The sequence below is a fragment of the Acinetobacter sp. WU_MDCI_Abxd143 genome (assembly GCF_025514195.1).
GTDB classification, from domain to species: Bacteria; Pseudomonadota; Gammaproteobacteria; order Pseudomonadales; family Moraxellaceae; genus Acinetobacter; species Acinetobacter pittii_H.
The window spans coordinates 57,672-115,342 of record NZ_JAHPTH010000002.1; the positions used below are offsets into that span (position 1 = coordinate 57,672).

At 39.6% G+C, this 57,671-nt stretch carries 54 protein-coding genes and 2 pseudogenes (2 of these 56 cut by a window edge); 13 read left to right on the forward strand and 43 right to left on the reverse strand.

Annotated elements, in window-relative coordinates:
* From KTI79_RS05015 to KTI79_RS05035, 5 genes are all read right to left on the reverse strand, one after another.
* Window positions 1-177 carry the beginning of a TIGR03364 family FAD-dependent oxidoreductase gene (locus KTI79_RS05015; protein WP_032053600.1) on the reverse strand. It extends 978 nt beyond the left edge of the window, so only the first 177 of its 1,155 coding nucleotides appear in the window; the start codon lies at window positions 175-177; its stop codon lies beyond the left edge, outside the window.
* Between the two features lie 102 nt (window positions 178-279).
* Window positions 280-1,989 carry a putative 2-aminoethylphosphonate ABC transporter permease subunit gene (locus tag KTI79_RS05020; protein WP_032053599.1) on the reverse strand — a complete coding sequence of 570 codons (1,710 nt, stop codon included), beginning with the start codon at window positions 1,987-1,989 and terminating at the stop codon, window positions 280-282.
* Entirely contained in the window at window positions 1,983-3,185 is a 1,203-nt protein-coding gene (locus KTI79_RS05025; RefSeq protein WP_032053597.1) for an ABC transporter ATP-binding protein, read from the reverse strand. Before KTI79_RS05025 ends, KTI79_RS05020 begins: the two co-directional genes overlap by 7 nt.
* Window positions 3,186-3,207: 22 nt before the next feature.
* Window positions 3,208-4,245 carry a putative 2-aminoethylphosphonate ABC transporter substrate-binding protein gene (locus tag KTI79_RS05030; protein ID WP_086375739.1) on the reverse strand — a complete coding sequence of 346 codons (1,038 nt, stop codon included), beginning with the start codon at window positions 4,243-4,245 and terminating at the stop codon, window positions 3,208-3,210.
* 90 nt (window positions 4,246-4,335) lie between these two features.
* On the reverse strand, window positions 4,336-5,058 hold the full coding sequence (locus tag KTI79_RS05035; RefSeq protein WP_002048349.1) for a UTRA domain-containing protein: 723 nt from the start codon (window positions 5,056-5,058) through the stop codon (window positions 4,336-4,338).
* Between the two features lie 1,244 nt (window positions 5,059-6,302).
* On the opposite strand from KTI79_RS05035, the gene alr reads away from it, so the two are divergent.
* Complete coding sequence (gene alr / locus KTI79_RS05040) at window positions 6,303-7,595, forward strand: alanine racemase (RefSeq protein ID WP_032053595.1); 1,293 nt, start codon at window positions 6,303-6,305, stop codon at window positions 7,593-7,595.
* 146 nt (window positions 7,596-7,741) lie between these two features.
* On the opposite strand, the gene pobA is transcribed toward alr, so the two are convergent.
* Entirely contained in the window at window positions 7,742-8,956 is a 1,215-nt protein-coding gene (gene pobA, locus KTI79_RS05045) for a 4-hydroxybenzoate 3-monooxygenase (protein WP_032053594.1), read from the reverse strand.
* 141 nt (window positions 8,957-9,097) lie between these two features.
* On the opposite strand from pobA, the gene pobR reads away from it, so the two are divergent.
* Window positions 9,098-9,913, forward strand: a complete 816-nt coding sequence (pobR, locus tag KTI79_RS05050; protein ID WP_032053593.1) for an IclR family transcriptional regulator PobR — start codon at window positions 9,098-9,100, stop codon at window positions 9,911-9,913.
* Window positions 9,914-9,969: 56 nt separating this feature from the next.
* Here the strand turns inward: pobR and KTI79_RS05055 are convergent, their stop codons facing one another.
* The gene (locus KTI79_RS05055) at window positions 9,970-10,566 is read right to left on the reverse strand and encodes an NAD(P)H-dependent oxidoreductase (RefSeq protein ID WP_032053592.1); all 597 of its coding nucleotides are present in this window, start codon (window positions 10,564-10,566) and stop codon (window positions 9,970-9,972) included.
* 98 nt (window positions 10,567-10,664) lie between these two features.
* Between KTI79_RS05055 and KTI79_RS05060 the strand changes: the two genes are divergently transcribed.
* Window positions 10,665-11,570, forward strand: coding sequence for a LysR family transcriptional regulator (locus KTI79_RS05060; RefSeq protein ID WP_086375740.1), 906 nt, complete (start codon window positions 10,665-10,667; stop codon window positions 11,568-11,570).
* A gap of 63 nt (window positions 11,571-11,633) precedes the next feature.
* On the opposite strand, the gene KTI79_RS05065 is transcribed toward KTI79_RS05060, so the two are convergent.
* From KTI79_RS05065 to KTI79_RS05110, 10 genes and pseudogenes are all read right to left on the reverse strand, one after another.
* On the reverse strand, window positions 11,634-12,017 hold the full coding sequence (locus KTI79_RS05065) for a carboxymuconolactone decarboxylase family protein (protein WP_000064100.1): 384 nt from the start codon (window positions 12,015-12,017) through the stop codon (window positions 11,634-11,636).
* Window positions 12,014-13,471 carry an NAD-dependent succinate-semialdehyde dehydrogenase gene (locus KTI79_RS05070; protein ID WP_032053590.1) on the reverse strand — a complete coding sequence of 486 codons (1,458 nt, stop codon included), beginning with the start codon at window positions 13,469-13,471 and terminating at the stop codon, window positions 12,014-12,016. The genes KTI79_RS05065 and KTI79_RS05070 overlap by 4 nt, the downstream gene beginning before the upstream one ends.
* Window positions 13,472-13,609: 138 nt before the next feature.
* Window positions 13,610-14,779 carry a hypothetical protein gene (locus KTI79_RS05075; protein ID WP_032053589.1) on the reverse strand — a complete coding sequence of 390 codons (1,170 nt, stop codon included), beginning with the start codon at window positions 14,777-14,779 and terminating at the stop codon, window positions 13,610-13,612.
* A gap of 25 nt (window positions 14,780-14,804) precedes the next feature.
* Window positions 14,805-16,211 (reverse strand): purine-cytosine permease family protein, encoded by a 1,407-nt coding sequence (locus KTI79_RS05080; protein WP_000081162.1) that lies wholly within the window; start codon window positions 16,209-16,211, stop codon window positions 14,805-14,807.
* A 38-nt stretch (window positions 16,212-16,249) separates the two neighbouring features.
* Window positions 16,250-16,393: pseudogene (locus tag KTI79_RS05085) on the reverse strand (hypothetical protein).
* 122 nt (window positions 16,394-16,515) lie between these two features.
* Window positions 16,516-17,985 carry a (Z)-2-((N-methylformamido)methylene)-5-hydroxybutyrolactone dehydrogenase gene (gene tgnC / locus KTI79_RS05090; RefSeq protein ID WP_032053588.1) on the reverse strand — a complete coding sequence of 490 codons (1,470 nt, stop codon included), beginning with the start codon at window positions 17,983-17,985 and terminating at the stop codon, window positions 16,516-16,518.
* Between the two features lie 11 nt (window positions 17,986-17,996).
* Window positions 17,997-19,034, reverse strand: a complete 1,038-nt coding sequence (gene tgnB, locus KTI79_RS05095) for a flavin-dependent trigonelline monooxygenase oxygenase component (RefSeq protein ID WP_023896941.1) — start codon at window positions 19,032-19,034, stop codon at window positions 17,997-17,999.
* 2 nt (window positions 19,035-19,036) lie between these two features.
* Entirely contained in the window at window positions 19,037-19,969 is a 933-nt protein-coding gene (gene tgnA / locus KTI79_RS05100) for a flavin-dependent trigonelline monooxygenase reductase component (RefSeq protein WP_032053587.1), read from the reverse strand.
* Between the two features lie 30 nt (window positions 19,970-19,999).
* Window positions 20,000-20,791: an alpha/beta fold hydrolase gene (locus tag KTI79_RS05105; protein ID WP_032053585.1), complete on the reverse strand. Its 792-nt coding sequence runs from the start codon at window positions 20,789-20,791 to the stop codon at window positions 20,000-20,002.
* The gene (locus tag KTI79_RS05110) at window positions 20,760-21,362 is read right to left on the reverse strand and encodes an amino acid synthesis family protein (protein ID WP_032053583.1); all 603 of its coding nucleotides are present in this window, start codon (window positions 21,360-21,362) and stop codon (window positions 20,760-20,762) included. The genes KTI79_RS05105 and KTI79_RS05110 overlap by 32 nt, the downstream gene beginning before the upstream one ends.
* 152 nt (window positions 21,363-21,514) lie before the next feature.
* On the opposite strand from KTI79_RS05110, the gene KTI79_RS05115 reads away from it, so the two are divergent.
* Together KTI79_RS05115 and KTI79_RS05120 are read left to right on the forward strand one after the other, a co-directional pair.
* On the forward strand, window positions 21,515-22,177 hold the full coding sequence (locus KTI79_RS05115) for a GntR family transcriptional regulator (RefSeq protein WP_032034542.1): 663 nt from the start codon (window positions 21,515-21,517) through the stop codon (window positions 22,175-22,177).
* Window positions 22,178-22,239: 62 nt separating this feature from the next.
* The gene (locus tag KTI79_RS05120) at window positions 22,240-22,524 is read left to right on the forward strand and encodes a DUF1330 domain-containing protein (RefSeq protein ID WP_032053582.1); all 285 of its coding nucleotides are present in this window, start codon (window positions 22,240-22,242) and stop codon (window positions 22,522-22,524) included.
* A gap of 66 nt (window positions 22,525-22,590) precedes the next feature.
* Here KTI79_RS05120 and KTI79_RS05125 read toward each other — a convergent pair whose 3' ends face one another.
* The 10 genes and pseudogenes from KTI79_RS05125 to KTI79_RS05170 form a co-directional block, all read right to left on the reverse strand.
* Window positions 22,591-23,235 (reverse strand): glutathione S-transferase family protein, encoded by a 645-nt coding sequence (locus KTI79_RS05125; protein ID WP_086375741.1) that lies wholly within the window; start codon window positions 23,233-23,235, stop codon window positions 22,591-22,593.
* A gap of 227 nt (window positions 23,236-23,462) precedes the next feature.
* Window positions 23,463-23,588: pseudogene (locus KTI79_RS05130) on the reverse strand (TetR family transcriptional regulator); the annotation flags it as partial.
* A 125-nt stretch (window positions 23,589-23,713) separates the two neighbouring features.
* Window positions 23,714-25,030, reverse strand: coding sequence for an MFS transporter (locus tag KTI79_RS05135; RefSeq protein WP_032053580.1), 1,317 nt, complete (start codon window positions 25,028-25,030; stop codon window positions 23,714-23,716).
* Window positions 25,031-25,143: 113 nt separating this feature from the next.
* A complete protein-coding gene (locus KTI79_RS05140) occupies window positions 25,144-26,082 on the reverse strand; it encodes a hydroxymethylglutaryl-CoA lyase (RefSeq protein ID WP_032053579.1) in 939 nt (312 codons plus the stop codon).
* Window positions 26,079-27,272, reverse strand: coding sequence for a CaiB/BaiF CoA transferase family protein (locus KTI79_RS05145; RefSeq protein WP_032053578.1), 1,194 nt, complete (start codon window positions 27,270-27,272; stop codon window positions 26,079-26,081). The genes KTI79_RS05140 and KTI79_RS05145 overlap by 4 nt, the downstream gene beginning before the upstream one ends.
* A 102-nt stretch (window positions 27,273-27,374) precedes the next feature.
* Complete coding sequence (locus tag KTI79_RS05150; protein WP_086375742.1) at window positions 27,375-28,310, reverse strand: LysR family transcriptional regulator; 936 nt, start codon at window positions 28,308-28,310, stop codon at window positions 27,375-27,377.
* 278 nt (window positions 28,311-28,588) lie between these two features.
* Complete coding sequence (locus KTI79_RS05155; protein ID WP_032053576.1) at window positions 28,589-29,179, reverse strand: cytochrome b; 591 nt, start codon at window positions 29,177-29,179, stop codon at window positions 28,589-28,591.
* A gap of 12 nt (window positions 29,180-29,191) precedes the next feature.
* Window positions 29,192-30,256 carry a catalase family peroxidase gene (locus tag KTI79_RS05160; RefSeq protein ID WP_032053575.1) on the reverse strand — a complete coding sequence of 355 codons (1,065 nt, stop codon included), beginning with the start codon at window positions 30,254-30,256 and terminating at the stop codon, window positions 29,192-29,194.
* Between the two features lie 119 nt (window positions 30,257-30,375).
* Complete coding sequence (locus tag KTI79_RS05165) at window positions 30,376-31,002, reverse strand: hypothetical protein (RefSeq protein WP_032053574.1); 627 nt, start codon at window positions 31,000-31,002, stop codon at window positions 30,376-30,378.
* Between the two features lie 200 nt (window positions 31,003-31,202).
* Window positions 31,203-32,063, reverse strand: coding sequence for an EamA family transporter (locus KTI79_RS05170; protein ID WP_032053573.1), 861 nt, complete (start codon window positions 32,061-32,063; stop codon window positions 31,203-31,205).
* A 118-nt stretch (window positions 32,064-32,181) separates the two neighbouring features.
* On the opposite strand from KTI79_RS05170, the gene KTI79_RS05175 reads away from it, so the two are divergent.
* Window positions 32,182-32,649 carry an Lrp/AsnC family transcriptional regulator gene (locus tag KTI79_RS05175; RefSeq protein WP_032053572.1) on the forward strand — a complete coding sequence of 156 codons (468 nt, stop codon included), beginning with the start codon at window positions 32,182-32,184 and terminating at the stop codon, window positions 32,647-32,649.
* Between the two features lie 42 nt (window positions 32,650-32,691).
* Here KTI79_RS05175 and KTI79_RS05180 read toward each other — a convergent pair whose 3' ends face one another.
* Window positions 32,692-33,246 (reverse strand): TetR/AcrR family transcriptional regulator, encoded by a 555-nt coding sequence (locus KTI79_RS05180; protein ID WP_032053571.1) that lies wholly within the window; start codon window positions 33,244-33,246, stop codon window positions 32,692-32,694.
* An 868-nt stretch (window positions 33,247-34,114) separates the two neighbouring features.
* On the opposite strand from KTI79_RS05180, the gene KTI79_RS05185 reads away from it, so the two are divergent.
* The 3 genes from KTI79_RS05185 to KTI79_RS05195 all read left to right on the forward strand — a co-directional run bounded on the left by KTI79_RS05185 (window position 34,115) and on the right by KTI79_RS05195 (window position 36,700).
* The gene (locus tag KTI79_RS05185; RefSeq protein ID WP_032053570.1) at window positions 34,115-34,669 is read left to right on the forward strand and encodes a hypothetical protein; all 555 of its coding nucleotides are present in this window, start codon (window positions 34,115-34,117) and stop codon (window positions 34,667-34,669) included.
* Window positions 34,662-35,651, forward strand: a complete 990-nt coding sequence (locus KTI79_RS05190; protein ID WP_086375743.1) for a HEPN domain-containing protein — start codon at window positions 34,662-34,664, stop codon at window positions 35,649-35,651. Before KTI79_RS05185 ends, KTI79_RS05190 begins: the two co-directional genes overlap by 8 nt.
* Before the next feature lie 92 nt (window positions 35,652-35,743).
* A complete protein-coding gene (locus KTI79_RS05195; protein ID WP_032053568.1) occupies window positions 35,744-36,700 on the forward strand; it encodes a hypothetical protein in 957 nt (318 codons plus the stop codon).
* A 274-nt stretch (window positions 36,701-36,974) separates the two neighbouring features.
* Here the strand turns inward: KTI79_RS05195 and KTI79_RS05200 are convergent, their stop codons facing one another.
* The 13 genes from KTI79_RS05200 to paaA all read right to left on the reverse strand — a co-directional run bounded on the left by KTI79_RS05200 (window position 36,975) and on the right by paaA (window position 48,343).
* On the reverse strand, window positions 36,975-37,358 hold the full coding sequence (locus KTI79_RS05200; protein WP_032053567.1) for a PaaI family thioesterase: 384 nt from the start codon (window positions 37,356-37,358) through the stop codon (window positions 36,975-36,977).
* A 77-nt stretch (window positions 37,359-37,435) separates the two neighbouring features.
* Window positions 37,436-38,041: a carbonic anhydrase gene (locus tag KTI79_RS05205; protein WP_032053566.1), complete on the reverse strand. Its 606-nt coding sequence runs from the start codon at window positions 38,039-38,041 to the stop codon at window positions 37,436-37,438.
* The gene (paaX, locus tag KTI79_RS05210; protein WP_000062822.1) at window positions 38,028-38,993 is read right to left on the reverse strand and encodes a phenylacetic acid degradation operon negative regulatory protein PaaX; all 966 of its coding nucleotides are present in this window, start codon (window positions 38,991-38,993) and stop codon (window positions 38,028-38,030) included. The genes KTI79_RS05205 and paaX overlap by 14 nt, the downstream gene beginning before the upstream one ends.
* Window positions 38,994-39,046: 53 nt before the next feature.
* Complete coding sequence (gene paaK / locus KTI79_RS05215; protein ID WP_000377855.1) at window positions 39,047-40,336, reverse strand: phenylacetate--CoA ligase PaaK; 1,290 nt, start codon at window positions 40,334-40,336, stop codon at window positions 39,047-39,049.
* Window positions 40,337-40,376: 40 nt separating this feature from the next.
* Window positions 40,377-41,585 carry a 3-oxoadipyl-CoA thiolase gene (gene pcaF / locus KTI79_RS05220; RefSeq protein ID WP_000390396.1) on the reverse strand — a complete coding sequence of 403 codons (1,209 nt, stop codon included), beginning with the start codon at window positions 41,583-41,585 and terminating at the stop codon, window positions 40,377-40,379.
* A 12-nt stretch (window positions 41,586-41,597) separates the two neighbouring features.
* A complete protein-coding gene (locus KTI79_RS05225) occupies window positions 41,598-43,136 on the reverse strand; it encodes a 3-hydroxyacyl-CoA dehydrogenase (RefSeq protein WP_032053564.1) in 1,539 nt (512 codons plus the stop codon).
* A 2-nt stretch (window positions 43,137-43,138) separates the two neighbouring features.
* Window positions 43,139-43,930 carry a 2-(1,2-epoxy-1,2-dihydrophenyl)acetyl-CoA isomerase PaaG gene (gene paaG, locus KTI79_RS05230; protein ID WP_032053563.1) on the reverse strand — a complete coding sequence of 264 codons (792 nt, stop codon included), beginning with the start codon at window positions 43,928-43,930 and terminating at the stop codon, window positions 43,139-43,141.
* Window positions 43,930-44,703, reverse strand: coding sequence for an enoyl-CoA hydratase-related protein (locus KTI79_RS05235; RefSeq protein ID WP_032053562.1), 774 nt, complete (start codon window positions 44,701-44,703; stop codon window positions 43,930-43,932). Before KTI79_RS05235 ends, paaG begins: the two co-directional genes overlap by 1 nt.
* 8 nt (window positions 44,704-44,711) lie before the next feature.
* Window positions 44,712-45,773 (reverse strand): 1,2-phenylacetyl-CoA epoxidase subunit PaaE, encoded by a 1,062-nt coding sequence (gene paaE / locus KTI79_RS05240; RefSeq protein ID WP_000077460.1) that lies wholly within the window; start codon window positions 45,771-45,773, stop codon window positions 44,712-44,714.
* Between the two features lie 23 nt (window positions 45,774-45,796).
* Complete coding sequence (paaD, locus tag KTI79_RS05245) at window positions 45,797-46,297, reverse strand: 1,2-phenylacetyl-CoA epoxidase subunit PaaD (protein ID WP_032053561.1); 501 nt, start codon at window positions 46,295-46,297, stop codon at window positions 45,797-45,799.
* A 16-nt stretch (window positions 46,298-46,313) separates the two neighbouring features.
* Window positions 46,314-47,069, reverse strand: coding sequence for a 1,2-phenylacetyl-CoA epoxidase subunit PaaC (gene paaC / locus KTI79_RS05250; protein ID WP_086375744.1), 756 nt, complete (start codon window positions 47,067-47,069; stop codon window positions 46,314-46,316).
* Window positions 47,070-47,081: 12 nt separating this feature from the next.
* Complete coding sequence (gene paaB, locus KTI79_RS05255; protein ID WP_000389648.1) at window positions 47,082-47,372, reverse strand: 1,2-phenylacetyl-CoA epoxidase subunit PaaB; 291 nt, start codon at window positions 47,370-47,372, stop codon at window positions 47,082-47,084.
* A gap of 32 nt (window positions 47,373-47,404) precedes the next feature.
* Complete coding sequence (gene paaA, locus KTI79_RS05260) at window positions 47,405-48,343, reverse strand: 1,2-phenylacetyl-CoA epoxidase subunit PaaA (RefSeq protein ID WP_032053559.1); 939 nt, start codon at window positions 48,341-48,343, stop codon at window positions 47,405-47,407.
* A gap of 265 nt (window positions 48,344-48,608) precedes the next feature.
* Here paaA and paaZ point away from each other — a divergent pair, with 265 nt between their 5' ends.
* Window positions 48,609-50,711: a phenylacetic acid degradation bifunctional protein PaaZ gene (gene paaZ, locus KTI79_RS05265; protein WP_032053558.1), complete on the forward strand. Its 2,103-nt coding sequence runs from the start codon at window positions 48,609-48,611 to the stop codon at window positions 50,709-50,711.
* 43 nt (window positions 50,712-50,754) lie between these two features.
* On the opposite strand, the gene KTI79_RS05270 is transcribed toward paaZ, so the two are convergent.
* Entirely contained in the window at window positions 50,755-52,134 is a 1,380-nt protein-coding gene (locus KTI79_RS05270) for an L-serine ammonia-lyase (protein WP_032053557.1), read from the reverse strand.
* A gap of 449 nt (window positions 52,135-52,583) precedes the next feature.
* Here KTI79_RS05270 and KTI79_RS05275 point away from each other — a divergent pair, with 449 nt between their 5' ends.
* From KTI79_RS05275 to abaF, 3 genes are all read left to right on the forward strand, one after another.
* Window positions 52,584-54,155: an APC family permease gene (locus tag KTI79_RS05275; protein ID WP_032053556.1), complete on the forward strand. Its 1,572-nt coding sequence runs from the start codon at window positions 52,584-52,586 to the stop codon at window positions 54,153-54,155.
* Window positions 54,156-54,307: 152 nt separating this feature from the next.
* On the forward strand, window positions 54,308-55,888 hold the full coding sequence (locus KTI79_RS05280; RefSeq protein WP_000932296.1) for an aldehyde dehydrogenase (NADP(+)): 1,581 nt from the start codon (window positions 54,308-54,310) through the stop codon (window positions 55,886-55,888).
* A gap of 161 nt (window positions 55,889-56,049) precedes the next feature.
* Entirely contained in the window at window positions 56,050-57,339 is a 1,290-nt protein-coding gene (gene abaF / locus KTI79_RS05285; protein ID WP_086375745.1) for a fosfomycin efflux MFS transporter AbaF, read from the forward strand.
* A gap of 67 nt (window positions 57,340-57,406) precedes the next feature.
* Here abaF and KTI79_RS05290 read toward each other — a convergent pair whose 3' ends face one another.
* Window positions 57,407-57,671 carry the 3' end of an AraC family transcriptional regulator gene (locus tag KTI79_RS05290; RefSeq protein ID WP_009391034.1) on the reverse strand. 488 nt of this gene lie beyond the right edge of the window, so only the last 265 of its 753 coding nucleotides appear in the window; its start codon lies off the right edge, out of view — the gene reads right to left on this strand; the stop codon is at window positions 57,407-57,409.

Sequence of the window (57,671 nt, forward strand, 5' to 3'; positions counted from 1 at the left end):
TGGATGGGTTAATGTCGATGTTCCGACCATGCCAAAATTACAGCGAGTTGCTCCCACAGGTTTGGCATTTTTCTCGAAGATACAAACTTTTAAGCCTTGTTCTTGCGCTTGTATGGCAGCGGACAAACCTAAAATACCGGCGCCGACAACAATTAAATCAAACTGTGCGTTATTCATAAGACTTCCAATTTGCGAAATTTAGGATGAATAGGCCCTTGCCTTGTTGAACAAAGCATTTTCATTTCAGTCGGTTAAATAAAAATTGTGTTTAGCTAAAACTTAGTGAGCGCTTTCACGCCATTGCTGACTTCTTGCCATAATTTTTCGGGTAAATAACCAGTGAATGAGTTTTACAACACATGAGGTCGTCAAAATGAGAATACTCATGGCAACAGCAGCAACCGTGTCTCCCGCATCATCCATATTTAAAACAGCTACCGCAGCTAAACTGGTGTCTGGTGAATACAAGAAAATGGCAGCCGACACAGTGGTCATGGCATTGACAAAAATATAGACCGATACATCGCATAGCGCTGGAAAACACATTGGCAAATACACTTTCCAAAAGGTTTTCCACTTCGATGTTCCTAAAGTTTGTGCTGCCTGATCGAGCTGTAGCGGAATTTGTTTAATGGCATTGGTTAAAGTGAGGTGTGGCACGGTGTAATAATGCACAATGGTTGAAATCACCAAAATAGTCATGGTTCCATACAGCACATTTAATGGGTTACTTTGCTGGTTAAAAAACAAAATGTAGGCAATACCTAGCACCAATCCCGGCACGGCAAGAGGTAATAAAACCAAAGCTTGCACATAGTTTTTAATGAATGGGTGTGCCTTAAAACGTTCGGTTAATAGTGCCACCATAAAAATCAGTGCTGTTCCAAAAACCGTACTAAAGAGTGCCATGCGAACCGAGTTAAAGTACGCCGCCCAACCACCACCATCGACATATTCAAAACTATAATGTGCTAAGGTCAAAGACAAATCATAAGGCCAAGACTGAATGAATGAAGCCAGCACAGCCGTAAAGATAATCAGTAAAATCGTAGCTGAAACCAAGCTACAAAATATGCTCAGAACGACTTCAAGTTTTTTATTCGATGCTGAAACATAAGGTTTAGCCTGAAAGGCTTGAAACCGTGCATGCCGCTTGCTTTGTATACGGTCGAAAATGAACACAAAAACTGCTGGTAGCAATAACAAGATGGAAATGACCGCACCCATGCTCATGTTTTGTTGACCAATAATCTGTTTATAGACATCAAGCGCCATCATATTAAATGAACCGCCAATGACTTTCGGAATCCCAAAATCGGTCAGCACATAAATAAAAGCCACTAGACTTGCGCTGATGAGTCCATAACGAATTGCAGGTAGTGTGACGTGATAATGCGTCTTCCAGATATTTTTACCCAGCGACAAAGATGCCTCAATTAAACGCTGATCGACACTGCGAAAAGACACCATCATCAACATTAAAATTGCTGGAAATAGCCAAAAGCAGTAACTGATTAAAATACCGATTGGACCATAAATTTGTATATCGCCCAGCAAAGGTTTAAACACACCTTGCTTACCAAATAAATAAACCAATGCCAAAGAAGGCAAAAGTGATGGCGCTAAAATCGGTAAAAAAGCCACCAGTTTAAAGAAGCCTTTGCCTTTTATATTTACATTGGTGAGTGCAAAAGCATAAATACTGGCAAGCAATACTGTAATGACAGTAGCAGCACAAGCAACCCACACCGAGTTAAATACAGAGCTGAGTAAAGCTGGACTTGCAAAATATTTATAAAAATTTTCAAGACCAATAAAGTTTTGATTTTCATCAAAAAATGCAGTTTCGAATAGCATCATTAAAGGTGCAATAATCGCTAAAGTCAAAGCGATTGCGACCATAGCCAAAGCAATATTTGTTCTTAATGAATATTCAGTTTTTCGATGCGGCTGTGTTTTTAAAACCGCTGAAGCAGCTTCATTTAACATAGTGCGTACCCTTGTTCGTCAAAGACATGAATGAGCTGATTAGGCACTTTTATAAACATGAGTTCTTGCAAAGATTTGAACTTGGTATTTTCAATTTCAATTTGCAAAAGGTGCTTTGCCTGCTCAATTCCATCGATATAAATAGTGCAAAACAAACGGCGTTTTGCGCCTAAAAATTCAGTGCTTAATACTTTAACTGGCAAATAAAAAGACTCTCTATCACTGCCAAAATCATCAACTAACTCGACAGCTTCGGGTCTAAAACCAATGCTGTAATTTTGCCCAGCTTTAAGTTTTTGCTGCTCCCAAGTTAGAGGAATAAAACCCAAAACCTCGAGCTGATTCGGTACAGCGCAAGTGGCTTTTAAAAAATTCATGGTGCCAATAAACTTGGCAACGAATTGGGTTTGTGGCTTGTAGTAAATATTGTGCGGCGTATCAATTTGCTCAATGACGCCATGATTCATCACCACAACACGGTCAGAAATGCTTAAGGCTTCTTCTTGATCGTGCGTGACCATAATCGTTGGCAAGTTAAGCTGCGATTGAATCGAACGGATCTTCTGTCTTAGGTTTAGACGTACCTGAGCATCGAGTGCAGACAATGGTTCATCCAGCAGTAAAATATCAGGCTTCGGCGCAATTGCCCGAGCAAGCGCAACACGTTGCTGCTGCCCACCCGACAATTGATTTGGATATTTTTTAGCAATATCAGGTAATTCAATCAGCTCTAATAATTGCTGAACTCGTTGGCTACGCTGTGCCTTATCCCATTTCTTTTTATCTAAGCCAAAGGTAATATTTTCTTCTACATTTAAGTTTGGAAATAACGCATAGTTCTGAAACACAATGCCACAGTGACGTTTTTCAGCACTGAGCAACGTAATGTCTGCGCCCTTTTTTATAACCTTTCCATAATCAGGTTTTTCTAGACCCGCAATTATGCGTAGCAATGTGGTTTTACCGCATCCAGAAGGTCCCAAAAAGCTCACGAACTCGCCCGCTTTCAGGTCTAAATTAATATGCGTTAGGGCCTGAAAGTGTTGGAATTTTTTTTGAATATCCATCACTTCTAAAACTGAGGGGCCATGTTCAGGATATTTATAGGTCGTTAAGGTCGACAATAAATGCCCTGCTAACTCGCTCTTTTGGTTTTGACCTAGCAGCGATGATTGCAATGACGAAGGTATTTGCATAATGAGGCCCTTATCTAAAAGATCACTTTTCAAAACGCTTTGACCATTCAGCCAAAATACGTTCACGCTGCTCGGCCGCCCAATAAAAATCATTTTTCACAAGCATTTGGGGGAGTTTTTTCGGGAAGTCCATGGTGGTATTTTCAATGCCTTTATAGGCCACCATTGAAAAGTTATGGGCATAGGCTTCGTTTGCCGCTTTGCTTACCGACCAATTTATAAATTTTTGTGCACTACTTAATTTCTTGGTTCCTTTCACAATTGCTGAGGCTTCCATTTCCCAGCCTAACCCTTCACTTGGATAAACCACTTCTAAAGGCGCACCCTCTGCTTTTAACTTAAATGCCGGATAACCAAAAGAAACACCAATTGGGATTTCGCCCTGTGCTGCCATCTTGCAAGGTTTTGAACCAGAATGAGGATATTGTGAAATATTTTTATCCAAAGCCTGCATATAGTCCCATGCCTGCTTTTCGCCCCATATTTGCATCCAAGCCGTGACATCTAAATAGCCTGTGCCACTCGAAGCTGGATTTGGCATCACAATCAAGTTTTTATAAATGGGGTTGGTTAAATCTTTCCAAGTTTTTGGAATCGGTAACTTACGTTTTTCTAATTCGACTTTATTGACACAAATTGCAGATTCCCATGCATCCATACCCGTCCACGTTGGTACAGATTTTTGGCTTACAAATTCTGGTTTTAAATTTTGGACGCCTTCAGGTTTAAAAGACTCAAGCATGTCTTTTTTTTCCATGACCAGCAAACTAGTTAAAGCCACACCAAAAACCACATCCGCTTGTGGGTTTTTCTGCTCTGCCAAAAGTTTAGCAGTGATCACACCTGTTGAATCACGTACCCATTTTACTTTTAGCTCTGGATAGGCTTTGTGTAATTCTTCTTGGTACTGTTTAAGCTGGTCGGCTTCCACTGCCGTATAGACTGTAATTTCTTCTGATTGTTTTGATGTTGCTGATGAACATCCCATTTGAATAGCAACTACTACACCTAAAACTGATGCAGTACCGAGTTTAATTGTCTGTTGAAGATACTGTTTCATCTGCAATCCATCGAATGCAATTATTTGATGATCGTATTTCAGCAGCTTTATATGACAGTTTAATTAATCTGGTTTAAACCAGATTAATTTTTATGCTCGCGCTTCGAAGTGCAAATCTAAAACATCGTGTAGCCAATATTCTTGGTCAACATCGGTAATCACGCCCTCTTCATTTCTATTGCTACGGCAAATATATAAACCGAGCGCACCCACATTGACATGAAGTGCTTTTGCCTGTTGTTCCGATAAAGCGGTTGGATAGAGGTTAATGTCAGCTCTGGTGATATGGCAGTCATATTGATTTGCCATCAGTAAAGTAATGGATTGCTTGAGATCATGAGTTAAAAACTCAGGAAAAAGTTCGGCATTCACTCGTAAATGCTCAACCAAAACAGGTCGTCCATTAATACAACGACGTCGCCAAACCGAATAAATCGGATGCCCTTTTTCAACTTTTAAATGCTTAGCATCCCAAGAAGTGGCCTGAGTCAGTTCACTCGAAATCACTTCTGTCGAAGGTTCATAGCCTTGTTCAATCACAAACTGATTAAAGTTTTTTGTCGATTGCGGGTGATAAATAATACGAGGAGAACGAACATACCAACCACGGCGGTCTAAACGATAAATCAAACCATCGGTTTCCAAAGCCAGCAAAGCTTCACGCGCAGCCACGCGAGTAGTTTGGAATTGTTCAGAAAGCACTCTTTCCGAAGGGAGTTTTGCGTGGGCTTCTAATACGCCAGATTCAATATCATGGGCAATTGCATCGCGGATAGGAATATATTTAGGTATGCGAGCTTGGTCCTGTTCCATACAAACTTAGAATTTATAAATAAAGAAATTAATAGCAATATACTGAAAAAATGTGACAAAAGCTTTTATTAATGCTGATCTTTTAAGCAAAACGCGTCCTATTCCCCGCTTTTCCCAATTCATTTTTTCATAAAAAAATCGTGTGTTCACGCCTACAATGGCTTCGCAAAACTTTCCTTAGCTCATTTTTTCATCAAGAAAAAACGGCATGGCATAGCCATTACATCATATTTAGTTAGACACTTTTTAAGATAAAAATTCATATTTCTGTACGGACTTTTACACAGGAATTGATGGTTTGCACTAAAAATCAATATCAGCCCTCCTATATTACACCCTTATAGAATTAGAATAATATACTCAAGAAAAAGACAAACTATTCTGAGTAATTAAAAAATATACTTATCATCTTATATTTATAAAGTCTTAATACAAAATTATTCATTTAATAAAAACTAAAATATTAAGAAAATTACTTAACTTCAAAACAAACATAAATTTTAATTTAACTAAAATCTTAAACAATAAATCGAATTAAAAAAAGAGTATAAGACATACTAGTATACTTATCACACAAAACCACGATCACACACCCAAGGTTAAATATCACCCAACTATTCACTCAATCTAATTAATATTTTATTTATAAAATTTAAATAAAATTATGAAAAACTATTAAACATGACATTAGATGCTTAAAAATTGATACGACATAATTCACAATTTCCAAAAGGCTCCAATAAATAATAAATAAGATTATGAAAAATATAGTAATTTTATTTTTTTGTATTCTATTAAATAAAATTATGGATATTTATTCACCCAATTTTTTATATTTTACCAACTGATAAAAATACAATCAAATGTATTTAAAAAAATAAAAAAATCTTATGTAATAATAAAGTTAATTATTTACCAAATGTTATATTTTAAAAAATTTTATTAAAAACAGCACCAATAAATAGATTAAAAAAATAACATTCAAAAAATTATAATAATTTTTCTTCTTGTTTTTTTATGAATGTATGTTTAGATTTAATTAAGATTAATTGAGATTAGATTTGTATTTTTTTCAATTCAGTTTAAGCAAATTAAATTTCACTTAATAGCGACTATAATATTTTAAGGAGAAAGTATTATTAAGACCAAATCATATGACATTTTAAATCAATTATATTTCAGTACTTAACTATAAAAATCCACCCAGCATTAAATTATATTCAGCCAGGAAAGATTAAAAACTCATGAAACTTAAAACAAAATTTTCTCATCTCGCTTATAGCTGTGCATTAATATTATTCGGTTCGGTGCAATTTGCTCATGCAGCTCCCTTACTTACTCCCCATGTTACAAATGAAGTAAGCCCTGCTCCTACAGCCAATGCATGGATAGAAATTGATACTCAAGCTTTTGAAGATAATATTAAAAGGACAAATCAGTTACTTAATGGCAAAACACAACTTTGTATAGTCATGAAAGCTAACGCATACGGCCATAGTATTGATCTACTTATGCCAAGTGTTATGAAGTTAAATGTATCTTGTATTGGCATTACCAGTAATGCTGAAGCGGCTATGGTGCGTAAGCATGGCTATAAAGGCAAAATTACACGTTTACGTACCGCCACAGATAGTGAAATTATTAACGCACAGGCTTTAAATATTGAAGAGCTTTTAGGTAATTATGACCAAGCTGCCCGCATGTCTAAATGGGCAGAAGCGAACAATACAACTGTTCATTACAGCTTGGCTTTAAATTCAGGCGGTATGGATCGTAATGGTCTTGAAATGTCTACGGCTCTAGGCAAAGAACAAGCTGTGGCGATCACCAAACTCCCTCATCTTAAAATTGACGGCATTATGACCCACTATGCCGTAGAAGATGAAAAATTTGTTCGTGAGCGTCTGGCGCAATTTAATGAACAAACCGCATGGTTGATTAAAAAAGCCAAACTTAATCGTAAAGAATTAACATTACATACCGCTAATTCATTTGCTACCGTAAATGTTCCTGAATCACATTTAGATATGGTTCGTGCAGGTGCAATTATATATGGGGATTTTCCTAATCACCCTGAATTTAAGGGTATGATGGCATTTAAAACACAAATTGCCGCAGTGAATAATTACCTTAAAGATTCAACTGTAGGTTATGACCAAACCTATACCTTGAAACGTGACTCTAGACTTGCAAACCTCCCTGTAGGTTATTCGGATGGCTACCGTCGTAGTTTTAGTAATAAAGCTTTTGTATTAATAAATGGACAAAAAGCACCAGTGGTTGGTCGAGTATCAATGAATACTGTTATGGTTGATGTAACAGATATTCCAGAGGCCAAAGCAGGTGATGAAGTTGTATTATTTGGTCATCAAGGCAATGCAGAAGTTAAAACGAATGATTTAACGAGTCTTACAGGCCATATTTTGACAGAAGCCTATATCCCTTGGAGTAACTCTAATCCACAAGTGGTTAAACCCCTTCAATCTCAGCAACAAGTGATATTAACCAATAATAAAGTTACGGCAAACGCCAACTAAACTTTAGGTGAATTGATAGATAGCCCTATATTCTTAAAAGTATTGGGGCTACTTTTAGCCGAATCACATCTTTTAACCGATCTCATTCCATCTTTTTTTATATAAAAAAAGGACATTTGCATGCCCTTTTTATTTTTACTTAGTCTTTAGCTTGCGTGCTTGAAACTATCAATTTGCTTAATCTCATAAGGCAAACCGACATAGTTTTCAGCCAAGGTAGTTTTACCTGCAATCGAGCCAAGCACATAACTTAGCTCAGCTTGTTTAATCTTGTGATCAAACTCACTTTCGGTTTCAAAACGATGCAATAAATGAGTCATCCACCAAGAAAAGCGCTCCGCTTTCCATACACGTTGTAGGCATTTTTCTGAGTATTCATTTATACCTTGCTCGGAACCTTCGAAATAATATTCAATGAGCGCGCTTGATAAATAAGCGATATCAGAGGCAGCGAGATTTAGGCCTTTTGCTCCTGTCGGTGGAACAATATGCGCAGCATCACCTGCTAAAAATAGTTTTCCGAAGCGCATTGGCTCGGTTACAAAGCTGCGTAACGGCGCGATACTTTTTTCAATAGAAGGCCCCGTCACTAGCTTTTCACGGCTTTCAGGATCTAAGCGATTTTTTAACTCATCCCAGAACTTTTCATCAGACCAATCTTCGACGTGATCTGTTAAAGGAACTTGTAAATAATAACGGCTACGTGTTTCTGAACGCATACTACATAAAGCGAACCCACGCTCTGACTGTACGTAAATGAGTTCATCGGCTACAGGTGGGACATCGGCCAACACCCCTAACCAGCCAAATGGATAAACTTTTTCAAAGGTCTTAATTTTATCTTCAGGCACACTGGCACGGCAGACACCATGATAGCCATCACAACCTGCTATAAAGTCACACTGAATTTGAAAGGCTTTACCTTGGTACTCAAACTCAACTTTTGGTGCAGTGTAGAAATCTTTCACTTGTACATTTTGAGCTTCATAAAATGAAGTGAGCTGCTCTGCTTCACGCGCAGTCATTAAATCTTTGGTGACTTCGGTCTGACCATATACGGTCACTTGTTTTCCACCCGTGAGTGCAGCCAAATCAACTCGATGCAATTCACCGTTGGTTAAGATTTCAATGCCCGAATGCGGTAATCCTTTGTCTTTTAGGTTTTGGTCAACACCTGCTTGTTTCAGTAAGTCGACCGAAACTTGCTCTAAAATTCCTGCACGAATCCGTGAAGCCACATATTCAGCACTACGTTGCTCAACAATAATATGATCAATTCCAGCTTTATAAAGAAGTTGCCCAAGCAATAACCCTGCTGGTCCAGAACCAATAATTGCAACCTGTGTCTTTAAAATATCCATAACTTCATCCTTGTTTCATCCTGACTTTTAAATTACTGGCTTTAAGTTTTATGCACTATGTATCCAAGACGAAAATAACCGTTTATCATTTAGTTTGTCCGAATAGCGGACAGAAACAACCAAAATAACAGGAATGAAAGGATGCCTTCTCTCGATGCTTTTTTAGAGCACCCAAACTCGCATGAGAAAATTCGTCAGGAAGACTACATTGCAGGGTTAGCAAAAGGCTTGGCTTTGCTGGAAGCTTTTGGAACAGATCGCCAGCGGCTCAATGTCACTCAAGTGGCTGAGCGAACCGGTATTAGTCGTACAGCGGCAAGGCGGTATTTAAAAACTTTAAAATATTTAGGCTATTTAGAAACCGATGAACATTACTTTTGGCTCACTCATCGCGTACTGCGCTTTTCGAGTTCTTATTTAAGCTCTGCCCACCTGCCTAAAGTTGCTCAATCATTTTTAAATCTTTTGTGTGCCCAGACATCTCTGACTTTTTCGATTGTGGTGTTAGACGATAACGAAGTGGTGCCGATTGCCCGTAGTTATTTACCACAGCAAGATAATTTGCGCGTTAGCCCTTATGGCATGCATTTAGGAAACCGTCTCCCTGCCCATGCCACTTCCACGGGTAAAGTATTGCTGGCAGCACTACCTGAAGAAGCCCAACATACGTGGGTAAAAAATTACGGTTTAAAACGCTTAACGCCTTTTACCATAGTAGATGAGTCAAAGTTTTTTGAAGTGCTTAAGGGTATTTCGTTATCGGATTATTGTCTTTCTAAAGAAGAACATGAACTTGGCGTAATTGCGATTGCCGTGCCCGTTTTTAATGCACAAGGTCAAGCAGTGGCAGCACTTAACTGCATGTCTCAAACCAACCGAGTACAAGAAGATTATTTGGTTCAGCAAATTTTGCCATTGCTGCGTAACACGGCAAATGAACTTAGAAATGTAATTTAAATAGACTTAGAAACTCTTGTCATCAATTAGAGGTACAAGAGTTTCAACTCATAATTTTAAACAGCGAATTCTTTAACTTGCTGGCTTGCCAAATCTAAAGCGTCGCTGCGATAGGCCTGCATGTCTAAGCCTTCTGCATAGATAAATTCAACGTCATGAATGCCCATTAGCCCTAACACCGCTTTGAGATAAGGCGTGACTGCCTCAGTTTCTTGGCCGACATGAATACCACCACGACTACTTACTACCACCGCTTTTACCCCTTTCACCAAACCTTGAGGATAAGTTTCGGTGTAGCGGAATGTTTGTCTTGCCCGTGCCACCAAGTCAAACCAGTTTTTAAGTTGAGTCGGCACATTTAAGTTGTACATGGGTGCGCCTATCACCAATAAATCGGCACTTTTTAATTCAGCAATTAATTCATCAGACAAAGCAACGATTCGTTGAATGTCTTGATTTACATTTTCAGCCCCACGAAGCGCCTGAAAGATTTCTAAATCTAATACAGGCAAGTTCATTTCAGCTAAATTGCGTATGGTAATGTCATCTTGCAAACCTTGGTCTTTACGGTGTTCAAGCATTACATCGATTAGACGATTGGTTTGTGAACCCTCACCCATAATGCTGGATTTTAATACCAATATTTTAGCCATGACTGTCTCCACGTTTTTGATAAAGCCATATTAACCCCACAATAAATTCAACAGTGGTGATATTATTTCTTATCATTGGTTCCTTTTAGGCAACAATCATGCAACATGAGCTAAGTGCAATTTCTATATTTGTGACTGTGGTTGAGGCTGGAAGTTTTGTAAAAGCTGCCGAGCAATTACATTTAACTCGCTCAGCCATAAGTAAAAATATTGCTCGGCTTGAAGAACAGCTTGGTGTAGCTCTATTTAAAAGAACAACACGTTCACTCAGCATGACTGATGAAGGCGCTTTGTTTTATGAACATAGCCGCCGCGCGTTAAGTGAAATACAAAATGCAGCGGCTTTATTAGACCAAGGGAAAATTAACGCAACTGGTCGATTAAGAATGTCTGTGCCTGTACTTTTTGGACAACTCTTTGCTGCCCCGCTCATGGTTAAATTTGCTCAACAGCATGCGGACTTACAACTAGAAATTTCATTTAATGATCGAACTGTAGACTTGGTCGAAGAAGGTTTTGATTTGTGCATCCGCATCGGGGCATTGCCTGACACCACTCAGCTCGTTGCCAAGCCGATTGGTGAGCATCGAATGCTACTTTGTGCCTCACCTGACTATTTAAATGAAGCAGGTCCCCTAGAACATATTGAGGACTTAGACCATCATGCGACTATTGCCGATCCGCATTTTGGTCAAATGCAAAAATGGCGACTTCAAAAGGAAAATGACGAGCCTTTATTTATTAAACCGAAAGCAAAACTTCTTTTAAATGACTTACAAGCCATTAAAAACGCAGCGCTTGCTGGAGCTGGTATCGCTTGGCTACCCGACTGGCTCATTCAAAATGAATTACAGGACGGTAAGCTGGTACAAGTGTTAGACGCCATGTCGAGCACTGCTTTTCCGATTCATTTGGTATGGCCTACACTGCCTTTTATGCCACTCAAAACCCGTCTTGCAATTGATTATTTGGCGCAGCATTTACCCCCTGAACTGAACAAATAAGCTTAAAAATAAAAAAGCCTCGTCCACTTGAACAAGGCTTTTTTAATTATTCAAAGGCAACGTTTATTGCTCAGATTCAAACTCTTTAATTGCCTCTTTAGCAATTCGAAAGCTATCTACAGCAGCAGGCACGCCACAGTAAATTGCAACCTGCAAAAGCACTTCACGAATTTTCTCTTTAGGTACACCATTTCGAAGTGCACCTTTAACATGTAGTTTTAATTCATGCGGACGATTTAAAGCTGAGATCATTGCCAAATTAATTAAACTGCGCTCAGGCTTACTTAATTCTTCACGTCCCCAAACAGCTCCCCAGCAATATTCAGTGACTAATTCTTGAAGAGGAAGATTAAACTCATCAGCATTGTTGATTGAATTATTTACATATTCTTCACCAAGAACTTGTTTACGGATTGCTAAACCCTTTTCAAATTTTTCATTACTCATATATTCAATCCTCCAAACAAGGTGTATTTAATTTCCAGATAATCTTCAATACCGTATTTAGAACCTTCACGCCCTAAACCAGACTGTTTAATTCCACCAAAAGGCGCAACTTCATTTGAAATAAGGCCTTTATTAATTCCGACCATGCCATACTCAAGCTGTTCACTCATTCGCCAAGCACGGCCTAAATCTTTGGTATAACAATATGCGGCTAAACCAAATTCAGTTGCATTTGCCATTTCAACTGCTTGTTGCTCGGTTTCAAATTTAAATACGGCTGCCAGTGGGCCAAACGTTTCTTGAGTTGCCACATCCATATCAGCGGTAACATCTGCAATTAGTGTCGGTTCAAAAAATAATTCACCCGCAGTATGCCTTTTACCACCAATCACAAGACGACCATTTTTATCTAATGCATCTTGAATATGTGCTTCAACTTTTTTCACCGCATTGGCATTAATTAATGGCCCAATGTCATGCCCAGCTTCTAATCCATTACCAATATTAAAGTTTTGGATTTTTTGGCTTAAGGCAGCAATAAATTTTTCATAAATACCCGCCTGCACTAAGAATCGATTGACGCATACACAGGTTTGCCCTGCATTTCTAAATTTAGCAATGAGTGCTCCCTCAATTGCTGCTTCTAAATCGGCATCATCAAATACAATGAACGGCGCATTGCCACCCAATTCTAAGGAAACTTTTTTTAAGGTTTTTGCTGAACGCTCAAGCAACATTTTGCCAACTGGTGTTGAACCCGTAAAAGTAAACTTGCGTACAACATCACTTTCAAAAATTGCATCACCAATATGAACTGCATCACCTGTAATCACACTAAAAATTTCAGCAGGCACGCCCGCTTGCACAGCTAAGTCCACTAAAGCCAAAGCAGTAAAAGGCGTTTCTGGTGCTGGTTTTACAATACAAGGACAACCTGCAGCCAAGGCTGGAGCAACCTTACGCGTAATCATGGCAGCGGGAAAATTCCACGGCGTAATAGCTGCAACGACGCCAATAGGCTGTTTATTTACAACAATACGAGCATCTGGATATGGGCTTGGAATAATATCTCCATACACTCGTTTTGCTTCTTCGGCAAACCATTCAATAAAACTGGCAGCATATAAAATTTCACCCTTGGCTTCAGCTAAGGGCTTTCCTTGCTCACTCGTTAAAATAAAAGCCAATTCATCTGCATTTGAAATAATTAAATCGAACCATTTTTTTAAAATAATTGATCGATCTTTTGCTGTTTTATTTTTCCATAAAGGCCAAGCTTCTTTGGCAGCTTCAATGGCACGCTCGGCTTCAGCCTTGCCCATATTTGGGACAGTACCAACAATCTCTAATGTCGCCGGATTTAAAATTTTGGATGTTTGTTGATGGTCTGCATCGCACCACTTTCCAGCAATAAAAGCTTGCTGACGAAATAAAGCGAGTTCATTAAGCTGCATGATCATTATCCTGTTGAGATCTTCTGCATTGATAGTGGAGCGATACATAAATTAAATAGCTCACCATCAACTTTGTATTATGGCATACCAAAAATTAATTTAAAAAATTTTTCGGTATACCCGAATGTTTAAGTGTCTTTAGAAATAATAAAACAGCGTTAAGTTAAGCAACTTATTCCACTGGTTATCATCACCTTTTGCCAATGAATCTTGAGTCCCACCAATGAATGGATCATTTTTACTCATGATGTATTCAGCCACCAAAGATAGCGGTTTATGGTCAATAGACACACCAATAATATTACGAATCGAATCTTTCATACTGTCCTGATCTTTGTCGTACTGACTGTACATAAAGTACGGCGTAATGTTTCCGATCTGCTTAACATTTTTGAAAGAATAACCAACATCTGCAGTATAGAATGTTCCTTTGTTAGCCACATAATATTCAGTGTCGTAGGAACCCATGAGCGACTGATTAGGATGAAGCTGATCCTGATTAGTTACGTCATTTTTACCACCAGTAAGGGTCACATTAAAATTGCCATAATTGGCTTTACCAAAAAGTGCCCATGCATGACGGCGCCCATCACTCGAAGCAGCTTTATTTTCAATATCGGATGTCCAATATGAGCCACCGAGTTGTGTGGTTAATCCATTAATTCCAAGATTTACATCTTGAGCCACTCGGCCTACCCACATGTTCTTTTCTTGCAAATCGGTTTTATTCGGATCATTTGAACTCACGTAGTTTGCTGTATAGCGACCTGAGTCTTGGGTAGAACCTCTATAGTTTCCACCATCTACTGCAAAGTAACCCACATCAAACTTAGTTGCTGTCGGCAATTCAAAGTGATAATTCAAACCAAGATTGTGAACATCTTCCAAACCTACGGTTGTGCTCATACTTCCATATAGGCTATTGCCCCAAAAACGTCCCGGTCCAAATGGAATCGGCTGAACACCTGCCACCACTTGATCTGTTTTATTTAATTTGTACCCTATATAACCATCAACTAACGTAGAAAAATCACATAGACGATCATATTGATAGCACCGATATTCCGCATGACCAAATAACGGCCCATGCTCGTAGTCCAGTTTTAACTGCGCAGCATCAAAACGAATTTTTTGATCAGAAGCAGTTTCGCCATAGTGTTTATCTTGATAGTTAGCGCGAACATAACCTGATACGGTGAGCTTGCCGTATTCACCATCGCTATTTCCAAAACTTACACCTGCATAACTTGGATAGATTACAGCCATCAATGCTGTGCTTAGAGCCGCTTGTAAGTAGCTTTTTTTCATTGTGGGATTCCTTTCACTACAATGCTTATTGAGGTAATTTTGCGTTTAATGCAGGCGCAGAACATTTAATCTTTCCTAGATTAAAGATGTAATACACCACCAGACTCACCACCAATCCAATCACCCATGAAATATCCGCATCGGGAATTACATCGGCCAATGCACCTGTGAAGAAGGCATTTTTTAAGAACGGAATTTGTACCGCGATCCCAATGAAATAAGCCGTAAGCGCTTTTGCATTAAATTTGCCGTAAATACCACCATCACGTGCAAAGATCGATTGAATGTCATAAGACTTTTTATTCACGACATAGAAATCTAATAAATTAATAGACACCCACGGCACCAAAATAAATAACAAGGCAAAAATCACATTCAAGAAGAAACTAATAAAGTTACTTGATGCCCAAAGCGCCGTTAAAGTCGCTAGAACTAATACAATGATTGATAACACGACTCGGATATTTCGGCTTGGCATCCACTGCCCTGCAAAAGTCTGAATAGAGGTAATACAAGAAAGAACCGCACCGTAGAGGTTCATGGCATTATGACCAATGATATTGCATAAGAACAAAATCATAAGGACATAGCCGAACAACCCAGTGCCTGACTTTACCGCTTCCATGGCATCTGTGGTTGAGCCAATACTAACCGCGATCGTACCAAATGCCATCGCAAAAATAGTTCCTAAAGATGCGCCTAAATAGGTAAAAATAAATGGCTTATAAATACCAATCGACTTCGGTAAATATCGCGAATAATCTGAGGTATAAGGCGAGAAACTAATTTGCCATACCGCACATAAACCAAACATGGCAAACCAGCCTTTCATATTGAAAGAGCCTTTAGCGAGTACATCTGCATTAATATGCGGCACCATAATCATGAGGCCGATGAGCAACGAACCACCCATAAACCAAGTTCCAATTTTATTGAACTTATGAATAAAGTGATAACCAATCACGCCTATGGTAGTTGCTGCGATTGCGCCAATCACGGTCGCGGTAGGTACTGGAATAGCAGGAACAACGGTATGAAGGGTTTTGCCTGACAAAATAATGTTAGAGATGAAAAAACCTAAATAAATGAGGGTGGTAAACAGTACAACCAGCAATGCCCCATAACGCCCGAACTGTGCGCGGCTCTGAATCATTTGAGGAATGCCGACCTGCGGGCCTTGTGCAGAAGTTAAAGCAAGAATCGCTGCACCAAAAAAATGTCCGCAGCAGATCGCAAGCAATGCACTTACAATATTGAGGTTAAAGGTTAAAATTGACATTGCACCCGTAATGACGGCGAGCGGTGCAATATTGGTACAAAACCATAATGTAAATAGATCGCGAACTTTCCCATTACGTTCAGAGGGAGCAACATAATCAATGGAATGACTTTCGATAGCGAAAGCATTATTGCTATTTTCGTTTTGGCTCATATCCTTAATCTCTCTTTGAGGAATTCATTTCCTCAACATCAAAAAATCTGTCCTGCCAAAGTCATGTCGGTATGACTCGGCTTCATCTTTTTATTTCCTTTTACAAACAGCTCATTTCACTGTTTGTGTTGTTTTAGCCAAGAAAAAGGTAAAGCCAGTCCGATCAATACTTGATTAAGCATCGATACATCTAGTTTTACGTTTTCAACTATTTAAAGCTTTAGGCGATTGCTGAGTTTGACTGATTCATTTTTTCATCCTTGAAATTAAAATCCCGTTATATTTTCATACCTCAAGTCATGATTTACCTCATGACAAATGGGTCATCAATTGGCTCATCTGAGGTACGTAACCAAACTGTTTTGGTGGTGGTGTAATCTAAAACAGCATTTGCACCACCTTCCCGACCATGTCCCGAAAGCCCATGTCCACCAAAAGGTGCAAGTGGAGAAACCGCACGGTAAGTATTGAGCCAAACAATTCCCGACCCAATCACTTTCGTCATACGGTGCGCACGACTTAAATTGGTGGTAAAAACGCCTGCCGCCAGCCCGTAAGGCGTGCTATTGGCTTTTTGCACAGCTTCCGCTTCATCTTTGAAACTATCTACCGATAACACCGGACCAAATAGTTCTGTGGTAATGCAATCTGCTTGAGGTGCATCAGTACAATCTAAAATGGTCGGTGGATAGTAATACCCTGCTCGCTCAAGACTTTTACCACCGGTAAGAAGTTTTGCACCTTGCTGAATTGAACTTGCAACGACTTGCTCGATTTTTTGGCGTTGGCGTAAAGTACAAAGTGGTCCAAACTCGGTTGCCATCTCATGAGGTAAACCAATTTTTATGGTTTGTACACGCTCAACCAAACGCCGAACAAATTCATCTTTAATGCTTTCTTCAACCAGTAAGCGTGAACCTGCCACACAACTCTGCCCTGTTGCAGCAAAAATAGCAGCGACCTGAGCATTTACCGCACTTTGAATATCTGCATCAGCAAATACAATAAATGGTGATTTGCCACCTAATTCGAGTGAAACTTTTGCAAGATTTTTAGCCGAGTTACGCACAATGTGCCTTGCCGTTTCTGGACCACCTGTAAATGCAACATGTGCAACATCAGTATGACTACTCAGCACGGCGCCACATTCAGGTCCGAAACCGGTAATCACATTGACCACTCCAGCCGGAAAACCCGCTTCATGGATCAATTTAGCAAAAGCTAATAATGGCCCAGGGCCGTCTTCAGAGGCTTTTAACACGACGGTACAACCTGCCGCTAAAGCTGGCCCCACCTTCACTGCCGATAGAAATAACTGACTGTTCCAAGGAACGATTGCAGCAACCACGCCTACTGGTTCACGAACAATCCATGCTTGCATGTCTGCCTTATCAATCGGTAGAAAACTACCCTCTAATTTGTCGGCAATACCTGCATAGTAGCGATAATATTCAGCGACATAGGCAATCTGGCTCGATGTTTCACGAATAATTTTGCCCGTATCACTGGTTTCAATTTGGGCAAGTTGCGGTGCAGCTTTTTCAATTAAATCAGCCAACTTATAGAGCAATTTACCGCGCTGGGAGGCCGTTAAACCTGCCCACTCCGGTGCTTTTAATGCCCGAGATGCCGCCTGAACTGCTCGATTGACCTCATCGGTTCGAGCTTCTGGCATCTGTGCCCAGACTTCACCCGTTGCAGGATTGATACTTTCAAACGTCGCTGCACCAGATTCAAACTGACCATTAATATAAAGCTGAAAATCTGCTGTCATGATATTCGCCTCTATGCAAATGCCGGCATAACTTCATTGATCATACGTTCTAATGAGGCTTTTTTACGTTCAAAGCTCATGCCCGTATCAATCCAGAAAGAATATTCGTTATAGCCCATTGCTTCATAAGCTTTTAAGCGGTCAATGACTTCTTGGGCCTGTCCAATCACATTATTTTTACGCATCGCTTCTGGTGTATAAAAAGGATGTGCAGCAATTTCTTCAGGGCTTAAAGGTGCGATTAAACCTTGATTAATTTCACGCTCATTTTTAAACCAAGCGCCGAAATAGTTATAGAAGGTATTGATTTCATCTGCTGCCAGTTGAGCATCTTCTTCACTATCTGCCACATAGGTATGGCGGAGCAACATAATTTCCGGACGCGGTACATCACTGAACTTTTCGCAAGCTGCATTGAAATGTCCCATGAGTTTTTCAACTTCTTCATCACCTAAATGCAAAGGCGTTACCTGTACATTACAGCCATTTTGCACAGCAAATTCATGGCTATTTGGATCACGAGCAGCAACCCAAATTGGTGGATGTGGTTGTTGAAGCGGTTGAGGTGCTGAGGTGGTTTTTGGAAACTGCCAAAACTCACCGTTATGCTCATAGTCGCCTTTCCAAAGGTTTTTAATTGCGGGAATCATTTCACGTAAACGCTGACCTGCACTCCAAGCATCCATGCCCGGAACCATACGTTCATATTCAAACGAATAAGCACCGCGAGCAATACCAATATCTAAACGGCCATTGGTAATAATGTCGGTCATTGCAGCTTCGCCTGCAAGTTTAATCGGATGCCAGAATGGTGCTACCACCGTACCTGTACCTAAACGAACATTTTGAGTCTTATTCGCTAAATCGACCAGATTTAAAAATGGGTTCGGTGCAATGGTAAAGTTCATGGCATGGTGTTCGCCTGTCCAAACCGCATGCATACCGCCACGGTCTGCAATTTGACAAAGCTCAATCATTTCATCATAAAGCTGCTTCTGGGTTTGCTGATCAGAAACACGTTCCATATGCACAAATAATGAAAAACGCATGATTAAACTTCCTCTTTAACGATTTGACGAACTGTACCTGTTGTCTGATTTCCGTAATAAACACCATAAGTTTTCAAATGGTTTTCTTTGCGATAGCGCATCAGCATACTTTCTAAAGCGCTGTCTACAAACTCTAACTTCTCAAGGTCATTTAAATCGACAAACTGACCTTTAGTGGCTTGAGCTACGGGTGTGTTGCATAAAAATGAAATATATTGCTGCTGGTTTTCAACGTTTTCATATACAGAATAAATGAAGTTGGCAGAAGCATCTGGCTGATATTGTGCAAAGATTTTCTCAAGTGCTTTATCGGCACCGTCTTTATCGACCATGACATGCGGAATAGTCCATTTATGATCGGCAGTTTCTTCAAGCAAAATGGTATTTTCATGTCCAATAATTGCACTCATCACCACTTTAGGGCCAGAGATCACCTCGGCAGAAAGTTTGGCTGGTGTGAAATATCCACCACGATAATAACCAAGACCTGCAAAACCGGTTGAAGCAAAATCTTCAACTTTACCAATTAAAATGGCGTGGTCACCTGCATCGACAACTTGGTAGGTTGTACAGTCAAACCATGCACTGACATGATTAATGAGTGGGTTTTGGCAAGCACTTTTTGACCATGAAAGATTTGCAAAACGGTCTTCGCTTGGACGAGCAAAAGTATTTGAAACATCCTTTTGCTCTTCTGCCAAAATATTGATTGCAAAATGAGTGGTATTTGCAAAGTTATGATAATTGCTTGATGTCTTGGCAATACTCACTAGAAGTAAAGCTGGGTCCAAAGACACCGAAGCAAAAGAGTTCGCTGTAAAGCCAAGTGGCGTTCCATCTTCTTTACAGGTTGTGACCACGGTAACGCCTGTCATAAATGACCCGAAAGCATCACGAAGTTCACGCATTTTATTAATCGTATCCATTTCACTCATTGTTATATTCCTTCAGCAATGTGTGGCAAATTAAACGCTGGTTTCCAACCACGCTTGCATTGCATTATTCACTTTGTCAGGTGCAGTTAAGTTCACCATGTGACGTTCATTTTCAATGACAATTGCAGTGCCATGCTTTGCCTGTTTTGCCATTTGTATTGCCATTTCTGCAGTTGAATTCGGATCATCCGTTCCGGTCAACACCAAAGCAGGACAAGTAATCTTTGACCAGTCATCTGCATAGGTTTCATCGCCTTGTGCAAACGCAGAATACGCAGTGGTATAGCCAGACAAGTCGACATTTTCAAGCCAAGTTTTCACTTTGGCTGCTGCAATACGCTCGACTTCACTTTCGCCAAACCAGCGCTGTAGTGGAGTCTCAACATCAATACGGCCTGTTTTTAATTCTTCAGCTCTTTGGATGACTGCATTACGTGCTTGTGTTGTACGTTTATATACACCATTGAGCACTGCCATCCGTTTAACTAAATCAGGACGGGTAACGCTAACTCCTGTCGTAATCAGCGATCCCATTGAATGTCCCGCTAAATTTACAGGTCCTAGATTTAAGGCTGTAATAAATTCGATGGTCCATTCCACAAAATCTTGTAATTTTGCGTCTGCCGGTAATTTGGTGCTTTGACCATGTCCCGGCATGTCTACTGAAATTACATGATAATGTTTAGAAAAATATTCAATTTGTGGATACCATGCCGCAGCTTGCATTCCCACTCCATGGATCAGAACCAGAGGCTCTCCTTCGCCTTGCTCAAAATAGTGAGCAATACGGTTAATTGACAGCTGCAGGGTTTTTGACATCATGACCTAACTCTTCCAAATCTTTATAACGATCACCAATACGATGATGTGGTCGACCACCTGTTGCTGCACCAATCACAACAACCAGCTCATCGGCAGCAGGTGCATCTGGAATTGCAAATTGCAATGTTAAGTAATGAGAACGACGGCCTTCGTCATTTTTATCCATCATTGGAATTAAAATCGGCGCATTTGCTGGGCCACGGGTATTGTTAAATGCCAAATAAGATTTCGCACCGACAGCACTACGGTAAGTATTACCAAAATGTAAGGTGTGAATTAAAGCTGATGCATGTTCAAGTTCACCATTTAAGCCAACTACTGCACTTTTACCAAAAGCTTCAACGGCTTCGCCCGAACCGACTTCATCAAGAATAAGCTTGGTTAAATGTTCGCTTAAGATTGGCGCGATACGGCGAATTTCCGGTGTTAGGTTTTCTACATAACCTTGCCCTGCCCACGGATTTTTAATGACCGCTGCGGCTGCCACCATTTTTAAAGGCTTTGCTGCTTCTTTACCGCCATCTACATAAGTGGTTTCTACATGAAGCACTGTTTTACGTATGAGTTCCATTGCTCTTCCTTGCAAGTAAATTATCTTGTCATTCGTATTATGGTATACCATAATACATACTGAAAAAAAAGCAAGAGTTTGCTATGCTAATTTTTATTGAAAAACATGTGATGAAACTCAACATGTTAAAAAACAGGAAAATTTAATTATTTATGAATCTTAAAATTGAAAACCCGCCCGTAACATTACGAGAGCTGTGTTTAGATAAAGTGCGTAATGCCATTATTACGGGCTATTTTCCTTCAGGAAAAAGACTGGTTGAAAGAACGTTATGTGAAGAACTCGGCGTGAGTCGTTCTGTGGTTCGCGAAGTGATTCGTTATTTGGAAGCAGAAGGTTTAGTTGAAATTTTGCCAAATAAAGGCCCTATTGTTTCGCTACTTAACTGGGACATCGCTTCACAGATTTATGAAATTCGTCTTTTATTAGAGCAAAGTGCTGTGGTTGACTGCACTAAAAACCTAGATGAAAAAACTGCTGAAAAATTAAAGCTTCTATTAGAAGATCTTAAAGCTGCTTTTGCTGCCGATGACATCAATCTGATTATTGAGACCTCAACCCAGCTTTATCAAACTATCTTTACTACAGCAAAACATCATATTGCTTGGGAAGTGGTGCAACGCTTAAATGGCCGAATTAGCCGTCTTCGTGCCATGACCATGAAATCAACAAAGCGTGAAATTTCAGGTTATCAACGTATTAAAAATATGTGTGAAGCTATCTACCTTCACAAAGACCCTGAAAAGGCAAAACAAGCGGTTGCTGAACATATTGCCGAAGCTGCTGCTGTCGCAAAAAATATTTTAGATGCGTGAAATCACAAATTTTAGGAAAAGGTAAATAGACCTTTATTGAATAAATTATAGGGAAATACGATATGTCTGCTTACTGGATTGCTCATGTCACCATTCATGATATGGAACAATATAAACAATATATGGCCACTGCTCCGCAAGCTTTTCAAAAGTACGGTGCCAAGTTTCTTGCCCGTGGCGGTGCCTCAGAAGTTTTAGAGGGACAAGCGTTTGAACGTCACGTGGTGATTGAGTTTCCAGATATGGAAACTGCACGTGAATGTTATTTTTCACCTGAATATCAGCTTGCCAAAAGTAAACGCCAAGGCTGCTGTGATGTCATGGTAAGTTTTGTTGAAGGGATCTAAATTGCTGAATTGATTTCTCAACTTGGGAAATCAATTCTTTTTTCAGTGCTTAAGGCCATTTCGTTTTTAGACATTGGTTTGGTGATGAAGATTTTGTTCTATAGACATGGCTTTTTGCCAGCTTTCTAGGTTTTCGAGACCTTTTACATATTGCTCAATATTGAGATATTTTGATCGAATATTTAAAGAATTAATCAGACCATAGACTACGAAACCAATCATAAAATCGGCACCCGTTAAGCTATTGCCTACTAAGAATTTTTTGCCTACTAATTGTTGATCTAAATACGAAAATACTTTATCCAACTCAGTTTGCGCATATTGATCTAAGAACTTTAATTGAGTGCCATTTTTTAACTCAATCGAATTAAAAATCTTTAATAAATATGGAACCATAGCCGAACTTTCTGAAAAATGAACCCATTGTAAATAATCAAGATAACTGTCTGAATCTTTCGCGGGCATAAGTTGAGGAGCAAACTTTTCAATCAAAATTTCTACAATAGCACCTGATTCTGCAATTACTTTTCCATTAAGCTCAATCACAGGTGATTTTCCTAAAGGATGAATATTTTTTAATTCTTGAGGTGCAAGGTTTGTAGTTTTATCTCGAAAATAACTTTTTAATTCATAAGGTTGATTAATTTCTTCAAGTAACCACAGAATTCGAAATGAGCGTGAAGCATTTAAATGATGAAGAATAATAGACATTAATTTTCTCTTTTAAACTAGAATGTCAACAAAGTTAGGCCTCACTATATAGATTAGTAGACGACCGGTCTAATATTTTTTGTTATCAGCCATGCATTCATTTGTCTGATTAAGCAATAAAGTAAATGTCTTAAAAGTATAAAAACCACATCCGTAGATATGGTGACAGACGGCTTTTAATTTTATCGATTGTTTAGCGCATTCTGAGGTCTCAAATTACTTCCCCCCTAAACTGCAAAAAAACAATCGAGTACCTTTTCCCGATCGATTGCCTCATCTGAACTTAAAAGCTGAATAATTGCGCCTTCAATCATATATAAAAATAGTTTAGCGTCCTAAAAAGTCGCATCACTAGATGGTGAAAAACTTATTGCTCGTGAATACATTGGTATCGAGTTAAATAGGCTTCTAGGTCATTTTCATATTAACTACCCTCACTCCACAGCCACCTAGATGGCTTGGAGCATGAGTGAATTGTTTAACCCTTCTCTTGTAAGCGTTTTGGCGTAGCCCATATCAATAGTGCAATACACACAACACATAAGCTTGCAATAATATATAGCGCGGGCGTTGTGCTACCTGTTAGGTCTTTAATATGACCAACCATAATAGGACTGACAATTCCCCCCATTTGCCCTAATGTATTAATGAGTGCTGTGCCTCCAGCAGCCCCTGCACCGGCACCGACCAAAACTTTGGGTGGTAAATTCCAAAAAGAAGGAATTGCAGCAACAATACCTGCCCCTAATAAAGCAAGCGAAATGACCACAACAACCGGGTTCGCATCAAAGAAACCGGCGGTAAAGAAACCTATAGCGCCTAAAGAGAGTAAACCGGCAGTAAATTTTAGACGCTCTCCAGATTTATCCGCTAAACGACCAACAATCACCATCGTAATTGCTCCCATGAGGTATGGAATGGCACTTAGAAAACCAATCATTTGAGTATCATCAATACCTGAGCTTTTTATTAACTGTGGTCCCCAGAAATTTAAACCATAAGATGCAATCTGAATGAGAAAATAGATAACGCCTAAAATTAATAATCCCGGAGTTTTAATAGCAGCCCATAATGAATGAGAAGCCTTTTCTGGTTGTTTAGGTTCAACCAAGCGTTTTAAATGAACTTTTTCTGAAGATGATAACCAATGCGCATCATCAATACGGTCTTTTAAATAAGTAAGAACACAAAGACCTAGTAAAACGCAAGGCACGCCACCGACTAAAAATAACCAATGCCAGCCACGCATGTTCATCACACCATCAAGTGATGACAATAACACCCCTGAAATTGGTCCACCAAAGATGCCTGAAAATGCAGAAGCAAGAAAGAATAAGGAAATAATTCGACCACGATAGCTTTGAGGAAACCAAAGCGTCATGTAATAAAGCACACCGGGAGCAAAGCCCGCCTCCATTGCACCAATCAAGAAACGTAATACGTAAAATTGCCATTCAGTAGTCACAAACACCATTAAGGCCGTTGCAACACCCCAAGAAACCATGATGCGTGCAATCCATTTTCTTGCACCAAATTTATGTAGCAATAAATTACTGGGTACTTCAAATATTACATAACCAATCACAAATAAACTGGCACCAAGTCCATAGGCTGTATTGCTTAGAGATAAATCAGCTTGTAACTGAAACTTGGCAAAACTAATGTTGATACGATCAAAAAAAGCAAATAAGTAACACACCATAATTAATGGCATGATTTTCCATGCTACTTTTTTTATTAATTGCTTTTCGGCAATTGCATCAGCCGATAATTCCATGCTTTGCTTTAAACTCATTTATTTTCTCCTGAAAATGAGCCTCAAAACACGTCTTCTCAAGTTTTTAAAGACGAGTTGACCGATGACGATACGAATATCGTCTTATCTCGAACTAACTTGAATGACGTATCTTAATTAAGTGATTTGATATAATCCGGTATCGGATGTAAGTCTGTATTTCGACCCGCCTTGGCTAACTGGCTTGGCGTGTCATGCCCTAAAAGTGCAGGGAGCGTTCTTGAAAGTTGAATGAGAGCATCCAAATCTATAGTGGTCGGTATTCCCATTTCTTCGCACATATTGACCAAATCTTCAGTACAGATATTTCCTGAAGCACCTGGTGCAAATGGGCACCCACCTAAACCACCCAATGCAGCATCAAACCGTCTTGCTCCAACCTCATAAGCTGCAAGAACATTAGTTAATCCCAATCCACGTGTATTATGAAAATGTAGGGTCAACTGCTCAGGTGAAATTAACGATAAAACGTGAGAGACAATTCTTTTCACTTGCACTGGGTTTGCCATGCCAGTGGTATCTGCCAGCGTAATATTATCAATACCCAGTTTTAGATAGTGCTCAACTAGATTGAACACTTCTTTTTCACTGATCTTACCTTCAAATGGACAGCCAAACGTTGTCGCAACAGTTCCGTTAAACTGTGTTTTACCCTGTAGTTGCTCCACAATTTCGGTAAATCCCGCAAACGATTGAGCTTTTGTCATACGCATATTGGCAAGATTGTGGGTTTGGCTAGCAGAGAGGACAAGATTCAACTCATTTGCATTGGCTTCAATTGCCCGAAGCGCGCCTTTTAAATTTGGAATTAAGCCAACATAAATAATATCTTTATGGCGCGTAATTCCAGTAAAAACCTCCTCACCATCTCTCAAATTTGGAATCGCTTTTGGCGAGACAAAAGATCCTGCTTCAATTCGAGAGAAACCCATCGTCGACAACTGATTAATTAAATCAATTTTCTTATCGGTGGGCACCCAAGTCGGCTCGATTTGCAAACCATCTCGTGGAGAGACTTCTTGTACGACAAGTAAGTCGGAAAATGCTGTCATTGCACTACTCCTGATACACGTAGGCTTTCAATATCTTCAGCTTGATAACCGTATTGTTTTAAAACAGATTCGGTATGCTCACCCAGCTCAGGACCACGCCATTTGACCTGCCCCGGTGTTTCAGAAAGCTTCGGAACAATACCCGGCATTTTTACCACCTGACCATCAGGCAACTCAGTTGAAAGCAACATATCACGTGCATTAAAGTGCGGATCATTGACCATATCGGCTACAGAATAAATTCGACCAGATGGGACTTCAGCCTGTTCAAGCAGCTGCAAGACTTCATCAATTGAATGCTGTCGACTCCATGATTCAATTGCAGCATCGAGTAAATCACTTTGCTGCGCACGCCCGTCGTTGTGTTCAAACTCAGGTCGATTTGCCAAATCTTCACGACCAATCACATGCATTAAGCGCTTAAAAATTGGATCACTGTTTCCTGCAATCACCACAAAAGCATTGTCCTTTGTTCGATAGGTATTTGAAGGTGCAATACCCGGTAACGAACCTCCAGAACGCTCCCGAATAAAGCCATGCAAGTCGTATTCTGGGACAACACTTTCCATAATATTGAAGACACTTTCTGCGAGTGACACGTCAACAATCTGTCCGTTACCGTTATTGGTTTTGATATTCACAATCGACATTAAAGCGCCAATCACCGCATGTAATGAGGCAAGTGAATCACCCAAACTCACGCCAACTCGTGCAGGCGCAGAATCTTGAGAACCCGTTGTATAACGAATTCCACCCATTGCCTCACCAATTGCACCAAAGCCCGGCTTGTCTTTATAAGGGCCAGATTGACCATAACCAGATATGCGAACAAAAGTTAGTTTAGGATTAATTGATTTTAGGGTTTCCCAATCTAACCCCAGCTTTTCAAGCGCACCGGGACGCATGTTTTCGACCAGAATGTCGGTATCGACAATCATCTTTTTGATTAAAGCAATTGCTTCTGGTGACTTAAGATTAAGCGCTAAAGATTTCTTATTACGTGACTGTAAATACCACCACAAAGATGTTCCGTGATGTAACTTACGCCATTTACGAAGTGGGTCACCTTTGCCAATAGGCTCAATTTTTATAACTTCTGCACCGAACTCAGCAAGAATGCGTGTTGCAAAAGGAGCTGCAATTAGCGTTCCTATTTCTAGGACTTTTATTTTCTCAAGGGCTAGACTCATAACAATCCATATTATATCTACTTCCGATAGAATTAAATTTATGGCGCAATGAGCAGTAATACAATTCTTAAAAGATCAACAAGTCTTCGTGGTTTGCGAAACCTATGAGATTTGTTCAGATGCAATTTCTTTATGTGGATGCATAAAATATTGTTTTAAAAGCAAAGTTACTGGATTTAAAAACTCATCACGCTTAGATACAAGATATAAGTCTCTTTTTGCCCAATCATCGGTTAACTCTACACTTGCCAGCCCTAAAGGTTTACCAAAGATTTCAAAAACTTTATGAGGCAAAATTCCAATCCCCATACCCGCCTGTACCATACGGCAAACAGCATCAAAACTTGTTACTAATATTCTGAGTTTGAGCTGCTTTCCTAAAGCTTCAGACTTTTGCTGCAAAATCCGGTTAATCGCACTTTGAGTATGCAAGCCAATAAAGTCGTAATCTAATGCATCTTCAAAGGAAATGATTTTCTGTTCACTTAAATATTGCTGGTTTTGTATGACCGCGACCAGCCGATCGCTACGATAATGATAATAATCCAGATCTTCTGATAAATTCTCAGCAACGCAGATGCCTAAGTCGGCAATTTTATTACTTACATTTTGAATAATTTCTATACTAGGGCGTTCTTCAAGCTCAATCTTAATTTGAGGATTTTCAATAATAAAAGGATGTAGGCTTTCAGGTAAAAACTGAATGATCGTTGATAAATTTGCCTGTAATCGTACAAAACCTTTAATGCCTATTTTGTATTCTTCTAACTCAACCGAAGCTTTATAAACCGAGTCTAAAATGGTTCTGCAATGATAAAGGAGGCTTTCACCAGCAGGTGTAATTTGCATGCCCTTACCGTCACGAATAAACAGTTTTGTTCCAATCAAATGTTCCAAATCAGTCAAACGCTTACTTGCGGCAGACAGTGCAATCATATTTTTATCAGCGGCCTTGCTCAGAGATTTTTCATCACAAACGGACTGGAAAATCGTTAAGGTGACCAAATCCAGTTTACGAATAATATTTTCAATATGCATTACACATGACCCATCTTATAACTTGAAGCTCACAAGACTATGACAAATATTTAGAATTATAGGAAATTTATATTTTCCCATTATTAGATAGATAAAATATATTAAATTTAAATATTATCAATCATTTAAAAATTTAAAACCAAATCTAATGTAACTTAAATAGAACATCATTCATTCCAAATTTATTTGTTTTAACTGCATCAAAATAAGCCACCATTTCCGCTGCCTTACCCCCTCTTATCCGTCTGATCTGAGCTTAAGAGCTGCATAACTCCCTCTCAATCAACACCCTCTTTTTCATTATGTTTATTTGACTCAGCAGAAGACCCCAAAGCCATACTCGAAAATACGCCATCGCGATAAATCCATGCATGTAATAACGCAGCAGACAGATGACCAATAACGACAGCAAATAATAGCCAAGCCAAAATTCCATGTAGAGTACGAAACCAAGCGTAAAGCGTAGAGCTGGTGGGTGCTATAGGCGGAAGGTCCCAACCCAGAAATAAAGTGACAGGCCAATTACCTGCCGATAGCGTTGCCCATCCGAGCAATGGCAAACTAAACATCAAAATATAAAGTAGCCAATGTGATGCATGGGCAAGAAACGCTTGCCAGCGCGGTACAGTCGGCGGCAAAGGTGGAATTGGGTAACAGAGTCGATTTATTAATCTTATGATAACCAATAATAAGATGGCGATTCCTAAAGGACGGTGAATATCGATTAACCACGGACGCCAAGTGATTGAGGTGGTCATTCCTACCCCAATAAATAGCATAGCTAGAATTGCTGCCGCCATAAACCAATGCAGTATTCGAGCAGTCAAATTAAAATGACGTGGAGCATTATCGTTAGATTTATTTTGCATGACTGATCTCTCCTATTTGCCCACGGCATCCGTTGCTTTGCCAAATCCAATTTCACGTAAGCGAGCATTGTAAGACTGTGAATAGATGCTTGCTCGTGCGGCGAGTACCGGATCATCTGATAACTCAATTCCAGGTGGCACCAATGTTGGGTCAAAGTTAATGTCACGGCAAACGCCATTTACCTGTTCAGTCACATTTTTAACTTCTAATGTTCCAGCTATAACTTCTTTACGTTCTTTTGGCCAAGGCTGAGACGGGTCATTCACTGGGTCTCCCGGCTCGGCAAGTTGCAAAACTAAGTCCCAATAGAGCGGTCCTTCAGCCAAACGTTTTTTGATGTCTTTAAATAAGAAATCATGATCAGCTTGATCACGTTGTTCTTTGGTCAGACTAATAAATTTTGAATGAGGACGCATAGACCAACGGACTGGCTGTTCTTGTCCATTGGCTGCCCGCAATATAAAGGCATTCACGACATAAAATTCTGCACCGCTGAAACTACCGGTTAATGGCATCTTGGCCTTTTGCTCAATAGACTTACGTGCTTCGGGATATTCTTTTAAAAAAGCCTCAACAAGGGCTGGATCAGGTTTGCCAGTAGCTGGAACCGGTTTAAATGCTTTTTGCTGCGCCAAAAAACCTTCAGCATTTCGCGTAGGGAAATAGGGAAAGTTGTTTAATTTCATGCGCCACTGCGAATGATCAGCTGCGGAAAGTAATAAAGCCATACTCACTGTTGCTGTCGAATTATCTGCCGCATGCGGGTTACCACTTCCAATAGAAAATCGGCCAATTGCTGGTATATCAGACTTGGCAAATACCGTGGCTTTAGATAGTGTCGCCGCCGCACCATTACTGTGGTAGGTGCCATCAAAACAAATACCCTTACCGTGTGCACGTCGATATCCAGGATCAAATTTACTTAATGATTCGCCCAAAAATGTTTTGGATGTTGTGCGATGCCCAAATAGACCGGCGACCCAAGCAAATGCCAATACTAAAGAACCCGCAATTACAGCAATACCCACGAATCGCAGCCAATACTTCTTTAGCATTTTAAAATTCAAATTATTCATTCTTCATCCTGTGTAAATTATATAGCTGCATCTATAAAGAAAAATTTTGTTCCGATAAAATACGCAGGACTTCTTATCCTGTCGTCCTTTTGAACCAAGAAAATAATTTGCTCTTAAACTTATTTTTTTATAGGTAGTAGTAAAACAGGGTCTTCAATATCGTAACCAGTTTCTTCTGGAACCCCCAAATATCTAACGACAACCAACCTCTTATTGTGTTTAGGCACACTATAATTTTGGGAAATTTTTATTGCTTTGCTGTAATGAACCGCAACATGAGTCTTACTTTTTAAAGACGGCGATTTTACAACATATTCTGTTTTATATTGCGTGATCTTTCCTGAAGGATCAAACCAAGACGACACTTGATTCTGATGAGTTTTTAATGTTTGAATTTTTACAGTCTTACTATTACTTACGACTAAGGGGGTTAAATTCCTTTTAATTTTTTTAAGCGCCTTATTAAACGCTGTACTATCTTGATCATAATCAATCTTATGTGTTTTTGGATTGATATAGAGAGATTTAACTTCAATCAGTTTATCAGGCGATTTACTATTTAATAGATAATAATAGAGTTGTGGTAGGCGTCCTCGACCATCTTCATAATGTCTTAATACATAAAGTTTCTTCTCTTTTTGCTGATAGCCCAATACTTCAATTTTTTGTCCACCACCCACTGTTGCATAGCTATGGGCGGATAAGGTAAGAATCGTGCTAAAAGTTAGAAATTTTAGAAATTTCATCGGTTCATATCCTTGTGATCTTGTAATTATATTGTATAAATATCAAACAGATTAAAATGATACTTGAGTAAGTGTTACTTGCTGTTTTTATATTCTTTTGTACACAAGCAGCCTTTCTAAGGGGGCTTTATTTATTATTTCTCTCCCCCTTCAAATTGATTCATTCAGCTTTAGATATAAGCCATCATAGAAGAATAGGCTTATGCAGTATTGCGTTTATAAGAAAAATAAGAACATCCCGCACACGATGCCATAATAATTGTTATTCCAATGATCTGAAAACTATTTAATCGTTCATCTAAAATCAACCATCCAGCCAAAGCACTCACCGCAGGTGATGCACTCAATAAAATTCCAAAAACGCGTGGATGCAGTTTTTTCATCGCAACCATATCTAAAATGAAGGGAATCGCACTCGCTAGCATCGCCATGAGCAAACATGTCAAAAGAATCTTATAACTATCAAAAATATGGATAATGTGAGATGCCCCTAATGGTGTTGCAAACAAAGCCGCCAAGAACATTCCGCTCGCAACAGAACTTCCACCACCTTTTGCAACTTTAGAGCCGTAAATAATATATAGCCCCCAACCTACTGCCGCCACTAGAGCATACGTCATACCAATAAAACTAAAGTTATGATTTGAATTACCCATCGGTAAAAGAAGCAAACCAATAAGAGATAATGCTCCCCAAAAATAATCTAATTTATTTTTAGACATTAAAATAGCAACCGTAAGCGGCCCTAACACTTCAATGGAAATAGCGATCCCCACAGACATATAAGAAAATGCTTTATAAATTAAAGTATTCATTAAAGTGAGGATGGCCCCATAAATAATTAGATTTTTCCAATTGGTCTGTCTGTTCCAATCTCTCCAAGGTTTATAAACAATCCATAAGAAACACGCCGCTAAAGCAAGTCGAGTTAAGGTCACTCCTTCAGCACTCAGAATTGGAAAAAGGGCTTTTCCTATTGATGCACCTATTTGCACAGAAACTAAAGATAGAAATGCGGCTGCAAATGCCATGCCTTGCTTGGAGTTTGTCTCAATCATCATATTTACCGCTCTGGGAATGATTGAAATTTTAATTCTATGTCATCAATATATTTCTTCTATTTCTCTCAATAAAACGATTAAATAACTCTATATTTAAAACTTAATGAGAGATTTACTCATGTCAGATATTTCTTTAGATAATTTTGATTATGCAATCTTAAGAATACTGCAAAAAGACAATAAGACGTCTCATCGAGAAATTTCTGAAAAAATTGGCCTATCTGCTGCTTCCGTTCAAAGACGTATATCTCGTATGGAAGAAAAGGAAATTATTTTAAGAAATTGCGCTATTTTAAATCCGCTTAAATTTGGTGAAAAAATTACTTCTATTATTGAAGTCCGCCTTAGTGAAGATCGCTCTGTCGTTATGGACAGAGCGAAGCAATACTTTGCATCTGTTGATGAAATTCAACAGTGCTATTTTGTGAATGGCGGAGTCTCTTTTATCATTATCATGCTGAGCAATAACTTATCTCATTTTGAAAGTTTAGTTAGAAAACATTTTGCTGATAATGAAGATGTAAAAATATATCGAACCTTAATTGTTTTAGATCGTGTAAAAGTAAACTTTGAGTTAAATATTTAAACTTTTCTTTTTTGGCTTCTTCCCAAACATGAGCTTAAATACCTAAAGAAAGACATTAGAAATCATATTCCAATAGCTTTCTCTGTGGTTTGCCCCATCTGAACTTAAAAGCTGAATAATTGCGCCTTCTATCATATATAAAAATAGTTTAGCATCTTGAAAAGTTGCATCGTTTTTTAGTTTTATAAGCTGGCTATAGATTTCATTCAGCAGCCATGTGCGATATCTCACTGCGGTGATATAGGCTTTTGAATAGGTGAGTTTCGTTTCAAACATGGCTTTAAATAAGAGGTAGTACATCCCCTCTACCTCGGTGTGTAAGAAATAAAGCTGTTTGAGTTTATCGGTCGCGCTTGTGCCTTGGGCGTACTCAACAATTGAGACCACTTTTTCTTTTAATCGCTCTTTTTGTACGATCAAACAGATTTCAATAAACCGCTCTTTTGAGTGAAAAAAGTTATAAAAAGTCGCTTTGGTAATTTTGCATTCTTTTACGATCCGATCTACCCCAACCGTATGAAAGCCACGATGGTAAAATAAATCAATCGACTTATTGATGACTTGTATGGCACGCGAAGAAAGCACTAACTTTGGCATAGTTTTACCGTTATAAATTCTTGTTGTTTGTAAATGAGATAAAAAGCCTGTGCCCTTTCTGGGAGAAAAAAAGGCACAGCAAAGCCGTAAAGACTGTGCTTGGCACATCTCAAGTTTTGTTGTTGCTAAGTTTTAAGTAAAAATGACTTTAAGCCTGAAAACCTTGGGGCGTTCAAGCTGCTTTAATTTTTAAGCTGTGTCGTTATAGCTTTTGGCATTGAAAGCCAAGATATAATGGATGTGCAAAGCCAACTCCTTTTTATTGGGAGTTCTGCCAGACATTAAAATTATGGTGGCAGAACGAAAGAGGGTTGACGGACTGGTCATAGAGCCAGCACACCCGAAGGTGTCCCCCTCCCGTTCCACCGTAGAGGGGGCACGAGGGGCTAGGCACTAAAAGTAAAAACCTTTAATGCTTCTATGATACGGTCCGTCAAAACCGACTGGCGATGTAGGCCAGCAGGCAAAGGATAGTGCCCTGTCCCATTGCAGTCAAGCACACAAAATGCTATTTGTTTTAAATTAAATCATTAGAAAAGTAAGGCTAAATAATGATAGAGTTATTGTTAAGTGGGGGTGTAAATGCAGAGGAAAATGAACGATTTGATCTAAATAATATACTTTCAACTTTTTGTGAAATTCAAACCCTATTTTCCTAAAGTTAACTGTATATTCTGAACTAATACTATTTTTTATTAAAGCTCTTAGTATTCTCATTGTTTGAGATGGACGGACTGTATTATTCATAAAGTGAATAAGGTATCTAGTTTTTTATCTTTTCATTATTGACATAATTATTTGATTAAACTATAAAAATATTACTTTCCCTAACAAATAAATTTATCAGAAATTGTTTTAAGGAATTATTTTGGAACCATGTTTAGAAGATCTTTTTTACAAATATTCAGTTACTAACCGTAGTAGTAATAAGTATGCAAAAAACTTAACAAAATTAATTACTTTTTTGGTAACTACGGGACGTTTTATAGAAGCAAGGTTTTATTTAGATCAATTAGAAAAAACGCATAGTGGAAACATAATTTCTATCCGTTTGGGTTATAAGTTAGCAATAGCTCTTTTTGATAACAAAGCAGTAATTAAATATGACAATTTATTATTTTTAAATAGAAAAAGTGATTCTGAGCTAGAATGGTATAGATTGCAGTATTACTATTCCGTCAATAATATCCCTGAAATTATAAAAAGCACTAACTATTTGTTATCGAAAAAAAATTTAGAACAAGAATACATCCAAACCATTTTGGAGATTGTTTGGAATATACGTGATTATAGAGTCGCATTAATCCTTCATAAATATATCATTAAGAATAGAATGCGCCTTGGTCCTCAAATGGAGCAATTAATGAGAAATATTGTTCTAGAAAAGTTAAGAAATTGTTTAGTGGAATATAAAAATGTCTGATTATCTTGTTGTAAAAATACTAGATACAAATAGCTTCACTTTACCAAATACCTTAATTTATGGAGAAGTTGAGCTTAGATCAGCTTCAACAGACTCTGCGGCAGAACTAATTATTTTAAAGGAATCTGCTGAAGACAATAAGCTAGATTTTGCTAAATATAGCTATACAGCAAGAATTTCTACTATTGTTCATAGTGATACTACTAGAGAAGCTGAACAACAAGCTACTGATCGTTTTTCTAGTGTATTAGATTTAATAATGATAAAATTTCCAACTTCTAATGTTGAGCTATCACAAATAGGATTTATAAAAAATTTAGAATCTGGAGAAACTATTCCTATAAAAAAATGGGAATTTAGCCCGTCTCTTTCATTTGTGGTTAGTCATGGAAATATTCAAAGAATTGATCCCATGAACTTTATTCTTTCTCAAAAAACGGAATTAAGTGAACGTTTTTTAAAATCATTATATTGGGCTAGACATAGTCACCATGAAAATAATAAACAATTAAAAATACTCTTTAGTTGGTTCGCATTAGAAGCTTTGCTTAAAGAAAATGAGGATGACTATATTGGTTCTATAGTGTGTTTTTGTTTAGGCTTTCCTGGAAAAAGGAAAGCTCACCACATTAGTCAAGAGTTTATGAAAAAAATTGAATCACATCCGAAATACTTTTTCTGGCTCAACAAGTTAACCACAGAAGTCAACAATATTCGTGAATTTCGAAATCACTCTGTACATGATGGATTTAGAATTGTTGATTGTCCTAAAGACACTTTGGCTCTCTATGAGCAAATAATGATTTATGGTATATCTAGGAGCCAACAGGCCATACAACATGCCCTCCTCAATGGTATTTCTACAGTTACTGAATTTAAAGAATATCTACCTTTTATTTTTGAAGAGACTGTTAGAATATCTGATGTACATGGAACTATCATTTATTCATTAGAGCGAGTGTTGTTCGACAAAACAATATAAATTAAATAATTAATTTACGAGATAAATTTTTAAATATTAGTAAGCTGTATTATATTAATTCTATAAAATTTTATTTTAATTAAGGCTTTGTAATGTCAATTTTAAAGAATGCTATAGATTCAATTTCACTGGGAATTGAAGACTATCAAATAGGAGAAACTGATCCAAGAAGATATATTTCTTGTACTAGAAATATATTTGCTGGAATCTTACTACTTTTTAAGCACAAGCTAAGTGAATTGAGTCCTGATGGAACTGATGAGGTTTTAATTAAACAAAAAATTATCCCAAAGTTAGAAATAAATTCAATTATTTGGGTGGGCGAAGGTAAGAAAACAGTTGATGTCCAAGGAATACAGGAACGTTTTAAAAGCCTTAAAATTAATGTTGATTGGAAAAAATTAAATGAAATTCAAAATTATAGAAATAATATAGAACATTATTATGCTACAGCTTCCTCAGGATCAGTTCAAAAGATGATCTCTGACTCATTTATTGTCATTGTAAATTTTATTAAAGACTATTTAGCAGCAGATCCAAGAGATTTATTAGATTCAAATACTTATGAAGTCATGAGGTCAATAGATGAAGTATATGAAGCTGATAAAGCTATTTGTATCGAAAAGTTAAAATCATTGAGCTATTTCACTAATACCATTTGTGAAACACTTATGACAACTACATGTAGTGAATGTAACTCTGGATTAATTACTTCAAATGACAGTAATGTAGAGGCAGATAATACAGATTATATATGCAGATCATGCAATCATGATTTTAATTATAAAGATATAGTCACTAAATCATTTGAAAAAAAATATGCTATCTCTTATAGAGATCTTACTAACGGTGCGGAAGATACAAGTTGTGAGTGTCCAGAATGTGATGGATATTTTTTCTATGATGAAGCAATCTGTATTTGTTGCGGATATAAAATGGATTTAATTTGTAGCATATGTGACTCAGCTATTCCAGCCTCAGAAGTCTCATATTTTGAAGGTACTTGTTCTTATTGCACATATCGTTGGGAAAAAATGCAAGCTGAATAAACTAATTTTAAACTTAGCATTCTAATATATGAAGATCTTAAAAAGTTAAATCCAGCTATAGACTTCGGAAAATGCGGAAGAAATATTTATTCCTTTTCTAAAAAAATTCTCAATAAAAAATCTATGGCTCTTTATTTAAACGGATAAGTTATTATTAATATGGGGTTTATAAATATTTGTTTTTCTATACATTTATTTACCCCCTTCAAAACTATTCATCCAACATTTGGACATAAGCCATCATAACAGGCATAGTCGTGTAAGCTTTAACCTATCACGGCGCGAGTCTATAACACGTAGAAGTAAACAAAGCGACTCTATTATTTAAACCGTCTGTTATCACAACTTCATAATGCGCGAATTTTTTACTACTGCCGACCTTGGTTGCCGTTGCAAATAACACCTTATCTTTCGCACCACTCATATAGCGAATATCAGCCCGTAGGCCAGTATATGGCGCATCCCCTGCATTACAAGCCATCGCAAAAGCAATATCGGCTAAAGAAAATATGACTCCGCCATGCACACCGCCCAAGGCATTCATGTGCTCGTCTTTTACATTAAGCTGACAACGCGCTTCATCAAAACTGCGATGCAGCACTTGAACACCCAATAGCTCTGCGAATTGATCAACCGCAGTAGTTTCCATATTTTGCACAAACGTCTCCCTACTCGTGCGAGTATTCCTTAAATGTTATGAATCTATCTATATTGAAATCGACTGATTAAAAGCCGTTAAACACTATCTTGTTTAATCTGATAGTTTGAAGAACTAAAGTCCTTATAGGTCAGGCGGTCATCCAACTCTGAGCTTAAAGGCTGAACTTCTTGCATTGAGTTTAAGCAGCGCTGTGCAAGCTCCATGTATTCTTGTGTGCCTCTAGTTTTCCACTTTTTTTCTTGTTCTGATAAATCACGTGCAACCTTGGCAGGGCTACCCATTGCCAATACATTTGCCGGAATAATATCTTTGGTTTTGACCAGACTATTTGCACCGATAATGGTGTTTTCACCAATTTCGGCATAGTCCAAAATTACGCTGTTCATGCCGACCAAAACATTTTTTCCAATTCGGCAACCATGTAAAGTTGTGCCATGCCCAATGTGTCCCATTTCCTCAACTAAAGTCACGCTTTGCGGAAAACCATGTATGGTGCAGCTATCTTGTATATTGGCATTTTGCTTAATATGAATACGACCAAAATCGGCACGCAATGAAGCAAATGGTCCTACATATACGCCCTCTTCAATAATCACATCACCAATTAAAACAGCGGTTGGGTGTACAAAAGCCTCTGGGCTGACCACCGGAATAACACCGTCAATACTATAACAAGGCATGATTTAACCTCTCATTTGTCGCCACCAAACCTCCGAAACGGCGCCAATAATGTGCTGTAGCATTTGGCATTGGTCCTTCTGCTGTTGCGGCAACAGACAAGAAGTATTCATCGGCAGGTTCAAATACTTTTTTATAAATATTCATTGATAAAGTTCGTGCACTAATCGCGGGCCAGTCAGTTGGCAATAACTCAAGCGGCAATGCAGGGTCTTTCAATAAAATCCGTCGATAATAATGAATCAGCAAAGTTCGAATTTGAAAGGCCTGAACAGGTTCGAGTTGTTCGTTTTCCTGCATCAGCAACACGCCAATTTCTCTAAAAATATCGAGAAACTGTAGGTATCTTTGGCGTAATTCATCGATGGGCCAGTTGGTTCTGAGCATACGACCAATGGTATCGACCGAATTATTAAAAAGCTGCAAGGTTTCGGCTTTAAACACCACCACTTGCTCACTCATATTTAAATCGACCAACAAGCGTTGCAGTTCAATACGGTTACAACCCGGATAAGCCATTAAATTTGTCGAAATATTGGCAAATCCTAACCATTCGAGTTCTTTTTTTAACAACGCTTTATTTTCAGTATCGAGACTAGACATCAGAATAAGATCCCAATAATGGTCCCACTCTTTCATCTGGTCGTTATAAATACGTTGCTCGGCTTGCAAATAAGTCGAACGGCTTGAATCGGTAATTCGATAAAAGCTGGTTCTGCCAATTTTGTCTGAACATAACCAATCATTTTTAACTAAACGAAAAACAGAGGTTCTTACAGCACGGTCATTAAAACCAAACAGCTCTAATAACTGAATCAGGCTTGCAAGACTAATGTTTCCACCCCGATGAAGTACTGAATCTCCAAAAATTGTCGAAATAAGCGAAGTTCCACTTAAGGTTTCATTCTTTACAACAGAATCAATTATTTGCTGTATTTTTGCACTCATACTCATGTCTTGGCGTTTAGTTTCAGGGTATAGATTCTATACCCTGAATGATCTTGATGTTAAGCAATCTGACGCATATCGATTACCCGCTTTGCCTTACCTTCCGAACGAGGTAAGGTCGCTTCTGTCACAACTTCTACAGTAACGCTAATCCCAATCATGGTTTTAATGCGTTTCATCAACTCCTGAGCAAGTTGATTGGCCTGTATAGTACAGTTATGACACATCTCTGTACGAATATGCAAAGTATCCATATGGCCTTTTTTAGTCACCAAAATTTCATAATTTGGAACTAAATGCGGAACTTGCAAAATTTGCTCTTCAATTTGGGTCGGGAAAACGTTCACACCGCGAATAATCAGCATGTCGTCGCTACGGCCCACAATTTTATCCATCTTACGCATTGCCAGATTTTCACCCGGTAGTAAGCGGGTCAAATCACGAGTACGGTAACGAATAATCGGTAAGCCTTCTTTGGTAATGGTTGTAAAGACTAGCTCGCCAAGTTCGCCATCTTTACAGACTTCACCTGTTTCAGGGTTAATAATTTCTGGGTAGAAATGATCTTCCCAAATGGTTAGTCCTTCGCCCTCACCTAAACACTGCATCGCAACACCCGGCCCCATCACCTCAGACAAACCATAAATATCGAGTGCTTTAATATTTAAGCGTTCTTCAATTTCACGGCGCAGTTCGTTGGTCCACGGCTCGGCACCAAAAATACCGACTTTTAAAGACGTATTACGTGCAGTACCGAATTGTTGCTCAAGCTTTTCAATAATGCTCACGCAATACGATGGCGTAACCATAATTGCAGTAGGCTTAAAGTCTTGAATAAGCTGAACTTGCTTTTCAGTTTGCCCGCCAGACATTGGAATAACCGTTGCACCTAAGCGCTCGGCACCATAATGTGCACCTAGTCCACCTGTAAATAGTCCATAGCCATAAGCCACCTGAACCATATCTTTCGCGGTTAAACCCGCCATGCGTAAGCAACGCGCAACAATGTCCGACCAAGTGTTAATATCTTTTTGGGTATAACCCACCACCGTCGGTTTACCCGTTGTACCCGATGATGCATGTAAACGCACAATTTGCTCTTGCGGTACGGCAAACATACCAAACGGATAGTTGTCTCTTAAATCCTGTTTGGTGGTAAATGGAAACTTTGCCAGATCGTCTAAAGTCACGAAGTCATCAGGATGCACACCTGCATCATCGAACTTTTTCTTATAGACCGGACTATTTTCATATACAAAAGTCAGGGTTTGTTTTAACCGTTTCGTTTGCAGCTCTCTAAGCTCTGCAAGTGTTAATTGCTCAACATTATCCATTGTAAGGCTGTCCATCGCCTCTCTCCTCATTATGTAATTTTAAAAACCGTCTGAATTAATTTAAGTTTTCCAAAATCAGTGCGACGCCTTGTCCAACACCTACACACATCGTGCAAAGTGCATAGCGTCCACCTCGTTTTTTTAGCTCACGTGTTGCCGTAATCACCAAACGTGTACCGCTCATGCCTAACGGATGTCCTAACGCAATCGCACCACCATTTGGGTTAACGCGTTCATCGTCATCTTTTAAACCAAGTTCACGCATACAAGCCAAAGATTGGGCTGCGAATGCTTCATTCAGCTCAATCACATCCATCTGATCTAGCGTTAAACCTGTTTGCTTTAAAATTTTCTGTACAGCCGGAACAGGACCTATACCCATATATTTGGGTTCAACCCCTGCACTTGCAATGCCAATTACACGTGCTAAAGGTTTTAAACCATGTGTATCTGCAAATTCACGGTTGGTAATTAACACACACGCGGCACCGTCATTTACACCAGAGGCATTTCCGGCAGTCACCGAACCGCCTTCTTTTTTAAATGGTGCTTTTAGTTTAGCGAGTGCTTCAAGTGTTGTTTCACGCGGATGTTCATCACGGTTCACCACAACTACGTTTTTCTTACGGTCTACAATCTCGACAGGCAAAATCTCATCGTTAAAGAAACCGTTTTGTTGTGCCGCAGCCGTTTTTTGTTGACTACGCAATGCAAACGCATCTTGGTCTTCACGACTAATCTGATATTTTTCAGCTACATTTTCGGCAGTTTCAGGCATGCTGTCGGTGCCGTATTGCGCTTTAAGCTGCTTATTTACAAAGCGCCAGCCAATGGTGGTATCATAAATTTCAGGTGTACGGCTAAACGCTTCGGTCGGTTTAGCCTGTACAAATGGCGCACGGCTCATTGACTCAACACCACCTGCCAACACAAATTGTGCTTCACCAGCTTTAATTGAGCGTGCTGCAAGGCCTACTGCATCTAAACCCGAAGCACATAAGCGATTGACGGTCATGGCTGGCACTGTATCAGGTAAGCCTGCTAACAGTGTTGCCATACGTGCAACGTTACGGTTGTCTTCACCTGCTTGGTTGGCACATCCTAAAAACACTTCGTCTACCGTATTCCACGGTAGGTTCGGGTGTTTATCTTTTAAATATTTGATGGGCAATGCAGCTAAATCATCTGCACGTACAGCACTTAGGGCACCTGCATATCGTCCAATTGGGGTACGAATAAAATCGCAAATTAAAACGTCTTCCATGTTGACTCCTGATTATGCAAATTCGGTCATATCACGTGAATATTGAGTAGCAATGTTTTGAGTTTTCGCTACATATTGCTTGAGGTAGATACTCGCGCGATATTTTTCCTCTCCATACAGTGCATATAAGTTATTTAAGGTTTGGAGGACATAAGCGCCGCCCATTTGTGTCAACCACTGGTAAGGGCCTTTAGGATAATTCACTCCATATTTCATGGCATTATCAATATCTTCCAGACTCGCAACACCATGTAAACTTGCTTCACAGGCTTCATTAATGAGTAAAGCGATGGTGCGTAAGGTTAACAGTGCCGGATGGTCTTTAATCCACATCACGCTGATACCAAACTGTGCAAAGTAAGCCTCAACTTTAGCCAGATCACTTGCTTCACAAAGCTCGTTATGACTGAGTACTAAAGCCTCCGCCTGCTCAAAATCATGATGCCAATCCATTAAAACCACTTTACGGCTTAAGTAATGAATATTGGCAGACTCACCTTGGCTTAAACGTAAGTCGATATCATCAATTTGAAGGATATTGTCATCACTCGCAGATCCGCCTTTTAAACCTAAACGCGTTAAAAAAGCAGGTAGCTGAGACCAAGTCCCTTTTAGCTGAATATGGGCATCGATTGGCTTGGCAACCACAGCTTGAGGCTGAAATGTCTCGTACTGATTTTTTTCGTTATAACTATAGAAACCCTGTTTTGACTTACGGCCCCAAGCACCTGCATCGACCAATTCTTTTTGAATGAGGCTTGGGCGGTAACGTGGCTCGTAAAAAAACTCTTGGTAAACGCTTTGGGTTACTGAAAAGTTAACATCTTGACCAATGAGGTCGGTGAGTTCACACGGTCCCATCGCAAAACCGCCGCATTGCTTTAAGGCATAGTCTAGTTGGTCATAGCTAGTGACCTGTTCTTGCAGTGCTCTAAAGCCTTCTGCATAAAACGGCCGTGCAATTCGGTTAACAATAAAACCGGGAGTCGACTTGGTGAGTACTGGAATTTTTTTCCAATTCAACATCAAGTTTTTTAAAGCCAAACATAAGCTGTTTGGAGTTTTTAAGCCTTGTACAATTTCAACCAGTTTCATCACTGGCGCAGGGTTAAAGAAGTGTAAACCCACTACGCGCTCAGGGTGAGCAATACCCGCCGAAATTGCAGTCACTGAAATTGAAGATGTATTACTTGCAAAAATGGTTTGCGCACTACAAATCTCAGCAAGTTGCTTAAATAAAGACTGTTTAACTTCTTTTTTCTCAACCACTGCTTCAATCACCAAGTCGACATCACGCAGCGCTTCAACTTGATTGACCACCGTTAAACGCGCTAAGGCTTCATCCGCTTGCTGTTGGGTAAGCTTGCTCTTTTCAACCAGCTTTTTAAACGTCTGCCCTAAGCCGTGAACGGCTTGTTGCGCTTTTTGAGTGTCTAGATCATATAAAACGGTCGAGTGCCCATTAACAATGGCTAATTGGGCAATGCCGATGCCCATGGTGCCAGAACCAATAACGGCAATTCGGGCACGAGATAAGTCTAAATCTGTCATGCTTAGCGCCCTTTAAAATTTGGTTCACGTTTATTCATAAAGGCTTGTACCCCTTCACGATAATCTTCGGAGCGACCCGCAATACGTTGTAAATCTCGCTCTAACAGCATTTGCTCATCAAAGGTGTTATTGCTTGATTGATGAATGGCTTTTTTAATGAGAGATAGACCAAATGTAGGTTGTTTCGCTAAACGTTCAGCGAGTTCAGTCACTTTTGTTTTAAGTTCAGTATCTTCAACCACATCCCAAATCATGCCCCATTCTTTTGCGGTTTCTGCTGGGAGCTTGTCACCTAACAAAGCCAATCCCATAGCACGCGCATGACCTACAGTACGTGGTAAAAACCATGTACCCGCAGAGTCTGGAACCAAACCTAAGCGGCAAAATGCTTGTACGAAGTTTGCCGATTTAGCTGCAATCACCAAATCACATGCCAGTGCAATATTTGCCCCTGCACCTGCTGCCACGCCATTTACGGCGCAAATCACAGGCTTTGGCATATTTACAATCGTTTTAATGAGCGGGTTATAGTAAGTTTCAATGGAATATCCTAAATCTGGAGCTTCAGCATTTGGGTCTACTACACGATCACCTAAATCTTGCCCTGCACAGAAGCCGCGGCCTTCACCACTAATCACAACACAGCGAACATCCGAATTTTTAGTCCACTGGTTTAAAACCTCAGCCACTTCACGGTGCATATCAACGTTAAAGCTATTCAGTGCTTTTGGGCGATTAAATGTCAGGTAGCCAACACCATTTTTTTCTTCAGCAATAATATTTTGATAGTCCATCACTCACCTCTAAACACTGGCTTTCTTTTCTCAAAGAAAGCATTAATCCCTTCGTTTCGATCTTTTGTAGCCGCCAGCCAGACAAAGTTTTGACGTTCAAACTTGAGTCCCTGACTTAATGTTGTTTCATGAATACTTTTAATTGATTGTTTAATCACGCGAATCGCTAAAGGCGCTTGTTTCGCAATTTTGGCTGCAAGTTGAACCGCATATTCAACGGTTAATTCGGTCGGAACCACTTGACTGCAAATGCCATGTTGCTCGGCTTGTTTTGCCGAAATCATTTCACCTGTCATGGCCCAGCGCATGGTAAGTTGTTGTCCTACCAAGCGCGCTAAACGCTGCGTTCCGCCTGCACCCGGCAACATGCCAAGGCCAATTTCAGGTAGTGCAAAACGGGCATTTTCACCGCAAATCACCATATCTGAATGCAAAACCAACTCGAACCCAGCGCCTAAGGCATAGCCATTCACTGCACTAATCAGTGGCTTACTAAACGCATCAATTTTTTGCCAAAGCTTCGGGCGAATATCGAGTTGCAAAGACACGGCATCCATTGCAGCCAACTCATTAAGATCTGCTCCAGCCGCAAAACACTGAGCGTTACCTGTTAAAACCACTGCTTTGATTTGAGCATTATGTTCAGCTTCTTCGAGCAACTCGCATAAACACTGCAATGTTGCATTGTTTAAAGCATTTCTTTTTTCTGGACGGTTTAGGGTTAATAACAAAACACCGTCAGCAGCTGTACTGGCTTTGATCAACTCTTGCATGACAGCCTCTATTCATCAAAACTCAAGCGAACATTTGAGCCTTTTGGTAAGGTCTGACAGCTCAGCACATAGCCCTTTTCAACTTCATCTTCTTCAAGACTATAGTTAAGGAACATGTCGACTTCGCCTGAAAGCACCTTACAGCGACAGGTCGCACACACCCCACCTTTACATGCGTACGGCAAATCAGCACCAGCACGTAAAGCCGCATCAAGAATACTTTCATCATCTTGAGCCACAGAAACAATCAGCTCACGGCCATCTAAAATGATGTTTACTTTTTCTTCTTTACGGTTTGCATCCGCTTCAACACTACGTTTACGCGCTTGCCCTGTATGGAAACGTTCGGTGTGAATGCGCTCTTTGGCAATACCAAAGTTCGGTAAAGTATTTTCTACGGCATTCATCATTTCGTCCGGGCCGCAGGCAAAAACATGGTCGAAATTTGTTTCAAGCACTTCAAAATCAAAAAGTTGCTTAAGCTTTTCTGCATCAATACGACCGTTCATCAGTTCACTATCGTTGAACTCACGAGAAAAAATATTGATGAGTTGAAAGCGTTCTTTAAACTGATCTTTCAAATCCATAATTTGCTCGGCAAACATGGTTTGTTTCCATGAGCGATTGCCATAGAGCAAGGTAAAGTTAGCTTCAGGTTGTTCAAATAAAACTTGTTTAATAATTGATAAAATTGGCGTGATACCACTACCCGCAGCAACGCCTAAATAGTTTTGTCCACCCATCTTGGCTGCTTTTTGGAAAAACACACCTTGTGGTGGCATCACTTCAAGTACATCGCCTACTTTTAAATGGTCATTTGCCCAGTTTGAAAATTGACCCTGATCAATTTTTTTAACCGCAATACTGATGTCTTCTTTGCCCGCATAGCTACAAATTGAATAGCAACGGCGGATTTCACCCGCTTCGGTTAAATGGCGAATGGTTAAGTGTTGCCCCGGTTGAAATTGAAATTGTTCTTGTTGTTCAGGTACAACGTCAAATGCAATACAAATTGCCTGATCGGTTTGCGGTGTAATACTTTTTACTTTTAATGGTACAAATTGGCTCATGGCTGATTTCCTTATCTAAAGACTTAAATACATTTGAAGTAATCAAAAGGCTCAAGACAGTCCTGACATTTATAAAGTGCTTTACAGGCGGTAGAACTAAACTCTGTTAACAGTCGGGTATGTCGGCTTTTACAACGTGGGCACTCAACACCATCATTTAAATGAACGTGAGTTCCACACTGATGCGCCAACCCTTCTGGTGGTGCAATGCCATAATCTTGCAGTTTCTTTTTCCCTGCTTCAGACATCCAGTCCGTGGTCCATGCTTCTGATAAATCGACCATGACTTTGACCGGTGTCAAAGCTTCTGCGGTAAATGCCTCAACAATTTGTGCTTTGAGCATATCTGTTGCTGGACAACCGCTATATGTTGGAGTTAGACGAACAATAATTTCTTGTTGATCGTTAATCTCTACACCGCGAATCATGCCCAAATCGACAACTGATAAAACCGGAATTTCAGGGTCACTGACCGTTTGTAGAACATCCCAACATTGGTCGATGCAATGACGAATCATTTGCATGGCTCACCTCCTTGTCTTACCAGGTCATTCCCGGATAAGTTCTTTGAATACATTGCATTTCAGCCAACAAATAACCCAAATACTCGGTATGCAATCCTTGTTTCGCACCACGGCGATAAGCACCGTTCACAGCAACATTTAATTCAAAACGCTTAAGTTCATCTGCAATGGTTTGGTTCCATTGTTCTTTTTCATTTGAAAAATCTGGAATCACGCCTTCTGCAACTAATGCTTTTTCGTCTGCACTCAATTCAAATAACTCAGCGGTAAAGCGCCATAAATTATTTAAACCATCTTGCACACGTTGATGCGCTTCATCTGTGCTTAAACTTAAACGTTCCATCCAGCTTGTCGAAAAGCGGATGTGATACTTCACTTCTTTTAAAGATTTGACAGCAAGCGCGCTTAATTCAGGAAGTGAGCTTTGCGTTAAAGCCGTAAATAAATGAAGATGGTAATGGTCCATCAACCATTGGCGTACTATCGTTTGTGCAAAGTCACCATTGGGTTGTTCGCACAACAATAGGTTTAAAAACTCACGTTCTGTACGGAAATACGCAAGCTGGTCTTCATCACGTTGAGCTTCATCATATTGACCAGCCAACGTTAGAAAGTTTCTTGCTTGACCTAACAAGTCCAAGCCGATATTTGCTAAGGCAATATCAATTTCAAGCTCAGGTGCATGCCCGCACCATTCAGCCAAACGCTGAGATAAAACTAGTTGACTGTCGCCAATATGTAATAAGAATTTAGATAAAACTGAATGATTCATTTGCCATTCCCCTTACATGTGCTCAATGCCATCTGGGATATGGTAAAAAGTCGGATGACGATAAACCTTGTCTAAAGAAGGATCGAAAAATTCAGCTTTTTCATCTGGTTGTGATGACTTAATCAGTTCTGAACGAACCACCCAAATGCTAATTCCTTCATTACGGCGCGTATAAACATCACGAGCATGTTGTAGTGCGATTTCATCATCAGGTGCTCTTAAGCTGCCTACGTGACGGTGGCTTAAGCCTTGTTTACTACGCACAAATACTTCGTAGAGCGACCAGTTGTTTTTATCTTCCATTTTGATTTCCTCAAATTTTTCCATAAATCTTGTTAAGCCACTTTGTTCGCTTCAAGCTGCTGTTTTTTCGCGTAGACCACTGCTGCATCACGAACCCATTTGCCATTTTCCCATGCTTTACGGCGTGCTTCGATACGCTCGTGATTACATGGTCCACGTCCGGCAATCACTTCATTAAATTCGTGCCAATCAATCTCGCCAAACTCATAGTGGCCTGTTTCTTCATTGAACTTTAAATGTGGGTCCGGTACTTCCAAGCCAAGTTGCAACACTTGTGGTACGGTGTTATCAACAAATTTTTGACGTAATTCATCGTTACTAAAGCGTTTGATTTTCCACGCCATGCTTTGCGCGCTGTTTGGAGAATGCTCATCACTTGGACCAAACATCATCAGTGCAGGCCACCAGTAGCGATTTACCGCATCTTGCGCCATCTGTTTTTGTTCTGGCGTGCCGCCTGCCAAAGCCATCATGGCTTCAAAACCTTGGCGTTGGTGGAAACTTTCTTCTTTACAAATACGTACCATCGCACGTGCATATGGCCCGTAAGACGTACGGCAAAGCGCAACTTGGTTAACAATGGCTGCCCCATCGACAAGCCAACCAATTGCAGCGACATCTGCCCAAGTCAAAGTTGGATAGTTAAAGATTGATGAGTATTTCATTTTCCCATTAATCAACTTTTCCATCATGTCATCACGGTCAGCACCTAAGGTTTCTGCTGCACTGTATAGATATAAACCATGACCCGCTTCATCTTGTACTTTTGCGAGCAAAACCGCTTTACGTTTTAAAGTTGGTGCACGAGTAATCCAGTTTCCTTCAGGCAACATACCTACAATTTCAGAATGGCCATGTTGCCCAATTTGACGAATCAATGTTTTGCGGTAGGCATCGGGCATTTGATCCTTAGCCTCAATCGTAATTTCATTGGCAATATTTTGTTCAAATTTCTGGTAATTGTTTTCCATTCTTTCATTCCCTGTAGGTATCACCCTTAAATCTATTTTTCGATACACAAAAAACAAAGTCAACTAATTTTTTAGTATCAAATTAAATCTATAACAATAAAACAATTCAAGCCATTGAAATTCATAAAATTAAGTTAAATGTAAAAAACTTTTTTACTTTTAAAAATCAAAATAAAGTTGACTTTTATACAAATTAATCTGAAATTATGAATCATATTTTTGCAATTTTTATAATTGATGTATCAAATAAAAAAGGAGTTTGGTCATGCTTGAACAAGCACACCTAGAAGGAACCTCAACTGACACAGATTTTCAGCAGTCTGAGCATCAACTGCCTCATCTTGCTTCTTATGTCTATGGAACATGGCATTCGACGGGTGAAGAACTACGCCCTGTTTATCATGCCATTACAGGTGAAGCGATTTATGCCGTAAGTAGTCATGGCATAGATATGAAACGTGTTGTTCAATATGCCAAACAAAATGGTTCAGAACTGGCTAACTGGACGTTTCACCAACGCGCAAATGCATTAAAACAGATTGCCCAATATTTACTTGAGCGCAAAGAAGAGTTCTACAAACTTGCCTATACGACAGGTGCAACTCGTAAAGATGCATGGATTGATATTGAAGGTGGCATCCAGACATTATTTGCCTATTCGAGTCTGGTTCGTCGTGAACTCAATGACGAAAAAATTATTACCGAAGACAGCTGGATTCAATTATCTAAAAATGGCACTTTCGGCGCTAAACACATTTTAAGTCCTAAAGCAGGTGTTGCCGTTCACATTAATGCTTTTAACTTCCCAATTTGGGGAATGCTTGAAAAGATTGCACCGACGCTACTTGCAGGCGTGCCATGTATTGTGAAACCTGCAACCGATGGTTCTCAATTAACTCAAGCGGTTGTAAAAGCCATTGAGGAAACACATGTATTACCAAAAGGCTCACTACAACTGATTTGCGGTCAGACTTATGACCTGTTAGAACAGTTAGGCCCACAAGACTGTGTGACCTTTACAGGTTCTGCTTATACAGGTCAAAAACTACGTAACCACCCTCACCTCAATAAATATTCGATTCCATTTAGTATGGAAGCTGACTCGGTAAACAGTGCAATTTTAAGCCCTGAGGCAAATGAAGAAACTGTCGATTTATATGTGCGTGAAGTCTTCCGTGAAATGACTACAAAAGCAGGCCAAAAATGTACTGCAATTCGTCGTGCATTTGTTCCTGAAAACTTGTTAGCGACTGTACAAGAGAAGCTGACTGCCAAACTTGCTAAAGTTGTGGTGGGCGACCCTCAAAAAGAAGAAACTACCATGGGGGCTTTAGCGAGCATTAAACAAAAACATGACGTTGCAGAAAAAGTTGCCGAACTCAGCAAAGATGCAAAAATTGTTTTTGGTGGCAACGATAGCTTTACATTTAATGCAGATCATCCTGAAAAAGGTGCTTTTTTCGCTCCAACTTTATTGGTGTGCGAACAGCCTTTACAAGCGACGAATGTTCATACCACGGAAGCTTTCGGTCCGGTATGTACACTCATGCCATATCAAAACATTGAAGAACTAGCTGACCTTGTTTCACGTGGTGAAGGTAGCTTAGTGGCTTCTGTCGTTAAAAATAACGATGAGAATATTGAGCAGATTATTCAAAAAATTGCGCCTTGGCATGGACGTGTGCATGTACTCGATGCAGAATCGGCAAAAGAAAGTACAGGACATGGTTCACCACTTCCACATTTAGTACACGGCGGTCCTGGTCGTGCTGGTGGCGGTGAAGAGTTAGGGGGTATTCGCGCGGTTAAACATTATATGCAGCGCACAGCAATTCAAGGCTCTCCAAACAGTCTGACACAAATTACCCATTCATGGACTGCTGGCTCAAAAGTTAATGAAGACCGCGTACATCCATTTAAAAAGTCTTTTGATGAGTTAGTGATTGGTGAGCGTTTATTAACAGCGCGTCGTACAGTGACTGAAGCAGATATTGTCAATTTTGCTTGTTTAAGTGGTGACTACTTCTATGCACATATCGACAAAATCGCAGCTGCCGAGTCTTTCTTTGGTGAACGTGTGGCACATGGATATTTCATTGTGTCTGCCGCAGCAGGTCTATTTGTAGATGCAGCACAAGGTCCTGTGATTGCCAATTATGGTATGGACAACTTACGTTTTGTTGAACCGGTTAAAATTGGTGACTCAATCCAAGTTGAACTCACCTGTAAACAAAAAACACCTAAACCACAAAAAGACCCGTCTCAGCCTGCACATGGCGTTGTGGTATGGGATATTAAAGTCAAAAACCAACGCGGTGAACTTGTCGCAACTTACGACATTTTAACTTTAGTTGCTCGCGAGGCTTAATGTTTAAAATGAGATGGGGTCACCTCGTCCCCATCTCATTTTTTTAACACTCAATGGCGTTAACAGCGAGACCACCTTTTGAAGTCTCTTTATATTTCTCAGACATATCTTTACCTGTTTCCTTCATAGTCTGAATGACTTTATCTAGTGTGACAAAGTGTTCATCGTCATCATGAAGTGCCATTTGGGCTGCATTAATGGCTTTTACGGCTGCAATTGCATTTCGTTCAATGCAAGGCACCTGAACCAAACCACCAATCGGGTCACACGTTAACCCTAAATTATGTTCAAGCCCAATTTCAGCCGCATGCTCCACTTGCTCAGGTGAGGCACCTAAGATTTCGGCTAAACCTGCCGAAGCCATTGCACATGCCGAGCCGACTTCTCCCTGACACCCTACTTCTGCACCAGAAATAGAAGCATTGAGTTTACATAAAATGCCAACGGCTGCCGCACTTAAAAAGAAACGAACCACTTTATCTTCGGAAAAGTCTTTAGAGAAAGTCACGTAGTAATATAAAACTGCCGGAATAATTCCTGCGGCCCCATTTGTAGGTGCCGTCACTACTCGACCGCCAGCAGCATTTTCTTCATTTACCGCTAAGGCAAATAAATTGACCCATTCCATCGCATGAAAAGTCGTCACAATCAGGTTTGAGTTTTTCTTATTTAATAACTTATCGTGAATTTTTTTAGCCCGACGTTTTACGTTTAAACCGCCCGGTAATATGCCTTCATTAATTAATCCATTGTGAATACATTGCTGCATCACTTTCCAGATTTCCATAATCTTGCTACGAATCTCAGCTTCACTACGCCAGCTTTTTTCATTTTCAAGCATTAACTCGCTCACTGATAAATGATGAGTTCTACATAAGCTTAAAAGTTCAGCCGCACTGTGAAATGGATATGGAACCTTAACGTCGTTTGTTTCAGTTTGGGTGTGTGCTAATTGTCTTTGGCTAACAATAAAGCCCCCCCCAACCGAATAGTAAGTTTCTGCATATAAAATTTCTTGAGCCTCATTATACGCAATCAGTTCCATTGCATTGGGGTGATAAGGCAAAGATTCATCTAAAAAAAGCACATCATGCTTATAGTCAAACGAAATAGTTTTTTGCTGATTAAGCTGGATGGCTTTATTTTCAAGAACATCTTCAATCAAGCTTGTGCTTACTTGAGTATCAATATGTTCAGGGTCAAAACCCATTAAACCTAACAGAACAGCCTTATCTGTCGCATGACCGACACCGGTTGCCGACAGTGAACCGTATAACTTCACCTGAACTCTAACCGTTACTTGTAAATCGTCTTGCTTCAATAAATCTTCCACAAAACTGTATGCCGCACGCATTGGTCCAACTGTATGGGAGCTAGATGGGCCGATGCCAATTTTAAAAAGATCAAATACACTAATAAACACGTGGTCCTACCTTCGATTCATTATTATTCGTATGTTCGTCATTATTGTGTCCTTTCGGATAGCTCTAAAATTATCATTAAGCCATCTATAACGCACTGAAAATAAATGGTTCATTGCCTAAAAACAACACAATCAATTGCTAATACAGCCTTTTTAAAAAATTGAATTTTCCATTAATTTAAATGGTAAATGACTCAACCAATATTGAAGAATTGTTCTTTTGAGCAAATAAAATCACAAACCTTTGCCAATTTTTTATAAAAAATATTTGGTTTTCAAGTTATTTACTTGAAATTTAAACTATTTAAAATCAATTAAAAACAAACATTTACATAGTATTTAAATCATTCATTGCCCATAAATAGAATAAAAATTCCCCTATTTACCAATAACCATATATCGTATACGATATATGAAAGAACAATAGTTCTGTCGTTAAGGAAAACGTAATGACAAGTCAGTTTAAAAAACAGTTATCTCTAATGGATCTTACATTCATTGGCTTAGGCGCCATTTTCGGTTCAGGATGGTTATTTTCAGCAAGTCATGTGGCCTCTCAAGCCGGCCCTGCGGGTATATTGTCATGGATTATTGGGGGCTTTGCCGTTTTAATTCTGGGAATTATTTATTGTGAGTTAGGCGCAGCCTTACCCCGAGCAGGCGGTATTATCCGTTATCCCGTATTTTCACATGGCCCATTACAAGGATATTTATTGGGTTCTGTGACCGTCATTGCCTTTTCAAGTTTAATTGCAATTGAAGTCGTCGCTGCCCGCGAATATGCAGCAGCATGGTTCCCTTCTCTTACCGCCATACATGATGGTGTTCGAACTCCAACTACCATTGGATGGTTGTTTCAGTTTGCACTTTTATGCGTATTTTTTGCATTGAACTATTACAGCGTAAAGACCTTTGCAATTGCCAACAACCTTATTAGTGCATTGAAATTTGCTGTTCCGGTTTTAGTCATGGTTGCACTTCTATACCATTTTAAACCTGCAAACTTTTCAATGACGGAGTTTGCTCCGATGGGTGCTCACGGCGTACAAGGTGCAGTATCTGCTGGTGGTATTATTTTTGCGTATTTGGGTTTAACGCCGATTATTTCGGTAGCCAGTGAAGTAAAGCGTCCTCAATTTACAATTCCTTTTGCACTCATCTTATCTGTTGTTTTGGCAACGATTATTTATGTAGTGCTTCAAGTCGCTTTCTTGGGTGCAGTACCTACCGATATGTTAGCAAATGGTTGGTCAGGACTTAGTGACAAGTTTCCATTACCTTACCGTGACATTGCCATGTTATTAGGTTTGGGATGGTTAGCACTGTTAGTAGTTTCAGACGCCATTATTTCCCCGTCTGGCTGCGGTAATATCTATATGGCTGCAACTCCACGTGTTATTTATGCATGGTCAAACAGTAATACATTCTTCCGTATTTTTACGCGTGTAGATCCAAAATCAGGTATTCCACGTTATGCGTTATGGTTAACGTTTGCACTTTCAGTATTTTGGACCATGCCGTTTCCATCTTGGGATAAATTAATTTCCGTAGTTTCGGCAGCGTTAGTTTTAAGTTATGCCCTTGCTCCTGTCACAGTGGGTGCTTTACGCCGTAATGCTCCTGAGCTTGAGCGTCCATTCTATGTAAAAGGATTTACTGTTCTTGGCCCACTGGCTTTTGTGATTGCTTCTTTTATTGTGTATTGGTCTGGTTGGAATGTCATTTCATGGTTATTAGGCGCACAAATCGTGTTGTTTGCACTCTACGTCATTTTCAAACGCTACGTGCCAACCCAAGAAGTCAGCCTTGCCCAACAGTTAAAGTCCTCAGCATGGCTCCTTGTTTACTACATTTTAATGATTCTTGCCTCTTACCTTGGCAGCTTCGGTGACGGTGCAACACACCTATTAGCAGCACCATTTGACACCCTATTAGTGATGGTGATTTCCCTCGGCTGCTATTACTGGGGTATACGCTCAGGTTTACCAAAAGCACTGATTAAAAATGACGATGAAGCTTAGCAATTGCTTGCTTAAACACATATAAGTTAAGGTTTTCTTTTGATTAATAACGTATACAAAATACAATATTTTCAAATGTGAAACCTTCGCTTTGATAACTCTCCAACGTCAGAAGAACCACTTTTGACGTTCACTCTCAAGTGAGGTTGATAATGTTAAATATTACTGGTCAAAATTTTATTGCAGGTCAACGTTCAAGTGCAGGCAGTAAGTTTGTCTTAAGCTACGATGCTGCAACAGATGAAGCATTACCCTATCAGTTTGCTCAAGCAACTCCTGAAGAAATTGATCAGGCAGCTCAAGCAGCTGCATTGGCTTATCCGGCTTTTAGACAAACTACGCCAGAACAACGCGCTGTTTTTCTAGAAACGATTGCCAGTGAAATTGATGCGCTTGATGACCAGTTTATTGCGACAGTCTGTCAAGAAACTGCCTTACCGGAAGCGCGTATCCGCGGTGAACGTGGGCGGACCACAGGTCAATTACGCCTATTTGCTCAAGTATTACGCCGTGGTGACTATTTAGGTGCCCGTATTGATTTGGCTTTGCCTGAGCGCCAGCCACTTCCACGTCCAGATTTACGTCAATATAAAATCGGTGTTGGACCAGTTGCCGTATTTGGTGCAAGTAACTTCCCTCTCGCCTTTTCTACTGCTGGTGGCGATACTGCTTCAGCACTTGCGGCTGGATGCCCAGTTATTGTGAAGGCTCATAGCGGTCACATGGCAACAGCCGAATCAATTGCAAATGCCATTTGTAGTGCGATTGAGAAATGCGCTATGCCAAAAGGTATCTTTAGCATGATTTATGGTCAAGGTGTCGGTGAGCCACTGGTAAAACATCCAGCAATTAAAGCTGTTGGATTTACAGGTTCACTCAAAGGTGGTCGTGCTCTATGCGATTTAGCTGCCGCACGTCCTGAACCCATTCCTGTTTTTGCCGAAATGTCGAGCATTAACCCAATGATTTTATTACCCGAAGCTCTAAAAGTGCGTGGTGATAAAATTGCGACCGAACTTAGTGGTTCAGTGGTTTTAGGCTGCGGTCAGTTCTGTACCAACCCGGGTTTAATTATTGGAATTAAATCACCGGAATTTAGCCAATTCCTTGACCATTTCAAGGCTGCAATGGCTCAGCAACCGCCACAAACCATGCTTAACAAAGGCACTTTAAGAAGCTACGAGCATGGTCTTAAAGAATTACTCGCACATGACAAAATTGAGCATTTAGCGGGTCAACCCCAACAAGGTCCGCAAGCCTATCCTCAGCTCTTTAAAGCCGATGTATCTCTTTTACTCGAGCATGATGAATTACTTCAAGAAGAAGTGTTCGGCCCAACGACGATTGTGATTGAAGTTGAATCGGCAGAGCAGCTCGCTCAAGCTTTAAATGGCCTACGTGGTCAACTTACAGCATCTTTAATTGCCGAACCGCAAGATTTTGAAAACTTCGCGACCCTTATTCCGTTACTTGAAGAAAAAGCAGGACGTTTACTTCTAAATGGTTACCCAACAGGCGTTGAAGTCTGTGATGCCATGGTACACGGCGGGCCTTATCCTGCAACTTCAGATGCACGCGGTACATCAGTAGGAACCTTAGCAATCGAGCGTTATTTACGTCCAGTATGCTACCAAAACTATCCAGATCACTTATTGCCACTCGCCCTTCAAAATGCCAATCCGCTTGGTATTGCGCGTTTAGTCAATGGTGAAATGAGTAAAGCTGCTCTTTAATATTTTTAAAGGAGTTTATCCAAGTGATGAACTCCTTTTTATTTAGATCAAAACCTCACAACGTAATCACACATTATTCAAATAAAAAAGTGCAAAAAATGAATAGCAAGATGCTTCATCAAATCAATGCGTAACATATTTTTAAATAAGGATATTGGTATATGACGACAACACTAAAAAAGGTTGTAGCGGCCTCCATGGTTGGCTCCGTAGCAGAATGGTATGAGTTTTTCCTATATGGAACTGCTTCTGCCCTTGTCTTTGGCGAACTTTTCTTTCAACAAACGGGTAATGCTATAGATGGTATTTTGGCAGCATTTGCCCTCTATGCCGTTGGTTTTTTAGCAAGACCTATTGGTGGCCTCGTATTTGGCCATTACGGCGATAAAATTGGTCGCAAGAAATTATTGCAAATTAGCCTGATTATTGTCGGTATAACTACTTTTTTAATGGGCTGTATTCCGACCTTTCATCAAATTGGCTATTGGGCTCCTACACTCCTAGTGATACTGCGTTTAATTCAAGGTTTTGCTTTTGGTGGTGAATGGGGCGGCGCAGTTATTTTAGTTTCAGAGCACAGTCCAGATGATCGCAGAGGTTATTGGGCAAGCTGGCCACAAACTGGTGTACCGCTCGGGAATTTAGTAGCCACACTGGTTTTATTATTACTTTCAAAAAACCTTTCGCCCGAACAATTTCTAGATTGGGGATGGCGCTGTGCATTTTGGTTTTCGGCAGTCGTGGTACTAATTGGTTTATGGATTCGAAAAAATGTAGACGATGCCGAAGTATTTAAAGAAGCACAAGCCAAACAACAGCTTCTTGAAAAGCAACAACTCGGGATTATTGAGGTTTTAAAATATCATAAGAAATCTGTTATTGCGGGTATAGGTGCCAGATTCGCAGAAAACATTTTGTACTATATGGTGGTTACTTTTTCGATCAGTTATTTAAAGTTGGTCGTCCATAAAGATACTTCGCAGATCTTACTGCTCATGTTTGGCGCTCATCTGATCCATTTCTTTATTATTCCTTTTATGGGGCATTTAAGCGATATATTTGGCCGCAAACCGATTTATCTTATTGGGGCTGTACTTACTGCTTTTTGGGGTTTTGTCGGCTTTCCTTTAATGGATACAGGCAATGACTGGCTCATTATGTTAGCAATTGTGCTTGGTTTATTTATTGAGTCCATGACCTACTCGCCTTACTCTGCGTTAATGACTGAGTTATTTCCAACTCACATCCGCTATACGGCGCTTTCATTTTGTTATCAAGTTGCGCCAATTATGGCAGGTTCGCTTGCTCCCTTAATTGCCTTAACATTACTCAAAGAATTTAATAGCTCGGTTCCAATTTCTTTATATTTAGTTGTTGCAAGCCTAATTTCTATTGTTTCAATTTTGCTGGTGAAAGAAACCAAAGGCCGATCACTTGCTTTTAAAGATTAAGCTTTAACATCTAAATTAAGCGCTTAATAATGATTTGGGTTGTTCTATACAACCCAATTTTTTTTACCTAAATATTTTTGATCGAAGCGCGATACAAGGTAGGCGACATACCTGTATGTAACTTAAACTGACGACAAAAAGCACTATGGTCAGTATAACCACAGCGCAAACCAATTTGAGTAATCGGTAAGTCAGTCGCTAGTAGTTCAGTAGCGACTTGAAGACGAATTTTGCTTATCATTTGCCGAGGCGTTAAATGGTATATTTTTTTGCAATAACGCTCTAACTGAGCCACCGACACACCAGCAATTGCGGTTAAGTGTGCCAAAGTA

Excerpts from the sequence above, each read along its gene's own strand:
- KTI79_RS05150 (WP_086375742.1), bottom strand. The coding sequence starts at position 28,310 with ATGCATATTGAAAATATTATTCGTAAACTGGATTTGGTCACCTTAACG.
- KTI79_RS05060 (WP_086375740.1), top strand. The coding sequence starts at position 10,665 with ATGCAACATGAGCTAAGTGCAATTTCTATATTTGTGACTGTGGTTGAG.
- alr (WP_032053595.1), top strand. The coding sequence starts at position 6,303 with ATGAAACTTAAAACAAAATTTTCTCATCTCGCTTATAGCTGTGCATTA.
- KTI79_RS05165 (WP_032053574.1), bottom strand. The coding sequence starts at position 31,002 with ATGAAATTTCTAAAATTTCTAACTTTTAGCACGATTCTTACCTTATCC.
- KTI79_RS05110 (WP_032053583.1), bottom strand. The coding sequence starts at position 21,362 with ATGGAACTCATACGTAAAACAGTGCTTCATGTAGAAACCACTTATGTA.
- KTI79_RS05065 (WP_000064100.1), bottom strand. The coding sequence starts at position 12,017 with ATGAGTAATGAAAAATTTGAAAAGGGTTTAGCAATCCGTAAACAAGTT.
- pobA (WP_032053594.1), bottom strand. The coding sequence starts at position 8,956 with ATGGATATTTTAAAGACACAGGTTGCAATTATTGGTTCTGGACCAGCA.
- KTI79_RS05075 (WP_032053589.1), bottom strand. The coding sequence starts at position 14,779 with ATGAAAAAAAGCTACTTACAAGCGGCTCTAAGCACAGCATTGATGGCT.
- KTI79_RS05180 (WP_032053571.1), bottom strand. The coding sequence starts at position 33,246 with ATGCCAAAGTTAGTGCTTTCTTCGCGTGCCATACAAGTCATCAATAAG.
- paaB (WP_000389648.1), bottom strand. The coding sequence starts at position 47,372 with ATGGAAGATAAAAACAACTGGTCGCTCTACGAAGTATTTGTGCGTAGT.
- KTI79_RS05055 (WP_032053592.1), bottom strand. The coding sequence starts at position 10,566 with ATGGCTAAAATATTGGTATTAAAATCCAGCATTATGGGTGAGGGTTCA.
- paaA (WP_032053559.1), bottom strand. The coding sequence starts at position 48,343 with ATGGAAAACAATTACCAGAAATTTGAACAAAATATTGCCAATGAAATT.
- KTI79_RS05170 (WP_032053573.1), bottom strand. The coding sequence starts at position 32,063 with ATGATGATTGAGACAAACTCCAAGCAAGGCATGGCATTTGCAGCCGCA.
- KTI79_RS05020 (WP_032053599.1), bottom strand. The coding sequence starts at position 1,989 with ATGTTAAATGAAGCTGCTTCAGCGGTTTTAAAAACACAGCCGCATCGA.
- pobR (WP_032053593.1), top strand. The coding sequence starts at position 9,098 with ATGCCTTCTCTCGATGCTTTTTTAGAGCACCCAAACTCGCATGAGAAA.
- paaK (WP_000377855.1), bottom strand. The coding sequence starts at position 40,336 with ATGGACAGCCTTACAATGGATAATGTTGAGCAATTAACACTTGCAGAG.
- KTI79_RS05070 (WP_032053590.1), bottom strand. The coding sequence starts at position 13,471 with ATGCAGCTTAATGAACTCGCTTTATTTCGTCAGCAAGCTTTTATTGCT.
- KTI79_RS05120 (WP_032053582.1), top strand. The coding sequence starts at position 22,240 with ATGTCTGCTTACTGGATTGCTCATGTCACCATTCATGATATGGAACAA.
- KTI79_RS05175 (WP_032053572.1), top strand. The coding sequence starts at position 32,182 with ATGTCAGATATTTCTTTAGATAATTTTGATTATGCAATCTTAAGAATA.
- KTI79_RS05145 (WP_032053578.1), bottom strand. The coding sequence starts at position 27,272 with ATGAGTCTAGCCCTTGAGAAAATAAAAGTCCTAGAAATAGGAACGCTA.
- abaF (WP_086375745.1), top strand. The coding sequence starts at position 56,050 with ATGACGACAACACTAAAAAAGGTTGTAGCGGCCTCCATGGTTGGCTCC.
- KTI79_RS05035 (WP_002048349.1), bottom strand. The coding sequence starts at position 5,058 with ATGGAACAGGACCAAGCTCGCATACCTAAATATATTCCTATCCGCGAT.
- KTI79_RS05195 (WP_032053568.1), top strand. The coding sequence starts at position 35,744 with ATGTCAATTTTAAAGAATGCTATAGATTCAATTTCACTGGGAATTGAA.
- paaE (WP_000077460.1), bottom strand. The coding sequence starts at position 45,773 with ATGAGCCAATTTGTACCATTAAAAGTAAAAAGTATTACACCGCAAACC.
- KTI79_RS05280 (WP_000932296.1), top strand. The coding sequence starts at position 54,308 with ATGTTAAATATTACTGGTCAAAATTTTATTGCAGGTCAACGTTCAAGT.
- paaG (WP_032053563.1), bottom strand. The coding sequence starts at position 43,930 with ATGGACTATCAAAATATTATTGCTGAAGAAAAAAATGGTGTTGGCTAC.
- KTI79_RS05205 (WP_032053566.1), bottom strand. The coding sequence starts at position 38,041 with ATGCCTTGTTATAGTATTGACGGTGTTATTCCGGTGGTCAGCCCAGAG.
- paaD (WP_032053561.1), bottom strand. The coding sequence starts at position 46,297 with ATGCAAATGATTCGTCATTGCATCGACCAATGTTGGGATGTTCTACAA.
- KTI79_RS05135 (WP_032053580.1), bottom strand. The coding sequence starts at position 25,030 with ATGAGTTTAAAGCAAAGCATGGAATTATCGGCTGATGCAATTGCCGAA.
- KTI79_RS05025 (WP_032053597.1), bottom strand. The coding sequence starts at position 3,185 with ATGCAAATACCTTCGTCATTGCAATCATCGCTGCTAGGTCAAAACCAA.
- KTI79_RS05275 (WP_032053556.1), top strand. The coding sequence starts at position 52,584 with ATGACAAGTCAGTTTAAAAAACAGTTATCTCTAATGGATCTTACATTC.
- KTI79_RS05190 (WP_086375743.1), top strand. The coding sequence starts at position 34,662 with ATGTCTGATTATCTTGTTGTAAAAATACTAGATACAAATAGCTTCACT.
- KTI79_RS05155 (WP_032053576.1), bottom strand. The coding sequence starts at position 29,179 with ATGCAAAATAAATCTAACGATAATGCTCCACGTCATTTTAATTTGACT.
- paaX (WP_000062822.1), bottom strand. The coding sequence starts at position 38,993 with ATGAGTATGAGTGCAAAAATACAGCAAATAATTGATTCTGTTGTAAAG.
- paaZ (WP_032053558.1), top strand. The coding sequence starts at position 48,609 with ATGCTTGAACAAGCACACCTAGAAGGAACCTCAACTGACACAGATTTT.
- KTI79_RS05125 (WP_086375741.1), bottom strand. The coding sequence starts at position 23,235 with ATGTCTATTATTCTTCATCATTTAAATGCTTCACGCTCATTTCGAATT.
- tgnA (WP_032053587.1), bottom strand. The coding sequence starts at position 19,969 with ATGAGTGAAATGGATACGATTAATAAAATGCGTGAACTTCGTGATGCT.
- KTI79_RS05225 (WP_032053564.1), bottom strand. The coding sequence starts at position 43,136 with ATGACAGATTTAGACTTATCTCGTGCCCGAATTGCCGTTATTGGTTCT.
- KTI79_RS05140 (WP_032053579.1), bottom strand. The coding sequence starts at position 26,082 with ATGACAGCATTTTCCGACTTACTTGTCGTACAAGAAGTCTCTCCACGA.
- KTI79_RS05235 (WP_032053562.1), bottom strand. The coding sequence starts at position 44,703 with ATGCAAGAGTTGATCAAAGCCAGTACAGCTGCTGACGGTGTTTTGTTA.
- KTI79_RS05030 (WP_086375739.1), bottom strand. The coding sequence starts at position 4,245 with ATGAAACAGTATCTTCAACAGACAATTAAACTCGGTACTGCATCAGTT.
- paaC (WP_086375744.1), bottom strand. The coding sequence starts at position 47,069 with ATGAATCATTCAGTTTTATCTAAATTCTTATTACATATTGGCGACAGT.
- tgnC (WP_032053588.1), bottom strand. The coding sequence starts at position 17,985 with ATGACAGCAGATTTTCAGCTTTATATTAATGGTCAGTTTGAATCTGGT.
- tgnB (WP_023896941.1), bottom strand. The coding sequence starts at position 19,034 with ATGCGTTTTTCATTATTTGTGCATATGGAACGTGTTTCTGATCAGCAA.
- KTI79_RS05160 (WP_032053575.1), bottom strand. The coding sequence starts at position 30,256 with ATGAATAATTTGAATTTTAAAATGCTAAAGAAGTATTGGCTGCGATTC.
- KTI79_RS05115 (WP_032034542.1), top strand. The coding sequence starts at position 21,515 with ATGAATCTTAAAATTGAAAACCCGCCCGTAACATTACGAGAGCTGTGT.
- KTI79_RS05105 (WP_032053585.1), bottom strand. The coding sequence starts at position 20,791 with ATGATGTCAAAAACCCTGCAGCTGTCAATTAACCGTATTGCTCACTAT.
- pcaF (WP_000390396.1), bottom strand. The coding sequence starts at position 41,585 with ATGGAAGACGTTTTAATTTGCGATTTTATTCGTACCCCAATTGGACGA.
- KTI79_RS05080 (WP_000081162.1), bottom strand. The coding sequence starts at position 16,211 with ATGAGCCAAAACGAAAATAGCAATAATGCTTTCGCTATCGAAAGTCAT.